This is a genomic window from Ancylomarina salipaludis (assembly GCF_004122035.1).
In the GTDB taxonomy this organism is placed as follows: Bacteria; Bacteroidota; Bacteroidia; order Bacteroidales; family Marinifilaceae; genus Ancylomarina; species Ancylomarina salipaludis.
The window spans coordinates 287,380-345,050 of the sequence record NZ_SAXA01000002.1; the positions used below are offsets into that span (position 1 = coordinate 287,380).

Annotated in this window: 43 protein-coding genes (2 of these 43 only partly in view); 29 read left to right on the plus strand and 14 right to left on the minus strand. The window is 35.4% G+C overall.

The window, feature by feature from the left end; genetic code table 11:
- The 3 genes from EO244_RS03540 to EO244_RS03550 form a co-directional block, all read left to right on the plus strand.
- Positions 1–264, plus strand: the 3' portion of a protein-coding gene (locus tag EO244_RS03540) for a hypothetical protein (RefSeq protein WP_129252988.1). The gene continues 216 nt to the left of window position 1, outside the view; only the last 264 of its 480 coding nucleotides appear in the window; its start codon lies beyond the left edge, outside the window; the stop codon is at positions 262–264.
- Between the two features lie 269 nt (positions 265–533).
- Entirely contained in the window at positions 534–3,800 is a 3,267-nt protein-coding gene (locus EO244_RS03545; RefSeq protein ID WP_129252990.1) for a S41 family peptidase, read from the plus strand.
- 259 nt (positions 3,801–4,059) lie between these two features.
- The gene (locus EO244_RS03550) at positions 4,060–5,460 is read left to right on the plus strand and encodes an NAD(P)/FAD-dependent oxidoreductase (RefSeq protein ID WP_206734473.1); all 1,401 of its coding nucleotides are present in this window, start codon (positions 4,060–4,062) and stop codon (positions 5,458–5,460) included.
- 73 nt (positions 5,461–5,533) lie between these two features.
- Here EO244_RS03550 and EO244_RS03555 read toward each other — a convergent pair whose 3' ends face one another.
- Together EO244_RS03555 and lnt are read right to left on the minus strand one after the other, a co-directional pair.
- On the minus strand, positions 5,534–6,592 hold the full coding sequence (locus EO244_RS03555; RefSeq protein WP_129252994.1) for a hypothetical protein: 1,059 nt from the start codon (positions 6,590–6,592) through the stop codon (positions 5,534–5,536).
- 107 nt (positions 6,593–6,699) lie between these two features.
- On the minus strand, positions 6,700–8,262 hold the full coding sequence (gene lnt, locus EO244_RS03560) for an apolipoprotein N-acyltransferase (RefSeq protein WP_129252995.1): 1,563 nt from the start codon (positions 8,260–8,262) through the stop codon (positions 6,700–6,702).
- A gap of 393 nt (positions 8,263–8,655) precedes the next feature.
- Here lnt and EO244_RS03565 point away from each other — a divergent pair, with 393 nt between their 5' ends.
- The 6 genes from EO244_RS03565 to EO244_RS03590 all read left to right on the plus strand — a co-directional run bounded on the left by EO244_RS03565 (position 8,656) and on the right by EO244_RS03590 (position 18,514).
- The gene (locus tag EO244_RS03565) at positions 8,656–9,303 is read left to right on the plus strand and encodes an RNA polymerase sigma factor (RefSeq protein ID WP_129252997.1); all 648 of its coding nucleotides are present in this window, start codon (positions 8,656–8,658) and stop codon (positions 9,301–9,303) included.
- Between the two features lie 269 nt (positions 9,304–9,572).
- Positions 9,573–10,748, plus strand: coding sequence for a FecR family protein (locus EO244_RS03570; RefSeq protein WP_129252999.1), 1,176 nt, complete (start codon positions 9,573–9,575; stop codon positions 10,746–10,748).
- A gap of 174 nt (positions 10,749–10,922) precedes the next feature.
- A complete protein-coding gene (locus EO244_RS03575) occupies positions 10,923–14,507 on the plus strand; it encodes a SusC/RagA family TonB-linked outer membrane protein (RefSeq protein ID WP_206734474.1) in 3,585 nt (1,194 codons plus the stop codon).
- Between the two features lie 13 nt (positions 14,508–14,520).
- The gene (locus EO244_RS03580; protein WP_129253000.1) at positions 14,521–16,035 is read left to right on the plus strand and encodes a RagB/SusD family nutrient uptake outer membrane protein; all 1,515 of its coding nucleotides are present in this window, start codon (positions 14,521–14,523) and stop codon (positions 16,033–16,035) included.
- Positions 16,036–16,046: 11 nt separating this feature from the next.
- A complete protein-coding gene (locus EO244_RS03585; protein ID WP_129253002.1) occupies positions 16,047–17,093 on the plus strand; it encodes a substrate import-associated zinc metallohydrolase lipoprotein in 1,047 nt (348 codons plus the stop codon).
- Between the two features lie 11 nt (positions 17,094–17,104).
- The gene (locus EO244_RS03590) at positions 17,105–18,514 is read left to right on the plus strand and encodes a DUF4302 domain-containing protein (RefSeq protein WP_129253004.1); all 1,410 of its coding nucleotides are present in this window, start codon (positions 17,105–17,107) and stop codon (positions 18,512–18,514) included.
- Positions 18,515–18,950: 436 nt separating this feature from the next.
- Here the strand turns inward: EO244_RS03590 and EO244_RS03595 are convergent, their stop codons facing one another.
- The 8 genes from EO244_RS03595 to EO244_RS03630 all read right to left on the minus strand — a co-directional run bounded on the left by EO244_RS03595 (position 18,951) and on the right by EO244_RS03630 (position 25,352).
- Positions 18,951–19,814, minus strand: a complete 864-nt coding sequence (locus EO244_RS03595) for a DMT family transporter (protein ID WP_164977394.1) — start codon at positions 19,812–19,814, stop codon at positions 18,951–18,953.
- A gap of 92 nt (positions 19,815–19,906) precedes the next feature.
- Positions 19,907–20,446 (minus strand): DUF4924 family protein, encoded by a 540-nt coding sequence (locus EO244_RS03600; RefSeq protein ID WP_129253008.1) that lies wholly within the window; start codon positions 20,444–20,446, stop codon positions 19,907–19,909.
- Positions 20,447–20,483: 37 nt separating this feature from the next.
- Positions 20,484–20,864, minus strand: coding sequence for an RNA-binding S4 domain-containing protein (locus EO244_RS03605; protein ID WP_129253010.1), 381 nt, complete (start codon positions 20,862–20,864; stop codon positions 20,484–20,486).
- A gap of 43 nt (positions 20,865–20,907) precedes the next feature.
- Positions 20,908–21,507, minus strand: coding sequence for an aminoacyl-tRNA hydrolase (gene pth / locus EO244_RS03610; protein ID WP_129253011.1), 600 nt, complete (start codon positions 21,505–21,507; stop codon positions 20,908–20,910).
- Between the two features lie 260 nt (positions 21,508–21,767).
- On the minus strand, positions 21,768–22,346 hold the full coding sequence (locus EO244_RS03615; protein WP_129253013.1) for a 50S ribosomal protein L25/general stress protein Ctc: 579 nt from the start codon (positions 22,344–22,346) through the stop codon (positions 21,768–21,770).
- Positions 22,347–22,465: 119 nt separating this feature from the next.
- Positions 22,466–23,398, minus strand: coding sequence for a ribose-phosphate pyrophosphokinase (locus EO244_RS03620; protein WP_129253015.1), 933 nt, complete (start codon positions 23,396–23,398; stop codon positions 22,466–22,468).
- 238 nt (positions 23,399–23,636) lie between these two features.
- Positions 23,637–24,239, minus strand: a complete 603-nt coding sequence (gene yihA / locus EO244_RS03625) for a ribosome biogenesis GTP-binding protein YihA/YsxC (RefSeq protein WP_129253017.1) — start codon at positions 24,237–24,239, stop codon at positions 23,637–23,639.
- 132 nt (positions 24,240–24,371) lie between these two features.
- Entirely contained in the window at positions 24,372–25,352 is a 981-nt protein-coding gene (locus EO244_RS03630) for a type I phosphomannose isomerase catalytic subunit (protein WP_129253019.1), read from the minus strand.
- Positions 25,353–25,572: 220 nt separating this feature from the next.
- On the opposite strand from EO244_RS03630, the gene udk reads away from it, so the two are divergent.
- From udk to EO244_RS03645, 3 genes are all read left to right on the plus strand, one after another.
- Positions 25,573–26,190 carry a uridine kinase gene (gene udk, locus EO244_RS03635; protein ID WP_129253020.1) on the plus strand — a complete coding sequence of 206 codons (618 nt, stop codon included), beginning with the start codon at positions 25,573–25,575 and terminating at the stop codon, positions 26,188–26,190.
- Positions 26,191–26,283: 93 nt separating this feature from the next.
- Positions 26,284–27,006 carry a 3'-5' exonuclease gene (locus tag EO244_RS03640; RefSeq protein ID WP_129253022.1) on the plus strand — a complete coding sequence of 241 codons (723 nt, stop codon included), beginning with the start codon at positions 26,284–26,286 and terminating at the stop codon, positions 27,004–27,006.
- 106 nt (positions 27,007–27,112) lie between these two features.
- Positions 27,113–28,186 carry a hypothetical protein gene (locus EO244_RS03645; protein WP_129253024.1) on the plus strand — a complete coding sequence of 358 codons (1,074 nt, stop codon included), beginning with the start codon at positions 27,113–27,115 and terminating at the stop codon, positions 28,184–28,186.
- Positions 28,187–28,265: 79 nt separating this feature from the next.
- Here EO244_RS03645 and EO244_RS03650 read toward each other — a convergent pair whose 3' ends face one another.
- Both EO244_RS03650 and EO244_RS03655 read right to left on the minus strand, forming a co-directional pair.
- The gene (locus EO244_RS03650; RefSeq protein WP_129253026.1) at positions 28,266–29,075 is read right to left on the minus strand and encodes an alpha/beta fold hydrolase; all 810 of its coding nucleotides are present in this window, start codon (positions 29,073–29,075) and stop codon (positions 28,266–28,268) included.
- A 67-nt stretch (positions 29,076–29,142) separates the two neighbouring features.
- Positions 29,143–29,856 carry a pyridoxine 5'-phosphate synthase gene (locus EO244_RS03655; protein ID WP_129253028.1) on the minus strand — a complete coding sequence of 238 codons (714 nt, stop codon included), beginning with the start codon at positions 29,854–29,856 and terminating at the stop codon, positions 29,143–29,145.
- A gap of 107 nt (positions 29,857–29,963) precedes the next feature.
- On the opposite strand from EO244_RS03655, the gene EO244_RS03660 reads away from it, so the two are divergent.
- From EO244_RS03660 to murI, 8 genes are all read left to right on the plus strand, one after another.
- On the plus strand, positions 29,964–30,629 hold the full coding sequence (locus EO244_RS03660; protein ID WP_129253030.1) for a CBS domain-containing protein: 666 nt from the start codon (positions 29,964–29,966) through the stop codon (positions 30,627–30,629).
- Positions 30,630–30,785: 156 nt separating this feature from the next.
- The gene (locus tag EO244_RS03665; protein WP_129253032.1) at positions 30,786–31,670 is read left to right on the plus strand and encodes an NAD kinase; all 885 of its coding nucleotides are present in this window, start codon (positions 30,786–30,788) and stop codon (positions 31,668–31,670) included.
- Positions 31,671–31,840: 170 nt separating this feature from the next.
- Entirely contained in the window at positions 31,841–32,503 is a 663-nt protein-coding gene (porG, locus tag EO244_RS03670; protein WP_129253034.1) for a type IX secretion system protein PorG, read from the plus strand.
- Positions 32,504–32,506: 3 nt separating this feature from the next.
- On the plus strand, positions 32,507–33,253 hold the full coding sequence (locus tag EO244_RS03675; RefSeq protein ID WP_129253036.1) for an isoprenyl transferase: 747 nt from the start codon (positions 32,507–32,509) through the stop codon (positions 33,251–33,253).
- A gap of 22 nt (positions 33,254–33,275) precedes the next feature.
- Positions 33,276–35,780 (plus strand): outer membrane protein assembly factor BamA, encoded by a 2,505-nt coding sequence (gene bamA, locus EO244_RS03680; protein ID WP_129253038.1) that lies wholly within the window; start codon positions 33,276–33,278, stop codon positions 35,778–35,780.
- Positions 35,781–35,911: 131 nt separating this feature from the next.
- Positions 35,912–36,442 (plus strand): OmpH family outer membrane protein, encoded by a 531-nt coding sequence (locus tag EO244_RS03685; protein ID WP_164977395.1) that lies wholly within the window; start codon positions 35,912–35,914, stop codon positions 36,440–36,442.
- 64 nt (positions 36,443–36,506) lie between these two features.
- Positions 36,507–37,022 carry an OmpH family outer membrane protein gene (locus EO244_RS03690; RefSeq protein ID WP_129253042.1) on the plus strand — a complete coding sequence of 172 codons (516 nt, stop codon included), beginning with the start codon at positions 36,507–36,509 and terminating at the stop codon, positions 37,020–37,022.
- 107 nt (positions 37,023–37,129) lie between these two features.
- Positions 37,130–37,981 carry a glutamate racemase gene (gene murI / locus EO244_RS03695; RefSeq protein ID WP_129253043.1) on the plus strand — a complete coding sequence of 284 codons (852 nt, stop codon included), beginning with the start codon at positions 37,130–37,132 and terminating at the stop codon, positions 37,979–37,981.
- A 48-nt stretch (positions 37,982–38,029) separates the two neighbouring features.
- Here murI and EO244_RS03700 read toward each other — a convergent pair whose 3' ends face one another.
- Positions 38,030–38,542, minus strand: coding sequence for a gamma carbonic anhydrase family protein (locus EO244_RS03700; RefSeq protein ID WP_129253045.1), 513 nt, complete (start codon positions 38,540–38,542; stop codon positions 38,030–38,032).
- Positions 38,543–38,990: 448 nt separating this feature from the next.
- Here EO244_RS03700 and EO244_RS03705 point away from each other — a divergent pair, with 448 nt between their 5' ends.
- The 9 genes from EO244_RS03705 (at position 38,991) to EO244_RS03745 (ending at position 57,146) form a co-directional block, all read left to right on the plus strand.
- Positions 38,991–42,062: a SusC/RagA family TonB-linked outer membrane protein gene (locus EO244_RS03705; protein WP_129253047.1), complete on the plus strand. Its 3,072-nt coding sequence runs from the start codon at positions 38,991–38,993 to the stop codon at positions 42,060–42,062.
- A gap of 22 nt (positions 42,063–42,084) precedes the next feature.
- Positions 42,085–43,494, plus strand: a complete 1,410-nt coding sequence (locus EO244_RS03710; RefSeq protein WP_164977396.1) for a RagB/SusD family nutrient uptake outer membrane protein — start codon at positions 42,085–42,087, stop codon at positions 43,492–43,494.
- 1,172 nt (positions 43,495–44,666) lie between these two features.
- Positions 44,667–47,840 carry a SusC/RagA family TonB-linked outer membrane protein gene (locus EO244_RS03715; RefSeq protein ID WP_129253051.1) on the plus strand — a complete coding sequence of 1,058 codons (3,174 nt, stop codon included), beginning with the start codon at positions 44,667–44,669 and terminating at the stop codon, positions 47,838–47,840.
- Positions 47,841–47,853: 13 nt separating this feature from the next.
- Positions 47,854–49,419 carry a SusD/RagB family nutrient-binding outer membrane lipoprotein gene (locus EO244_RS03720; RefSeq protein WP_129253053.1) on the plus strand — a complete coding sequence of 522 codons (1,566 nt, stop codon included), beginning with the start codon at positions 47,854–47,856 and terminating at the stop codon, positions 49,417–49,419.
- 91 nt (positions 49,420–49,510) lie between these two features.
- Positions 49,511–50,158: an immunoglobulin-like domain-containing protein gene (locus EO244_RS03725; protein ID WP_164977397.1), complete on the plus strand. Its 648-nt coding sequence runs from the start codon at positions 49,511–49,513 to the stop codon at positions 50,156–50,158.
- Between the two features lie 23 nt (positions 50,159–50,181).
- Positions 50,182–50,865, plus strand: coding sequence for a lipid-binding protein (locus EO244_RS03730; protein WP_129253057.1), 684 nt, complete (start codon positions 50,182–50,184; stop codon positions 50,863–50,865).
- A gap of 592 nt (positions 50,866–51,457) precedes the next feature.
- A complete protein-coding gene (locus EO244_RS03735) occupies positions 51,458–54,619 on the plus strand; it encodes a SusC/RagA family TonB-linked outer membrane protein (RefSeq protein WP_129253059.1) in 3,162 nt (1,053 codons plus the stop codon).
- 9 nt (positions 54,620–54,628) lie between these two features.
- Positions 54,629–56,233 carry a SusD/RagB family nutrient-binding outer membrane lipoprotein gene (locus EO244_RS03740; RefSeq protein WP_129253061.1) on the plus strand — a complete coding sequence of 535 codons (1,605 nt, stop codon included), beginning with the start codon at positions 54,629–54,631 and terminating at the stop codon, positions 56,231–56,233.
- Positions 56,234–56,246: 13 nt separating this feature from the next.
- The gene (locus EO244_RS03745; protein WP_129253063.1) at positions 56,247–57,146 is read left to right on the plus strand and encodes a hypothetical protein; all 900 of its coding nucleotides are present in this window, start codon (positions 56,247–56,249) and stop codon (positions 57,144–57,146) included.
- A 200-nt stretch (positions 57,147–57,346) separates the two neighbouring features.
- Here EO244_RS03745 and EO244_RS03750 read toward each other — a convergent pair whose 3' ends face one another.
- Positions 57,347–57,671, minus strand: partial view of a porin family protein gene (locus EO244_RS03750; RefSeq protein WP_129253065.1) — the end only. It continues 911 nt past the right edge of the window; the window shows 325 of its 1,236 coding nt (coding positions 912–1,236); its start codon lies beyond the right edge, outside the window; the stop codon is at positions 57,347–57,349.

Here is a 57,671-nt window from a genome sequence, read left to right on the forward strand (position 1 = left end):
GATGAGTTCAGAGAACTTTTCACAAGTTTGAAAAGAGACTCACTTAATTTACCTGAAAGTGAGCTTAGCAGAATAAGTGATCGTATTGCTGACCTTAAAGTTGAAGAGGCCAAAATGGAAAGAGATTATCATTATAAGTTTAAAAAAGTGATCACTGCAAAGCAAATTCTTGATCTGCATTTGGCCGAGAAACAATTTCAACGAATGCTGCTTCGTAAATTACGCGGACATGGTCAGGGAAATGGTAATAGAGGTAGAAGATAGGTGATCAATGCATATAATTTTGAGGCCCATAAGTTTTAAAACTTGTGGGCCTTTTGTTTTTAATTTTACTAAGATTTTTTCAGACGATATCTTCGGTAAAATTGTGTTTATCCGTCGTATTGAGTGGATAAACGAATTTGTATGTTATATATATTTTTTCAGAAGAAGTTTCTTTAATTTTGAGTTCTTAATCATAAATGGCAAAATGTGTATAAGAGTTTAAGACCAGTCTTAATATTCAGACCAACTAACAAAAAATAGTTTTTAAAATGAAGAAAATTTGGGGTTTAATGTTGTGCCTGCTATCGGCTACAATGTTGTTTGCAGAACCAAGCGAGCAGTGGATACGTCATGCTGCAATTTCTCCTAATGGAGATCAAATAGCCTTTACTTATAAAGGGGATATTTATCTGATTTCATCAGAAGGAGGACAAGCTAGAAATTTGACTTTCCACAATGCTCATGATTACATGCCGGTTTGGAACCATGCAGGAACCAAAATTGCTTTTGCTTCGGAACGTTATGGCAATATGGATATTTTTGTAATTGATGTAAAAGGTGGAGAACCTACACGATTAACTTACCATTCAAATGATGAGCGACCTTTTTCGTTTAGTGCCGATGATAAAAAGCTGATTTTCGGAGGACAACGTATGGATACAAAAGAGCATCGTCAGTATAATACGGGGGCACAGCCAGAGCTTTATCAGGTACCTGTAGATGGTGGCCATGTGGAGCAAGTGTTTACGATTCCTGCTGAAGAAGTTCAGGTTCGTAAGGATGGCAGAGAAATGGTTTATATTGACAAAAAAGGAGGCGAAGATTATTTTCGTAAACACCATAAATCATCAATCACCCGAGATATTTGGAAATATAATGTGGTGACCAATACTCACTCACAAATTACAACATTTGAAGGTGAAGATCGCAATCCCATCTACTCAACAGAAGAGAAAAGTCTCTACTATTTAAGTGAAGAAAGTGGCTGTTTTAATGTTCACAAATTGAATATTGAGGATCCGTCAATAAAGGAACAAATTACGGATTTTAAGATACAACCTGTGCGTTATTTGAGCATGGCTAATAACGGAACGCTTTGTTATACGCATAATGGGGATTTGTATTTAAAGGCTCAAAACCAGGAGGCTAAAATGATTAAGGTTGAAGTTCGTTCAGAGTCCCGACACAACAATATGAAAGTACTACCTATTTCAGGTAATATTAAGGAGATGGCAATTTCGCCTGATGGTAAAGAGGTGGCTTATATTGTGAGAGGCGAGGTATTTGTTTCTTCTGTTGAGTCAAAAATGACAAAACGAATAACCAATACACCTGCTCAAGAGCGGTTTGTGAGTTTCTCACCTGACGGGAAAGCCATTATGTATTCAAGCGAGCGCGATGCGAAATGGGGCATTTACCAAACCAAACGAGTGAACGAAAAAGAGCCTTATTTCTTTGCTTCAACCATCTTGAAAGAGGAAGATGTTATTGTTAATGATCATGAAAACTATCAGGGTAAATATTCTCCTGATGGAAAAGAGATAGCTTTTATTCAGGATAAGAAAACGCTTCGAATCTACAACTTGGAAAAGAAAAAGAGCCGAACTCTGATGACTCCCAATGAATTGTATTACATGGACGATGGTGATCAGTATTTCCAATGGAGTCCGGATAGTAAATGGTTATTGATTTCATACTCGCCAACTATGGCGAATGACGAATCGGTATTATTAGCTGTTGATGGTTCAAAGGAGATGATTAATCTGACTCAAAGTGGTTATGGCGATTACGCTCCAAGCTGGGTTAATGAGGGGAAACAAATTCTATGGTTTAGTAATAGAAATGGACTTCGTTCGCAGGCAAATTCCGGAGCGAAACAAATGGATGTTTATACGCTTTTCCTAACGAATGATGCCTGGGACAAATTTCATATGAGCAAAGACGAGTATAAGCTTTGGAAGGAAATTAACGATAAAGAGAAAAAAGACAAAGAAGAGAAAGAGAAGAAAAACTCTGATAAAAAAGATAAGAAGAAAAAAGGTAAGAAAGAGGATGAAAAAGAAGAGCCTAAGGTTGAAGATCTAAAATTCGATTGGGATGGTCTTCAGGACAGAAAAGAAAGACTGACAATTCATTCTTCAAAACTAGGAGACGCTGTGTTGTCTAAAGACGGAGAGGATCTTTATTATCTGGCTAAATTTGAAAAGGGCTATAACCTTTGGACAACCCAATTGCGTACAAAAGAGACTAAGATGTTAATGTCTCTGGGTGCACGTTCGGGTAGTTTGCAGTGGGATAAAGAGATGAAAAAACTTTTCTTATTGTCAGATGGTCATATTTCTACAATTGATGTTAAATCAAAAGAGAAAAAATCGATTACGACTAGTAGCGAAATGCTTCTAGATCTTGCAGCCGAGCGTCAAAACATGTTCAATCATGTTTGGAAGAGAGTGAAATCAATGTTTTATATATCAGATTACCATGGTGTTGATTGGGATGCTCTAAGAGTAAATTATCAAGCTAAATTGGGATCTGTTGGCAATGATTTTGAATTTACAGAGTTGTTGTCTGAAATGCTTGGTGAGTTGAACGTTTCTCACTGTGGTGCTCGTTATTACGGAGGTATGACTGGTGGAGATGAAACGGCTTCTTTAGGTATTTTCTTCGATTACTCATACAAAGGTCAGGGAATTAAGATTACTGAGATTATTAAGAACGGACCTCTTGATAAGGAGCATATCAAAATTAAACCAGGTATGATTATTCAACATATCGATGGTGTGAGCATTGATAGCAATGTTGATTTTGCAAAGTATCTGAATAGAAAAGCCGGACAATTAACCTTGCTACATGTTTATGATCCGACAACTAAAAAATATCAGGATATTACAATGAAACCTATTACTCTGAGAGCTGAAGGAAATTTGTTGTATGAGCGTTGGGGTAAACAAAACGAGGTTGATGTTGAGAAATTGAGTAATGGTCAATTAGGCTATGTACACCTTCCTGGTATGAATGATGGAAAATATCGTGACACATACGATAAAGCTATGGGGAAATACTTCGATAAGAAAGGCTTGATTGTTGATACCCGTTTTAATGGCGGGGGAGACCTTGTTGGAGATTTGTCGATGTTCTTAACCGGAGTGCGTTTTATCGATTACGCAGTTGAAGACAGAGTATTAGGCTTTGAGCCTAGTTATCGTTGGACTAAGCCAAGTGTCGCATTGGTTGGTGAAGCTCAGTACAGCGATGGTTCTTGTTTTGCTTGTGGATATCAGGATTTAGGGATTGGAAAAATGATTGGTATGCCAGTTCCTGGTACTTGTAGTTTTGCAGGTTGGGAAATGCTACAGAATGGCAATGTTCTGTGGGGATCTGTTCCGGTAAGTGCTAAAAATAAAAAAGGCGAATGGATGGAGAATAATCAGACTGTTCCAGAGGTTATCATCAAAAATATGCCTGGTAAAATCGATAAAGGAATTGATCAGCAACTTGAAGGTGCGGTTGAGGACTTAATGAAAACGGTAGAGTAATTTTAATTATTCTATTTCGGGTACTGAAATTAATTCTCTTATATATAAGACTGTCCTTACATGGGACAGTCTTTTTTTTCGCTGTTTTTTTCTTTATTTAGAGTGGATTCAATTAGACATTGCTAATCTATATGAGGGATTTTGAGGCTTATTATTTTCTATCTTTAGGGGTTTGCTTATTAGTGAACCGCTTAAAAGAAGAGTCAAGCGATGCATTCATCCCAAATCTCATCTATGTTTAATTTTTTAATTAATAATGATGACAAAAAAGTACGATGTAATTATTGTTGGAGCTGGGCCAGCTGGTATTTTCTGTGCCTACGAACTGGTTAAATCAGGTAAGAAACTGAATATTCTAATGCTTGAGAAGGGTAGAGGGATTACCAATCGAAAATGTCCCAAGCATTATAATGGGGGAACCTGTACCCACTGCAAGCCTTGTAGTATCACAACAGGTTGGGCAGGAGCCGGTGCCTTTTCAGATGGGAAACTTTCCCTGTCGCATGAAGTTGGAGGGACTTTGCCTAAATATTTGGGCGTAGAAAAATCTATTGAGCTTATAAAATATACCGATGAGATCTACCTGAAATTTGGAGCTGATAATGATATTCATGGCGAGGAATTTAGTCCTGAAATGCAAGATATCAGACGCAGAGCAATTGAGGCTAATTTAAAGTTGGTTCATTGTCCTGTTCGTCATTTGGGAACAGAAAAAGCTCAGGCCTTGTACAGCAAGCTTTACGATTATCTTACTGGCGAAGGCGTAGAGGTTCAATTTAATTCAGCGGTAAACGATCTGATTATCGAAGATGGGGTAATCAAAGGTGTTCGTAATGGGAGTGGTGACTATTTTGCCGATCAAGTCATGGTTTCAGTTGGACGAGAAGGTGCTGATTGGTTGATGCAGAAATGTGAACAAGAAAATATTTCGACTGAAGTTGGTGTCGTTGATATAGGGGTTCGAGTTGAATGCCGGAATGAAATTATGCAGGAAATAAATGACAATTTCTATGAAGCAAAGCTGATTCACTATACCAAAACATTTGATGACAAAGTCCGGACCTTTTGTTCCAATCCTGGAGGATTTGTATCATCAGAATATTACGAGAATAATTTAGCCGTTGTTAATGGTCACAGTTTTAAAGATTTGAAAAGTGATAACACCAACTTTGCATTGTTGGTTTCTCAAAAGTTTACTGAGCCTTTTAATGAACCCATTGAATACGGTAAGCATATTGCCCGTTTGGCAAACATGCTTACGAAGAATCAAATTTTGGTGCAGCGTTTTGGCGATTTTATGCGCGGAAGAAGAACCACTAAAGAGCGCTTGTATCGTAACAATATAATCCCAACACTTAAGGATGCCGTTCCGGGTGATTTAAGCCTGGTTTTGCCTCACCGAATACTCAAAGATATTCGTGAGATGATTATGGCTTTGGATAAGGTGACACCAGGTTTGGCTTCAGATGAAACCCTGCTTTATGGCGTTGAGGTGAAATTTTATTGTAATGTGGCTAAAGTCGGTAATGACTTTCAGTCATTGTCTGTTAAGAATCTTTATTTAGGTGGCGATGGACCAGGAATTACGCGTGGTTTGATGCAAGCTTCAGTCAATGGGGTTGTGATTGCTCGTGAGTTTCTGAAAAAATTTAAAGACTAATAAAATTTGAATAAAAGCAAAGAGCCTGTGTAAATCAATACACAGGCTCTTTTTATATTTCGACTTAGCGATTTTATTCCAATTTTAACTTACAGTTGTTAGCTCTGATATTGACTTTCGAGATGGCTTTTTTCGAACCAAATTTACCTTTTGATATCGCTTTTTTGCCATCCATTGTTTTATTCGATTCCAAATCGAAAGCATTTGTTTTGTCAAATTTGACTGCACGGTAGTTGATCTCATAGTCAAAGTTAGCCTTATTATTGAAGCTTAAACCCAGGTTCCCGAATTTTGAATCGAGTTTTACAAAAGAGAATAAATAGTCAACGTTGAAAATATACAGATGACCAAAATTAATATCATAATTAACTTCGCTACCCAAGTGTGTGATATCAAATTTCGATAAGCTAGATGAGCCATAAAGTGTTTCAATTTCTTTGATATCGAAATTATCGCGAGCTGATTTAATATTTAAATTGTCGATACTCCCCAGTTTGTATTCTGAGTCACGGCTTTCACCACTGATTTTATTAGCTTCTTCTATATTAATTTCAGACCCCGCAATATTGACTTCAGCTTGGTTCAGCTTACCAATTTTCAGGAAGCTATTCGACTTTAAATCGAAATTATTTTTACCCGATAAATTTTCAGCAGTGAATTCAGTGTAAGTTAAATCAAGTTTGATATTTCCGGCATGATTTGAAAGGTAGGTACGAGAGTCTTTCAAAACCAAATCGAGTTGTGTGCCAGCAGGAAGATAAATGGTGTAGTCTACTTTTATTTTACCCTTATTGAAAATAGAATTGCTCAATTTTTTGAGGCTAAAGAAATCACCGAAAACTGTTTTTGCAATAATCAGGTCATTCCCCTCAGTCATATCAATCGTGATATTATCGAGCATGGTTTGAGCATTTTCAGCCTTATTGCTTTCAGCAGAGATTTCAATATCAAACTTAATCTCATTTTTCTCCCAAGCCTTGAATTCAACACGGCTATAGCGTGTGTCAATTTTTAAGTTGGAACTGGCAGAATAGGTTTTAGTTATTGTTTTAGTCTTAATCTCAGCTTTGGCATGCAGACTTAATCCTATGCTCAGAATAGCTAATAGGGTAATTTTAAAGCGTGTCTTCATATCTTGAAAAATTAGTTTTAGAATTGAGTTTAGAAATAAGTGTTTAGTTGATCCAGAATCTTATTAAGAGATTCATCCATTCAAAATTAAAAAGGCTGGAGAAATAACTAGTATTTCGATTGACTTATCCTTTTGATTTTAACAAAGATTAATAAAAGAACGCTAAAAAAAGCTGTAATCCGCCCCATGTAATCACCATGTTCAGAAAAGAAAGTTTTTCGGGAGTAGAGTTTTACCTCGCCAGTTAAAATTGCTTTTTTCCACCATTCGCTTTCTTGTTCAATTTCTCCTTTGGTATTGATGAGTGCAGAAATACCATTATTGGCTACCCTAACAATTTGTCTTCTGTTTTCGATGGCTCTCAAACGTGAAAAATCGAAATGGAATTTATAGCCCATAGAATTTTTCCACCAGCCATCGTTAGTGATCATGCACAAAAAACTTGGTGCTTCCGGTACTCTTTGCGCGCAATAATCTCCAAAGATAGATTCAAAGCAAACTATGGGGACGATTGAAGTTGAATCTGATAATGTGAAATTATTTATTGAATTCCGATTGCTATAAGTCCCATTGTAGCCGCCAAGTTCCAACGAATATTTTCCTAGAAAACTCAGATATTGAACAAAAGGCATTCGCTCGAAAAGAGGCACCAGTTTCGTTTTGTGGTAAAATTGAGAGGTATTGTCTTTTTTGAGGATGAGTGCTGAATTAAAAGCTTCATAAGCATAATTGCCTTCTGAATTAAAACGACTCCCGGCCGGGATTTTATTGCCTAATTTTTGATAGCTATGTACGCCCAGAAAGAATTCAGTTTGATTGTATTTTTGCCTGAGTTTCAATAAGTTTTTGTAAGAATCAGATTCCATTGGTTGCTCTTCGTTTATAGCTTGAAGAATCATTGTTTCGGGTCCAAATAGAAGATCTGTTTCTGTTTTGCTAAGCAGTGAATCTGTCTGTTTAAAAAATGCATCGAGATGTTTTTTTTCGTTTGCAGGTTTAAATTTTTCGGTATAAGGATCGAGATTGGGTTGAATAAGGCAAAAACGTTTATTTGAGATAGGTGTTTCATTCTGATTGTACAAATACAGTGAGAATCCAATCGGAAGACTTATTAGCAAGAGTGATCCAAGCAGATTCTTGATATTTCTTTTTTTGAATAAGGAAAAGAGTGCAATATTAATGAGGATGAGCCATAAGCTACCACCACGTACACCTGTAAATTCGTACCATTGAACGAGTTTAGGCTGAGCGGCAAAGGCATTGCCTAAATTGAGCCATGGCCAGGCTAAATCCCATTGGGTATGAAAATATTCGAAACCCAAACCGATGATTATAAAAGGGAAAAGAATAGAGATCTTAAGTTGTTTTCGTGTAATTGAAATCAGCCAGAATACCGTTGCCTGAAGAGCTGCATTGATGAGGATTATTAAGATCGCCCCCACGACTTGAGCTTCACTCACCCACCAATAGGCTAGCGTGTTCCAAACTAAAAAAGTTAGAAATGAATAATTGAAAAGGTAATAGGGATTATCTTGTTTATGGCTCTCTTCTTTAATAAAAAGAAGAGGCAGATAGGCAAAAAATACTGTGAAAAACAAGTGGGGATAAGACCAGGGCATGGCAAATAAAACACCCGATAATATTGCCAGTAGACTTGTTTTGTATTTCATTCTTATTTTAAAAGATTTATCTGAGATTGAATTAAGTTCTAAATGTATGTTTTTTATATTTCCTGTCAAATGTTTTTATTCAATTGTAAAGAGCGTTTTCGCAAGTCAAATTCAATAAAATAATTTAGATTGAATATATATATAGATATCGCCTCTTCTTTGTTTGTTAAACAATATGTTATATTTTGAGTTGTTAAACGACTGTGTTTTTTAATTGTTTTCTAATTGTTTGGTTTTAGTGTATATGCCTTTGTTAAAGGGGTGTGTATTACTTTTGAACATTGTATTTCTATTTTAAATAATAAGTTTAAGTTGTTGAGTTTTATTCTTAATAAAGCTGCTGTGAAAAGTTGTTTATATCGTGTTTCTAATTTTTAAGCTTTTTTTTGTTGTTTGAAAGTTTTTTTACATTCGCCGACTACACTTGGAAATTTGCCACGAGAAAGAGTGACGGGGACGATGAATGATCAGGATAAAATATTGATGCTTGGTTTGTCAAATAGGGATAAAAGGGCTTACGCTATTCTTTTTGAAACGTATCATGCTCCTTTGTTTCGATTTGCAGAAACTTATGTGTGTTGCCCTGGTTTAGCTGAAGATATCGTTCAGGAAGTTTTTATCAAGTTGTGGGAAAACTCATCTCGCCGGATTTCCAAATCAATCCGATCCTATTTGTTCTTAATGGTTCGGAATGCTTGTATCGATTATCTGCGTTCTGTTCAGGTTGAGGATAAAAAAATGCAAAAACTTTTTGAGGCCCAAATAGTATCCGATTCTGTTGATTTAGATATTGATGATCATATCAGTCAGAAAATTAAGGAGGCTATTAATGAGCTTCCGGAACAATGTCGTGAGGTTTATCAGATGTCGGTTTTTGATGGTCTAAAGTATTCTGAAATTTCAGAGGAATTGAATATTTCAGTCAGTTCAGTTAAGGTTCAGGTTTACAGAGCTAAAAATAGCCTTCGTGAAAAATTAACTAATCTTCGTGAGTTTCTAATCCTCTTTTCATTGATGCATTTTTCTAAAAAAGTTTATTAAATCCTTAGATGGAATACTTCCTCATGCCTAAGATTTAATCGACTCCTCTTAGCTTTTATTCATATTTAAAAGAATTCATTTGGTCTTTTTGTTATTCTAATACAGAGTTTAAACATCTTGTTTATAGGTTGTTCTTGATTTTATATTGGCTCAGAATATATTTTCCTGAAAAAAAAAAACAAAAAACTTGTTAACCTTTTTTCACATTTTACGTCTTTAGGGAAAATCAGGTTTAAAAACTTTAGAAAAGACTTAGGATATTATTGAGAATGGGAAATGTTGATTGGAATATAATCCGGAAAAAAATTAAAGGTCAGATTAACTCGTCTGAAGAGAAGGCTCTGGAAAAATGGTTGGATGCTTCGTTGAAGCATCGCGCCTATTTTGAAAATGCCGAGGCTTTTCAGACGAAGACTATGGAAGATTTGGATTTAAACTTGGTTCCAAATACCACTGAAGAATTCTTACGAAAATTGGATGGAAAATCGAAAGTAATTCAGATCAGGAGATTTCTAAATTATGCAGCTGTGATTGCCTTGCCTATTATGCTTGCTGCAGGGATGTTGTTTTTGGGAAACATGAGATTGGAAGAGCAGATGGCTCAGCTTAAAACCCCAGGTCTTATTGAAGCCAATCAAAATCAAGCTTTGTTGATAACGTCTACCGGAAAGACATATAATTTGGAATCCGGTTTGGATCAGGCTATAGATGAAGAGCAAGGGGTGAAGATTCGAAAATATCTGAAAGCTGGTTTGAAGTATGAAAATAAAACGTCATCTCAGGAAAGAGCATTAGTTTATAATACTTTGAAAACAGCTAAAGGGGGTGAATATCAACTGGAACTGGCTGATGGAACAACGGTTCATTTGAATTGTGATTCGGAGCTTAAGTATCCTGTTAATTTTGGTAAGGGCGAACGTCGTGTCGAATTAAAAGGAGAAGCCTTTTTTGAAGTGACTAAAAATGGGCAAGCTTTTATTGTTGATGTTAATGATGTTTCTGTTGAAGTGTTGGGGACCAAATTTAATGTGATGGCATATGCTAATGAAGAAAGTATACAGACAACATTGGTGAGTGGTAAGGTAAAGGTTGATGTTAATACCAAAGGGAAGATAGAAAGTCTTTATTTGGAGCCAGGGAAACAGGCTAGTTGGAATAAATTGAGTGGAACCTTGAACTGTAAAGAAGTTGAAACAGACCTTTATACAAGTTGGGTTGATGGTTATTTTCGCTTTGAGGATCAGCGTTTGGAAGATATCATGAGAACCATTTCACGTTGGTACGATATTAAAGTTTTTTATCAGAATCCGGACTTAAAGAATAAACGTTTAACGGGTAAGCTGTATCGATTTGAAGACTTTAGCGTTCTGGCTAATATGATTGAGAAAATTTCGGGTGCCGAAGTTGATGAGACTAATAATTCAGTTGTGATAAGAATGAAATAGAAGATGTTTAATCCAAAAATCGGAAAATGCGCCAACATTTCCCGATCTAAATACAGATAATGAATACCGTGGAGGGTATTCAAATTTTAACTATCCATTTACAAATCTATGAAAAAAATCTTTTTTCAGAACACATTCACCTTTTTTATTAGGTGGATGAGAATGTTACGAACTATGAGAAATGTAATTGTCTTGATGTTAGTTTTTTGTCTTCAGGCTAATGCGAGCATCTTTTCACAAAGTCGGATTAATGTTGAGTTGAATAACTCAAGCATCAAAGAGCTGATAAAAATTATCGAAGATCAAACCGATATGGGCTTTTTGTATGATGCTAGTCAGCTTAAAGATGTCAAGCCAATTTCGGTGAGTTTTCAGAACGAAACTGTAGAAACAGTCCTAACCAAAGCATTAGAAGATACAGGTTTGGGTTTTGAAGTTGAATACAAAACTATCCTTATAAAGCCTTTGTTGGAAAATAAGGCAAATCAGCAAGATAAAAGGGAGATTAAGGGAACTGTGGTTGATGACACCAATTTGCCATTGCCAGGGGTTTCAGTTGTCGTGAAAGGAACAACCAATGGTGTTTCTACTGATTTTGATGGTCATTATAGCCTTCAGATTCCGGCAACAGGGAATGTTGTTTTGGTTTTTACTTTTATCGGTATGGAGCCTCAGGAAATAGCGGTTACAAATCAGACCACTGTTGATTTGGTATTAAAAGGCTCTGCAGAACAATTAGCTGAAGTTGTTGTAACGACCGGTTATCAGAAGATTGATCGAAAATTGTTTACGGGGTCGGCTACTGTTTTAAAAGCAGAAGATGCCAAAGTTGCCGGTGTGGCTGATGTGGGGCGTATGCTTGAAGGTAAAGTTGCCGGGGTTTCTGTGCAGAATGTTTCGGGGACTTTTGGTGCGGCACCCAAAATTCGTGTACGTGGTGCCTCTTCAATTTATGGGGATACCAAACCGCTTTGGGTTGTTGATGGGGTTGTTTTGGAAGATGTTGTGGATATCTCTCCTGACCAATTGTCTTCGGGTGATCCTGCAACACTAATTTCATCATCAGTAGCTGGTTTAAATGCCGATGATATTGAAGATTTCCAGATTTTGAAAGATGCTTCGGCAACAGCATTATATGGTGCACGTGCTATGAATGGGGTGATTGTGATCACAACCAAGAAAGGTCATGCCGGTAAAAACTCAATAAAAGTGACTTCTGAGTTTACCATGAAAATGAAACCTAATTATGGCGATTACGATATTATGAATTCTCAGGAACAAATGGGAATGTTCATGGAGATGCAAGATAAGGAATGGTTAAACCATGCCGATATGATGCGATCGAAAGATGGGGGTGTTTTTTATAAAATGTATGATCTGATTAATACTTATGAAAATGGGAAGTTTGGTTTGGAGAATACACCGGAAGCGAGAGCCGCTTTTTTGAAAAAATACGAAAGAGCAAATACGGATTGGTTTGATGTTTTGTTTAGAAATTCCTTACAGCAGAATCATTCTGTTTCTTTTTCGGGTGGTTCCGAGACTTCAAAATTTTATGTGTCAACTTCGTGGTTAACTGACGAAGGTTGGACTGTTGCTGATAAAGTTGATCGTTATACGGTAAATATGCGTGGTGATTTTGATGTAACAGACAAACTAAAAGTTGGTTTACAAACCAAGGGATCAATTAGAAAACAGAAAACTCCGGGAACTTTTAACAGGACTAATGATGCTGTGAATGGAAATTATTCCCGTGAGTTTGATATCAATCCATTTTCTTATGCACTGAACACCAGTCGTACCATCACACCTTATGACGAAAATGGTAATTACGACTATGTTAGAATGAATTATGCTCCTTTTAATATTCTTGAAGAATATGAGAATAATTACATTAATCTTGATGTTTTGGATCTGTCTATTCAGGGAAATTTGGATTATAAAATCAATAAATATTTAAATTATAATTTCACTGGATCAGTTCGATACGTGAAATCTTCGAATGAACATATTATTAAAGAAGGTTCAAATGTCGTAGGAGCTTACAATGCAGGTGTAGATGATCCTATTATTTCCACGTCTAACAGATATTTGTGGAAAGATATATCTTTTCCAAATTCAAGAGAGGTTTCTGTTCTTCCTAATGGAGGTTTTTATAATAAGGAAACCAACTCGATGGAGAATTACTATTTCAGAAATATGTTGAATTTCAACCGTACTTTTGATGAGATCCACTCTGTAAATGTGATGTTGGGACAGGAATTGAAGTATGTCAATCGTCAATATGATTACTTTAATGGATATGGTTTTCAGTATAATAAGGGAGGTGTCGCTTTTACTGATCCTAATATTATTAAAGCAACTAACGAGTCCGGATTTTCATATTACGGTATGGAAGAATTCAGGGATCGATTTGTTGCAGCCTTTGCCAATGTAGCTTATTCCTATATGGGTAAATATACTTTGAATGCGACCGCTCGTGTTGATGGTTCAAACCAACTGGGACAAGCAAAAAGTTCAAGATACTTGCCAACATGGAACCTTTCCGGAAAATGGAATGCCAAAGAAGAAGCTTATTTTACCGATATTGATTGGTTGTCAAACTTATCCTTTAGAGGGACTTATGGTTTGACAGCTTCTATGGGACCTGCTAACAATGCTTCGGTTGTATATCGAAATAAAATTACAACTACGCCTCATGATTCTGAGAAACAAAATGCGATGTACATTGAATCTTTAGAGAATTCTGAATTGACCTGGGAGAAGCAATACGAGACAAATATTGGTTTTGACCTGGGCCTCTTTAACAGGGTATCTATTAGTGTTGACGCTTATCAAAGAAAAGGTTTCGATTTGATTGCATTGGTTAGAACATCCGGTATTGGTGGAGAAGGTTGGAAATATGCCAACTATGCGGATATGACTTCCAAAGGGATTGAGTTTAGTTTGGGAACCAGAAATATTGAAACTGAAGATTTCAACTGGACATCTAACCTGACTTTTGCCTATAATAAGAATGAGATTACCAATTTGAAAAACAGACCGATGATTTTCGATTTGGTTAAGGCTGAAGGTGGAGCAATTCAGGGAGGACCGGTTCGAGGTTTATATTCAATTCCATTTGCCGGGTTGAGCGAACTTGGAATGCCTCAGTTCTATGATGAGAATGGTAAAGTTACTCAGAATGTGTATTTCCAGGATGATGCTGTGGCTCATTTAAAATACGAGGGCTCCATTGATCCTAAGGTAACGGGTGGTTTATCAAATGCATTTACTTACAAGAATTGGAAATTGAATGTATTCTGTACTTATCAGTTTGGAAACAAGATTCGTTTGTATCCGTCATTCCATGCCTCGTACAGCGATATGGATGCGGTGACTAAAGATATGAACAATAGATGGTTGATGCCTGGTGATGAGAAGTATACCAATATTCCAGTTATTGCAAGTAAGCGTACTTACGACAAGTATGGTTACGAGTTGGAATCAACTTATAATGCATACAATTTCTCTGACCAAAGAGTTGCAAAAGGTGATTTTATCAGATTGAAAGAAATATCATTGGAATATAAGTTGCCTAAAAATTTCCTTGATAGGTTAGGCCTGGTAAATGCGTCAGTAAAAGCACAGGGAACCAATCTATTCCTATTGTATTCTGATAAAGCATTGAATGGTCAGGATCCAGAGTTCTTTGGGGCTGGTGGTGTTGCACTTCCTGTTCCAAAACAATATACATTTTCACTAAAATTAGGATTCTAAAAAACTAACGAAGATGAACAAAAAAATATTATATATACTGAGTATTGCTGCCACATTATTTTTTGTGTCATGTGATAACTATCTGGATACAACACCAGATAATCGAACTGTTCTAGATTCTGATGAGAAAGTTAAAGAGTTGTTAACCAGTGCTTACCCTGAGTATTCTTATGGTATGTTCAGTTACTCAATGTCAGATAATGTACAAGATAAAGGAATTGGTCATAATACTGATATCAACAATGATCAGGGATATGCATGGGAAGAATTTACATCAACTTATCAGGATTCTCCATCAGGATTTTGGGATGCTTGTTACCAGTCAATTGCTCATGCCAATCAGGCTTTGGAATTTATTGAAGATCAAGAGGTAAATGGTGCGATTCCTTCGGAGTATCTGCCTTATTATGGTGAAGCTTTGGTGATTAGAGCATATTCTCATTTTATGTTGGTGAACTTTTGGGGAAAACACTATGATCCTGCTACTGCAAATACGGATTTAGGAATCCCCTATGTAACTGAAGTGGAGAATGTGGTTTTTAAAGACTACAAAAGAGAAACGGTTGCAAAAGTTTACGAATTGATTGAGAAAGATCTATTGGAAGGGATTCAATATATCGATGACGAAGCGTACGATGTGGCCAAGTACCATTTTAATTTAGCTGCCGTCAATACATTTGCTTCGCGTTTTTACCTGTATAAAGGCGAGTGGCAAAAGGTTGTTGATTATTCAACTGCAGCTTTAGGTGCGAATGCGTCTACTAAATTAAGAGATCTTTCAGGGAAATATGCCGAAATGGGTCTGAACGAGCAAGTGAATGAATATTCTTTGGCAACTGAGCCAGCAAATTTTATGCTTGCAAGTAATGTGACGACTTGGTTTAATTATTTTCAGGCTACTTTGCGTTATTCATATACCAGTGACCTAAAAGAAAAACTGTATCTAAATATTTTTGTGATGGAAGACCCTAATAACAATTGGGCACAGTCAACTGCCAATTATGGCAACGATGATATTGTTGTTATGAAATGGGGTTATTTCTTTAAAAGATCCGGTATTAATGCTGATTTAGGTTATTTCTATGCCATGGTACCTACTATTGTAGCTGAGGAGGCTTTGTTTAACAGAGCTGAAGCTAATATCATGCTGCAAAAGTATACAGATGCTGAGCAGGATTTGAACCTTTATTTTGAGAAACGAATTCTGGATTACGATGATAGCAATAGAGTGAGCGAAGAGAATATCGTGAGTCATTATCAAAACAATTCCTATGCTGATTCTCCTCTTAATCCTTGGTACGAATTGGATGAGAAGACTCAAACGTATTTGAACTGTGTGATTGATATTCGAAGAAAAGAATTTATTTATAATGGATTGAGATGGTTCGATATCCGTCGTTTCAACATAAAAGTTGTGCACAAAATTAAGGATGGTGCTCCTATTGAATTGAAAGAGAAGGATGCTAGAAAAGTATTGCAAATTCCGGTGGCTGCACAACAATTTGGTCTAATCCCTAACAATCGTTAAAAATTAAGATAATGAACAAATTATATAGATTATTAATACTTTCATCTGTAGTATTCTCTCTTTTCTCGTGTGATAAAGAGGACAGTCTTTCGGATGAATCAGTTGTTACCATTGAGCAAAGGACTCAGAACGAGCTGGATGTTTGGATATATGAAAATTTGACATTACCCTATAATGTAGAAGTCAAATACACGTGGGATGATGGAGAGGTAGAAAATGAATTTCATGTCACGCCTCCAAAAGTGGAAAAGGCAAAACAGTTTTTGGAAGCTTATTTGAATGTTTGGATTAAAACCTATGACGACGAAGCTATAGCAGGAGGAAATCCTGATTTTCTTAAAAAATATATGCCTAAGCAGTTGGTCCTTGTTGGATCTCCTCAGTTTAATGGTGATGGTACTATGACACTTGGTTTGGCTGAAGGAGGTAAAAAAGTGACTATTTTCAATATCAATGAATTTGCAAATGTGATTATAAACGATTGGAATACTGCTGAAGAAATTCTGGAGAAGAAAAGAGATGCTATCTTTATGGCTTTTCATACTATGCATCACGAGTTTGCACACATTATGCATCAAACTAAGTTTTATCCGGATGAATTTAAAGAAATCTGTAAAGTTGATTATACCGGAAACTGGATGGATGTATTTCCAGATGTCGCCCAATTAAAAGGCTTCATTACGCCTTACTCAATGCTGAATGAGAATGAGGATTTTGTAGAAATTGTGGCTGCTATGCTTGATCAAGTTAAAAATAGTAATGAACCTAAACTTTATACAACCCAGTTGAAAGACGATCAGGGGAATTTAACTCTTGATGAAGGCGACGTTTATTTATCTCAATGGGAATGGACTATATATTCCTGGGGTTTTAAATCAGTATTAGACACCACAACCTGGCGATATCACTTGAAACAATCTGCAGAAGCTAGGGAAGGCTACGATAAGTTTGTTGCCAAGGTGGATATTGTGACTAGCTATTATAAAGAGAAATGGGGGATTGATTTGTATAGCCTGCAAAAAAGAATTGAGACGGCTGTAAATACCTTAATTCAATAAACTGAAATACTATGAAAAGATTATTATACGTTTTTGCGATACTTGCCATCTTCTCATCTTGTAGTGATGATTTTGAGTATGTATTTGACAAAACACCTACAGAAAGAAAAGCTGAAGCAAATGCTAAATTAAACAGCTTATTAACCGATTCGGAATTTGGTTGGAAAACAACGATGATTCTTAATACTGACGGGTCAGATGATGAGCTGCCTGTTGTTGGTGACTTTTTCGTTTTTAAATTTAACAAAAACGAAGGAGCAAATGATGGTATTGTGACTGTCTCTTCACGAAATGGCAGTGCTGATTCAGAATACGCTATTGGTCAGGAAACCGGTACAACATTGAGGTTTACCACTCCTAATGAAATTCTTTTTTGGTTGATTAATCCAACCTATGACAAACCTAGTGGTTACGGTGCAGATATGGAGTATATCTTTATGAAAGAAGAAGATGGGAAGCTTTATTTTAAAGGGAAAGCTTTGGATAGCGAGTTGGTATTGGAGAAAGCAAGTGAGCAGGATAACGATTTGTCTGTTGTTGTTGAAAGCAAGGCTAATTTTTTGGAGTCGAATAATAAGAATTTTTTCTTTCTTGAAATTACAGGTGGTGTTGCAGATGCCTCAGAAGAGACACCGCTTTATATTCAAATTGGAAACCCTCCCTATGCAAAGTATTTCGAAGAGGATTTAAAGCAATTGTTTTACGAATTTATATATGTTGTTGATGGGAAAAGAACAAGAACCGATGCAGCGACTTATGTTTTTACCAATGAAGGTATAATCTTCTCAGATCCTTTAGTTATTGGGCAGGATACTGTTAGCAAGCTTGTGTATAATGAGACTTCAGATGAGTGGCTGATTGCTGATGAGGGGGTAACGGGTAAGATTTTACCTGCTGATTTACCTCACGTTGTGATACCTGGACTTGTTGATTTGTATATTGATAACTTTTTTGCCACTGAACTTGGGGTTATGCTTGATCCATGGGGGAGTTGCCATGGTCCATGGAAAGATCTTTTATCCGATAATATGTTCAATTATGATGTGCCTCGTTTGACAAGAATTCGTCTTGTTAGCAAATATGTATCACCTGATACCGGTGAGATGCTTGGCACAGGTATTCTAATCGTAGGATACGAGGATACTGACTTTGTTTTTATTCCACTGGATATGGAAAAGCTTGCTGAGAATCATATCAAGTTTACAAGAAACGGTGATATTGTGGGTAATATTGAAGGTGCGATTGAAAAGCTTGCAACTGATGAGAGCCTAAATGCTATTTTTGATATTGTTTGTGACGAGGCAGGTTGGTTGATTAGTTGTGATATCATTCCTTATGATGGATCGCTTTATTACGACTGTATGTTTTATAGTGTTACAAATCCTGCAAATCAGATTGAACATATGGGAAAAGTAGACTAGTTTATTATTCAATATAAATTCAAAAAAAAGAGCTCTCCAATCCATATCGGAGAGGTCTTAAAATCAGAATTTACATTTTTTATAATTGAGTGTTGTGTTAATAATCATTGTTCTACCCTAGAATAATGATTTTAACAGCAATTTGTTAGTTGGTCGGTTGGAGAGCTTTTCTGGTGGGATTTATTCCAATCATGAAGGGCTCTCTTTTCCGGCTTTCTACAATTTCAATATTGAGATGAATAAAAACACGTATTCTAAATACATTATAATAGATGAATGACAAAGCGAAATTAATAGGGTGAATTCCACTATATGGCGTTCTTTTATTTCATGATTTTTCCGGATTTGAGTACCTAAAAACACCGACACTCATTATTCTGAGCCTCCTGTTTGTATACAGAGCCAAGCGAGTTTTTGGCAGGAAAAATTGAGTGATTTATCGATGTGTGAGGTTAACGCCCACAAGTATTAAGCAAATGGCTAAAATCTGACTGATTGAGATTTGATCACCTCCAATTGTAATGCCCCAGAATAAAGCGACTACAGGAATAAGATAGGCGATTGATGCTGCAAAAACGTGAGACGATCGTTTTATCAATTGGTTATAGAAGATGACACCAAAGAAGGTTAATACAGCTAATAAGGCAAGCATGGCTGCACTTTGTGTAAAATTCTCTGAATGAATTACGCTTTGTAAATCGGTTGTCAAAAGGAAGATACCAGCCATTGGGCCTACAAATAAAAAGGCCAGAGATGCAATTTCAACGCCGTTTAGTTTCAGCAAAGCAAAACTGATTAAATTGATACTGACTGCAACCGAAAGGATCGCCATAAATACGTAAAACACCCCCATTACCTGTGTGCTGCCCAATGAATCTCCCGTAAGGGCAATGATGCAAGATCCTATTAAGCCCAAACTGATTCCTAAAAGCATGTTCCGGTTGGATTTGCTTTTGAAAAGTAAAATTGCAAGAATAAGAGTGATGCTTGGCAACATGGCATTGAGCATGCCAGCTGTTGATGAATTGATGAGGGTTTGAGCTTTGGCAAAAAAGAATGAAGGACCTATGTTTCCGGCTAAGCCGGAAAGCAATAGGGGACCTATATTATCTTTACTGAGTTTCTTAAAGTTTTTAAAAATCAGTGGCAGGAATAAGACGAAGGACAAGAAAACCTGAAATGCAGCAACCTGACTATGTGAGAAACTTTTAAGAGCAATTTCTCTCAGAATATAAGGGCTACCCCAAATGAAAGAAACCAATAGAAGTAAAAGCCAGTTCTTATATTTGTCTTGTAACATGTTTTGTCGTCTGTTTTCTGTTATTAGTTTTCTGTTGCCGGATTGCATATAAACCGACAACGGATTACTGACAACATATTTATAGGTCTTATCTAGTCTTTATCCTCTTCGAAAGCCTTGTATTTGGCAGTTAGTGTCGCTATCATTTCGCTAAATGAGCTAACGGCTGCAAGAGTGTCTTTTGAGACTTCTTTTTTCTGAAGGCGAAGCAATAAAATACCATAAAGGGCTGTCAGGCATAGTTCGATATCATTATTCTCATCAGTAGCTTGTGATTTGGTTCTGAACTCGGCAATATGACCAGCCGATTTTTGAAACAAAGCAATATAAGCTGTATCCTTTTTGTTGTTCAACAAGTGTAAGTGGAAATCAAACAACTCGTTTATATTATTTTTGATGATTTGAAGATGACCTTTTTCTTCGATCTTTTCAATTTTCATCATTTCAATCAGGTTTTCATACCAATCCTTAATCTCAGTTTGTTTTTCTTCAGGCTGATTGAAATGTTTAAGAACGGCATCTGAAATCAGGTTGATATCGAATTTATAGGCTCTAATCAGGTCTTCAATTTGCCACATGTAAAGAATATATTCTGCTAAATTGGTCTTTCTTTTTTCTTGTGCTATGATCATTTCTTTTGGTCTCTATTAGTTTGTTTTGAATATAGGTTTATTCATTTCCCTTAAGCTTATCAATCATTCGTCTGTCATGCTTGGTTGGTCTGCCAATACTTCGGTCCCTTTTTTCGAAGCCAAAGTTTTTTGTTGCATCCAGCAGGTTGAGTTGATCCTGAGCTGTTACATCCTTTACAAAATCGACGGCTAGTTTTGCTGACATTCGTTTGCCCGAAATTGCAAGAACTTTATATGATCGGGTAATAGGGGGTACTCTTAAATTAATCACTTCACCTTGTTTGACTTCACGGGATGGTTTTATGGAAACACCATCAATCGTGACTTTCCCTTTTTTACAAGCTTCGGACGCCATGCTTCGCGTTTTGAAAATACGAACAGCCCAAAGCCATTTGTCAATTCTTACCTTATCGTTCATAGTGTACTTTCAATTCTGAGATAATTAGAACTAATTTTAAGCCTTATTGGGCCGATTCGTCGTTCGCTTTTTTAGGCTCTTTTTTTGTGTTGTAAGCTGTCATGGTGCGTTGTACACCTATTGTGCTTATCCCTTTAATCATGTTGATACAGATTTTATAAAGCTCAGGTAGTTTTTCAAGCTCTTCTTCTGACCATTTGCCAAGGACATAATCAATTTGTTTGCCTTTGCTGAAATCAGATCCAATACCAAAACGCAATCGGGTATAGTTTTGATGACCTAAGGTTTCGTTGATATGCTTCAAACCATTGTGTCCTGCATCGCTTCCTTTGGGACGTAAGCGAAGTGTTCCGAATGGAAGCGCCAAATCATCAACCAAAATCATCATGTTTTCAACAGGAATATTTTCTTTTTGCAGCCAATAGTTTACAGCCTTCCCACTTAAATTCATGTAGGTGCTTGGTTTTACCAGAATATACTGACGCCCCTTGAATTTATATTCAGCAATGGATCCATATCGGCCATCTTTAAATTCGATATTGGCCATTTCGGCCAAAGCATCTAAAATTCTAAAACCAACATTGTGGCGGGTGTGATAATATTCAGGTCCAATATTTCCGAGTCCGACAATTAAGTACTTCATATCAGCGTTTTTTTCAGAGTCATTGGCTTTATTTCCCAGGAATAAATTTTTAATACATTTAAACATGTTACTCGTAATTTGTAAAGAGAATAAAGGCCAATTTAATCAATAGTTTTTATCTATTATGCTAGAGTTATAAGTTCGTTCCATTTTATTATGAACGTAAATATAAGTTGGTTCCAAAAATAAAACTCCCAAGCGCAATGGCTTGGGAGCTTGTATTTTCACCGATATTTCTATCAGTAAGCTTTTGACAATGCTTATTTGCCTTGTGCAGCCATTGCAGCAGCACGAGCAGCTCTAGTAAGTTTTACCTGAACAACAACAGCATTTTTAGCGTTCAATAATTCTAAATTTTCATAGTTTAAAGCACCAACCTGGATACTTTTTCCTAATCCCAATTCAGTAACATTAATTGGAAGAGCTTCTGGAAGATCTTTCATTAATGCTTTTACTTTAAGTTTTCTAAGGTTTACTGCAAGTTTACCACCTGCCTGTACACCTACTGCAAAACCTTCAACCTTAACAGGTACTTCAACTTCGAATGCTTTATCTTCAGTTACCTGGAAGAAATCAACGTGAAGTGGCTTATCATTTACTGAGTGGAACTGAACTTCTCTCATTACTGAAGTAAATACTTTACCTTCAACATCGAATTTTACGATATACACCTCAGGAGTGAAAAGCAATTTTTTAAGATCTTTTTCGCTTACAGAGAAGTGAATGTTTTCTTCACCACCGTAAAGTTCACAAGGAACTAATTCTGCTCTACGTAAAGCTTTTGTTGCTTTTTTTCCTAAATCTGTTCTTAATGAACCTTTTAATTCTAAAGTTTTCATTGTACTTTTTTTGTTGTGTTACTCAATACAATTATCATCGCCTTTGGTAAGTAGGCTCAAGTCATATCCCATCACACGATTATAAATAGTTTTACCAAAATTCGCCGCAAATATATCAATTAAATAATAAAGTTCGAGCTAATTGACTCGTTATTATAAACATTAAGGATTGTTTTTGCGAAAATATCTGCAATTGTTAGTGTTTTAATCTTAGGAGAAACACCATCCAACTGGATAGAATCGGTGAAAATAACCTCTTCAAGTGAAGAAGCTTCGATTCTTTCGTTTGCCGGGCCTGAAAGAACAGCGTGTGAAGCGATGGCTCTAACACTTAGTGCTCCTTTTTCTTTTAGCATGTCGGCAGCCTTTGCAATGGTACCTGCGGTGTCAATCATGTCGTCAACAATAACAACATTTTTGCCTTCCACATCGCCAATAGCAGTCATTTCACCAACCACATTTGCTTTTTCTCTTCTTTTGTGGCAAATGGCAAGGCCTGCATTTAAATACTTGGCATATGCATTTGCTCTTTTACTACCACCCATATCAGGAGAAGCAATAACAAGATTCTCAAGATTAAGCTCCTTAATATGTGGCAACAATACAGATGAACCATAAAGGTGATCAACCGGAATATCAAAGAATCCCTGAATTTGATCAGCGTGTAAGTCCATTGTCATAACGCGGTCTACGCCTGCAGCCATTAATAAGTTGGCTACTAGTTTTGCCCCGATAGCTACTCTAGGACGGTCTTTTCTGTCCTGACGCGCAAATCCAAAATATGGAATTACGGCACAAACTTTATAAGCAGATGCTCTTTTTGCAGCATCAATCATCATTAAAAGTTCCATTAAGTTGTCAGCAGGAGGAACAGTAGACTGAACGATAAACACATGTGCTCCACGAACGGTTTCTTCGAAAGCAACTTCAAATTCACCATCACTAAAGTTGATGATACTTGAATTACCGACCTTAAGTCCGGCTGCTTTGGCAATTTCAGCTGCTAATTTTTCACTCTTTGAACCTGCAAAAATTTTAATTGGGGCATTCATAAGTTGGCTGTTTTACTGATGTTGTAAGTGACTCTAGTACACTATTTATTGAATTGATTAAATTCTTTAAAACTGCACTAAAATAATGATGGTGCAAATTTAAGAATATAAACTTGTTTTTAATACAAATTAGAAAGCAAATATTTCATTTGTTCTCTTGTAATTGAACGACTTAATAGATCGGGGCTTATAATGAAAAAAGAAGATTCCGGAGGGAAATCTTCTTTGCTCGTATTTTTTAGAAGCTGACAATCTTATTGGTTTCTTCTATAAAGTTCAAAATTTCTTCTTGTCCCATTCCGGACGAGGAGGACGTGATAAAATAAGGAGGCATTTCTTCCCATCTTACCAGCATTTGTTTTTTGTATGTTTCAATATTATCTGCCAGTTTCTTTTTGGTAAGCTTATCGGCTTTGGTAAAAACAATAGAAAAAGCAATGCCATTCATGTTCAACCATTCCATAAAGTTAAGGTCGATTTGTTGGGCATCGTGACGTGAATCAACCAAAACAAAAAGGTTGACTAAATTTTCACGGCTTTCGATATAGCTATAAATAATTTTACTGAAACCACTGCGTAAGTTTTTCGAAACTTTGGCATAACCATATCCGGGAAGGTCGACCAAATACCATTCTTTATTAATCAGGAAATGGTTGATCAGTTGGGTTTTCCCTGGTTTTCCTGAAATTTTAGCTAAACTCTTGTGATTTGTTAGCATATTAATCAGGGATGATTTCCCAACATTCGAACGTCCGATAAAAGCATACTCCGGCATATTCGCTTGGGGGCATTTTTTTACTTCGCTGTTCGAGATTATAAATTCGGCTGTATTGACCTTCATGTTTTATATTTTTTTTGCTGGGCAAAGTTAATCAGAAACTCGCTTAATCGAAATATTGAATGTCATTATATTGATTGACTCTTATATTTTGATGAAGAGATCCTGTTTTTTACTGTGTAAAAGGTATTTCTATTACTGAATAAAGACTTCAATAAGTTTTGTGTTTTGCTTAGGAGCTAATGTCAGATTTTTTAAACTGGCTGGAATTAAAACGGTTTCTCCTTTTGTTAATGAAACCGATTCGTCTTCTTCAACTTGAATATCACAATGCCCATCTATACAGATATAAATAACAAATGAATCAAGCTGGAAGTAATCCTTTTCTATCGGCTTATTGAATTCCAGAATGTTTGTTGAGAAAAAAGGGCATTTTACAAGTTCGGATGTAGCATTCATCTTTGGCTCAAAATCAGTCTTGTGCTTTTTCTCATAGTTATAATCCAACACATCTTTTGCCAAATCGAGATGAAGTTCTCGGGCATTTCCTTGCTCATCAGATCTGTTCCAATCGTGAATTCGATAGTTAATATCGGATGTTTGTTGAATTTCTGCTAAAAGCACCCCTTTACCAACGGCATGAATTCGGCCTGCAGGTATCAAGTAGCAAGAATCAGATTCTGCTTTCTCAGTGTTGATCAATTCAGTTAGATTTCCATTCTGAATGGCATCAAGGAACAAGTTTTTATCCATTGGCTGATTAAAACCGACGAAAAGTTTAGCATCTTTTTCTGCTTCGATAATGTACCACATTTCGGTTTTTCCATAAGCCTTGTGCTTTTCAATTGCGAAGTCATTATCAGGGTGAACTTGTACCGATAAGTTTTCTTTGGCATCGATAAACTTAATCAGGAGTGGAAACTCTATACCAAATTGGTCATAAACTTTATCTCCTACCAATTCTCCCATATAAACTTCGATCAGTTCTTCCAAATCGTTTCCCTCAAGGAAACCATTTTTCACAACAGAAATATCACCTTCTAAACCTGAAATCTCCCAACTCTCACCTGTTTTTTCAGCAGGGTCGAATTCTTTATTTAGAATTGAATTTAAGCGATTTCCACCCCATATTTTTTCTTTTGGAATAGGGCTGAATTTTAAAGGATATAAGTTCATAAAGACTATTTTGGAATATTTGGCTAAGACTAAATGTGTCTGATCTAATACTATGATATATCTAACTTGCTGAGAATTTTTTGTCACTTCAATCTGTCAAATGAATCTGATCTTTGATCATTTGTGATATTTGTTGAATTTAAAACTCAGCATAAAATTTGTATCTTTGCACTGCAAAAATAGTGCAAATTTATAATATTTGATTTAAATACCATTTCGCATGTTAATAATTGGAATAGCTGGAGGCACAGGTTCGGGTAAAACAACCGTTGTGAGAAAGATAATTGATCGTTTACCTAAGGGCGAGGTTGCCGTGTTACCTCAAGATTCCTATTACCGTGATAGTAGCCATTTGCCATTGGAAGAGCGTCAGAAAATTAATTTCGACCATCCTAATTCAATTGAATTTGAATTGTTACAAGCACACTTAAAACAATTGAAACAAGGCGATGCAATCGATCAACCTATTTATTCGTATTTAACTTGCACTCGTTCTGAAGAGACCATTCGTGTTGAGCCAACTGAAGTGGTTATTATTGAGGGAATTTTGGCTTTAACTCAACCAGAATTGCGCGATCTGATGGATATTAAGGTTTTTGTCGATTGTGATGCTGATGACAGATTAAATCGAGTAATTAAGCGTGATATTGTTGAGCGTGGTCGTTCAGTCGATGTGGTTTTAAACAGATATGAGGATACCCTTAAGCCTATGCATCTGCAATTTATTGAGCCAACCAAACGTTATGCGGATATCATTGTACCACAGGGAGGGAATAATCATGTGGCGATTGATATTTTGACTCAGTTTATCCAAAAGAATCTGAAAGTGAGTGTTTAAAAAAATCTCAAAAAAATATCGTTTAAGAAGGAGATTTTGTAATGATCTCCTTTTTTTATAGATTTAGTTTTTATTTATGATAAATTATTGCTTATGCTTGATGGTGTTAAATTAGAAGATTTACTTTTTATTGATATCGAAACGGTGTCAGGAGAGGCTAATTTTGATCAGATCAGTCCTAAATTGCAAGACTTTTGGGAGAAAAAATCCAATTACTTTCGAAACGAAGATGAAACTGCATCTGATGTTTATGCGAGAGCCGGAATTTATTCTGAGTTTGGGAAAATCGTTTGTATTTCTACCGGCGTGATTGTAAAAAGAGGAAATGAGAAATTTTTTAAGGTTAAATCCTACTACGGTCATGATGAGAAAGTGTTGTTAGCTGAATTTGGACAAATGCTCGATCGTTTTTGTACCAAACCGTCTAGAAATTTGTGTGCACACAATGGCAAAGAGTTTGATTTTCCTTATATCGCACGTCGCATGTTGATTAATGGTTTGAAATTGCCCAAGGCCTTGAATATAGCAGGGAAGAAACCTTGGGAGATCAAATTTCTGGATACTATGGAGTTGTGGAAATTTGGTGATTACAAGCATTATACCTCATTGGCATTATTGTGTGAAATTTTTAATATCCCCACACCCAAAGATGATATTGATGGATCGATGGTTGGCAAGGTGTATTGGGAAGAGAATGATCTGGAACGAATAGCAATATATTGTGAGAAAGATATTTTGGCAACGGCTCAGTTGATTCTTCGGTACAAAGGTGAAGATTTAATACCTGAAATAAATTTCGAAAGGGTTTTAATTTAGAATCATAATCTGTACAATATTTTGCTTAGTTTCGTGTTTAAAATAATGGAATTGAAATCAGCTTTTTAGTTTAAAAGCTAACATTTAGAATAGAACGATGAAAAAAATGGGATTTAAAAGTATTGGCATTTTGGCCGTTTCTGCACTTTCAATAGTTATGACTTCCTGTGGGGGAAGTAGTGGAGGTGGAGATGTTGAGATTAATTTTGAGAATAGTGACTTAGTCGATAAGTATTGGTTTGCCAATGATTTCGTTTCTGATAATTACAGTCAGGATGACGACCTGATTGTTTATTGGTTTGAACGCAATGGTGATCTGATTAAGCAAGAGTATGGCGGACGTGAGGAAAAGCAAGTAGGGACCTGGAGTCTTGATGAGAAAAAACTTGTTATAAAAGATAATACGTTTGGCAACGGAGAAGCTATAGACTGGTTTTTACAAAAAGGGACCAATGCTCAGAATCTGGTTTTGAGTGCTGATAACAGACGTAAATTAATTTGTACGACTAATATTCCGGTTGTCAATGATATTACTGCTGATGCATTTGTTGTAAACTCACTCAACACGAGTGGTGATGTCAGCAGATACCTGCAATGCAGAGTTACTGGGAAAAGTATTGAGAAGGCTAAGTTGTTGTTGACATCAGGCCAGAAGCTTGACTTGACAAAAGTAGTAGAAGGAACAGAGTCTGTATTTATGTTGGACGAAGACGGTATTAATAGTTTGAAATCGGAAACTTTTCCCGAAAATGATGATGCAAAGTTTTATCTAAAGCTGGATAATGGTTTAGAGATTAAATTAACTGATGTTAATGATGATAAAACAATAGGATCTTTAAAAAATGAGCAGAATTATAATCAAGGTACTCATCTTGTAAAATGGACAGCTCTTGACGAAAGTGATATTTATTATACTGTCGAAATTTTAGATTTGAATGGTAAAATTCTATTTAGAAGCCGTTCTCTTTCTGCTCAGGCTAATGCGGATATGGAAATCCAAATTGATAAAAATGTTGATTCAGAATTTGAATCTCTTGATGAGTTGAAAATTGATAGTCAATATAAGGTTAGGATTAACGGCGTAAAATATGAAGAGGGAATTAATCCGTCGACATCGAAACACGAAGATTATAATATTCAAGCAAAGACCGTTTATTCTTATTCTATAATCTGGTCTTAGTTAGGATTCTTAAAAGTAAAACTCAAAGAGCCGGATAGAATTTAATTCTATCCGGCTCTTTTTTATGTGGTTGTACCAATTATTCTAAAATAAAATAGTTGATTGTTTTGATAAGCAAATCGGGCTGCTCGGCATGTACCCAATGGCCAGCTTTAGGAATGCTGGTGATTTCTGCGTAGGGAAATATTGTGCGAATTTTTTTGTGATCATCATCGCAAATATAATTTGATTCCTCTCCACGAATGAATAAAACAGGAAAGCCGGTAATTCCTTTTCCTTTCATAAACGAACTTTCATCAATTCCATCCATTATTTGCGGCAGGTATTGGCTGATAGTTTCGATATTCAATTTCCATCCAAAACTTTTGTCCTCTTTTCGTTTGAGGTTTTTCAAAAGAAATTGTCTAACCTTTTCACTGTTGATATGATTGGCAAGTTCGTGGTTGATTTCAGTTCTCGATTTAAATAAACTTAAATCAATATTGAGAATGACAGAAACGATATGTTCGTGATTGATGGTTTGAGGCGTGTAATCCGATATTTTGCTGTAGTTTTTTGGCGCAATATCAACCACAACCAGATTGCTAACTCTTTCGGGATGGTCGATGGCAAAAAACATTACCGTTTTCCCTCCCATTGAGTGACCTATAAGAACAGCCTTTTCAATTTTTTGATCATCCATGAATTCCAGAAGATCGTTTTTAAGATCTGTGTAGCTGTGCGAATCAGAATGAGGTGAATTGCCATGATTCCGTTGGTCAATCAAAAACACTTCGAAATGTTGTGACAGTTCTTTGGCAATACTCAGCCAATTATCCAGGCTGCCATACAAACCATGGACGATTATTAGGGCTGGGCCTTCTCCAAGTTTTTTGTAATTGAGTTTCATGGGAATTTTAGATATAATAAAATGTTTGATGCGGCATTGTGATAATTCCGCATCAAACAAGTGTATCTTATTTTAATTGACGTTTGTACATTTGAATGGTGTTTTCCATTCCAAAATACAAAGCATCGGCAACCAATGCATGTCCGATTGAAACTTCAGCTAAATTTGGTACGTTTTCGTTGAAAAATTTTAGATTTTCAAGACTTAAATCGTGTCCGGCATTTATACCCAGTCCTAATTCGTGTGCTTTTTCAGCAGCAATTGCAAATGGACGAACCGCTTCTTCTGGATTTTTAGGATAATCAGTAGCAAAAGGTTCGGTGTACAGTTCAATTCTATCGGTTCCTGTAGCCTTGGCGCCTTCAATATTTTTAAGATTTGTATCAACAAAAATAGAGGTTCTGATACCAGCTGTTTTGAATTTCGAAATCACCTCAATCAGAAAATCTTTATGGGTAACCGTATCCCAGCCAGCGTTTGAAGTCAATGCCTCCGGTGGATCAGGAACCAGAGTGACTTGCTCGGGAGTGACACGTAATACTAAGTCAATAAATTCTTTGTTTGGGTAGCCTTCAATATTAAATTCAGTCGTAACAATTTTTTTAAGATCCAACACATCCTGATAGCGAATGTGACGCTCATCTGGACGAGGGTGTACTGTGATGCCTTCCGCACCAAATCTTTCACAGTCTGTTGCCATTTTGCAAACATTAGGCGTATTGCCACCTCGGGCGTTTCTTAATGTTGCAATTTTGTTTATATTTACACTAAGTCTAGTCATTTTATGTAAGAATAATTGAGTTCTCAGAAATGAAACTCAAAATTTATACTATTGTTTGTTTTGTTGAAAAGCAAAATTAGAAGTATTTCCTTGAAAAAAAACCTAATATGATTGCAAAAGATTTAATTTCTGATGTTGTTCCGGTTTTGCGAGAATCTGATACGGGTCTTCAGGCTCTTAATTGGATGGAAATATTTAAGGTTTCCCACTTGCCCATAGTGAGAGGCGATGAATTTATTGGCCTTTTATCTGATAATGATATTTATGATTTGAATCAGGTAGAAGCCCCCATAGGGAAACAAAAATTATCATTGTTTAGTCCTTTTGTTACTCAAAATCAGCATATTTATGATGTTATTGATAAGGTCTCGCATCTGAAATTAACAGTGATTCCGGTACTTTTGGATGATGGCACCTATTTGGGTTTGATTACTTTAAGTGATTTGATGCAGTATGTTGATAAAATATTTGCTGTAAGCGAACCTGGAGGTATTATTGTTTTGGAATTAAATTCGATTGATTATTCTTTGAGTGAGATTGCTCAAATTGTTGAGGGGAATGATGCCAAGATATTGAGTCTCTATGTGATGTCGTCTGATACTTCCCGGAAAATAGAATTGACTTTGAAAATTAATCAAACAAACCTGACTTCAATTATACAAACCTTCCTTCGTTACGATTATATTATCAAATCATCCTATTTAAGAAATGATGATATGCAAGACTTACTTTTCGATCGTTATAATGCGTTTATGAGATTTCTGAATACGTAATTTTGTGTGATTCATTGGGCTCAGAGTCTTGTTTGACTTCTCTATTCCCTTATATTTGTGAACAAATTGCAATACACGTTATTGTTTATTTAAAATTGGATGTTGAGTTCTTAATTATATCCACTTAAACCGAACACTCACTTATTTAAAAACAACATGAAGGTAGCCCTGTTTGGGAAGCAGTTTAGTGAAGATTTTCTAGATAGCTTTAAATTAATTTTAGACGAGTTTAATTCTCATAAAATAGAACTTTGTATCTACCGTCCTTTTTATGATTCGATTATTGAGGATCTGAATTTTACTCCGGATGTGGATGAGTTTTTTACTCAGCATGCCGATTTGGATAAAAGAGTCGATTATTTTTTTAGTATTGGTGGAGACGGAACCTTTTTGAATGCCGTCAGTTTAGTACAAGATTCGGGTATTCCAATTGTTGGTGTAAATAGTGGACGTTTAGGTTTTATGGCCGATATTGCTCGTGATGAAATTCCGGCTGCAATTGCTGATATTTTTGAGGGAAAATATACTATAGAGGAAAGAACCCTGCTTAAGGTTCAGGTTGGAAACAATGGTTTGTTTAAAGATTTTAATTATGCTTTAAATGAATTTACAATTCATAAGAAAGATTCTGCCTCAATGATTACCATCCACACATACATTGATAATGAATATTTGAATTCGTATTGGGCAGATGGTTTAATCATATCCACGCCAACAGGATCTACAGCTTATTCTTTAAGTGTAGGAGGACCAATATTGATACCCAATACACAAAATTTTGTCATTTCTCCTATTTCACCGCATAACCTGACGGTACGTCCCATTGTAGTTCCAAACCATCAGGAAATAACACTGAAAGTGGAGGGGAGAAGTGATAGTTATTTGGCTTCTTTAGATTCAAGATCGGTTAGTTTTGAAGCCTTAAATGAATTAAAAATAAGTAAAGCTGATTTTAAAATTAAAGTCCTAAAATTAAAAACACATTCTTTTTATAGTACACTTCGAAACAAGCTAATGTGGGGTGTTGATAAGCGCAATTAGTTAGTAATTAGGGTTTAGTGAGAATATTTGTAATCCGCGGTTAATTTTTGTTAAGACCCGAGGTTTTTTCAGATTATATGCTACTTTTGTAGCTTATGATTGAATAATATTCAATACTTAGCGCATCTTATGTTCGAATAAGAAGAATTAAGTTATATAAACGAGTTTTCATGCACAGATTTATTTTAGGGATATTATTCTTTCTGGTTGGCCATTCTATTTACGCTCAGAATTCATCTGATGCAGGAATTATTGCAGGAGTCAACTATTATCTGGGAGATATTAACCCTAATAAGCAGCTTTATTCAAGTACACCTTCTATTGGCTTCATGTATCGATACAATATGGGACCAAGGTATGCTTTGAGAACGAGTTTGAGTTTTGGAAATTTAAAAGGCAATGACCTGGATTTTGATAATAAATATCAGCAATCACGGGCAGCCTCATTTGAAACAGAATTGGTTGATTTTTCCCTTCAAGTGGAGTTTAATTTTCAACCTTTCTTAGTGCCATTGTCAAGTCGGGCAAAACGTTTTTCGCCCTATATTACAAGCGGCTTGTCGTATATATCATCTAGCAGTACGACTTCATCATTTGCTATTCCCATGGGAGTAGGTTGTAAATATCTAATCGGTAAACGTTGGACTGCTGCTGTTGAATGGTCGTTCAAGAAAAGCTTTACCGATGATTTGGATGGACTGAGTGATCCGAATAAATTAAATATTGGCAATAAGTTTCACAATGATGATTGGATATCATTTTTAGGTGTAAGCTTAACATTGCAACTTTTTAATGATTTGCAGTGCCATGCATACGATAGAATAGTAAAATAATATATGTTGAGTACAGATAAGATTATAAAAGATAGATTACCCAAGCATATCGCCATTATTATGGATGGTAATGGAAGATGGGCAAAGGCGAGAGGCGAGCATCGAATTGTTGGTCATCAGAATGGTGTTGAAGCCGTTCGACAAACAGTTGAAGGGGCTGCTGAACTTGGTATATCTTATCTCACACTTTATGCTTTTTCCACCGAGAATTGGAATCGACCTCAGGATGAGGTTTTAAGTTTGATGTCGTTGCTTGTTGATGCCATCGATCATGAGACTCCAACTCTTATGAAGAATAATGTAAGGTTAAAAGCAATTGGAGATCTAGGCACTTTACCAGATGAGGTGAGGTTGAAATTAGATGGAACAATTCAAAAGACAGAAGTTAATACAGGCTTAACTTTGGTATTGGCATTAAGCTATAGCGCACGATGGGAAATTGTTGATGCAGTAAAGCAAATAGCTCTTAAAACAAAAAATGGTGAACTTTCAGTTGAAGAGATCGACTCATCTTTATTTGAAAATTATCTGACAACAAAAGGAATCCCTGATCCTGAATTGGTAATTCGTACCAGTGGTGAGTATCGAATTAGTAATTTTTTGTTGTGGCAAATTGCCTACTCTGAATTCTATTTTGCAGAATTGTTTTGGCCCGACTTCAATAAGGAGGAGTTGTGTAAAGCCATTTTGGACTATCAAAATAGAGAAAGACGTTTTGGTAAAATTAGTGAGCAAGTAAATAATAAGTAAGAATTAACTATTCAATTAGATAATGATTAAGCGATTAACTTTCCTCTTTTCTCTTCTTATAAGTTTGAGTACTTTAGCACAAGAAGCCGATACTATTTATAACCCAACGGTGGACTATGCTTCCCCAAAACAATATGAAATTGGTGGTGTCACTATTTCTGGTGTTAAGCATCTCGAAAGTGATGTTTTGATCCGAATAGCAGGATTGAAAGCCGGTGAACAAATTGATGTTCCGGGCGAACAAATCACAAAAGGTATTCAAAAGCTATACAAGCAAGGCTTATTTTCTGATATCAATATTACAGCAACCAAACTTATTGGGAAAAAGATATTTCTGAATATTCATCTTCAGGAGCGCCCTCGTTTGTCTAGTGTAAACTATGGGGGGCTATCAAAAAGTGAGACCACAAAGCTTAAGGAAAAATTGAAATTGATGAAGGGAATTCAGGTGACTGATTTCTTGATTAATAATACAGAGATTGTTGTTAAGGATTATTTTAAGGAGAAAGGTTATTACAATACTAGTGTAAATATTGTTCAGCGTGATGCTACTGATGAGGAAAATAGTGTGATTCTGGATATTATTGTTGATAGAAGTAATAAAATTAAAGTACGAAATATTTTTGTGGAGGGAAATAATGCCTTTACATCGAACAAAATCAAAAAGTTCATTAAAAACACAAAGGAAAAGAGATTTAAAAATTTCTTGAAATCATCCAAATATATTGAGGAGAAGTGGGACGAAGATAAAATTACATTAATTGAGAAATTTAATGAAAAAGGGTTTCGTGATGCTTTAATTATTTCGGATAGTGTTGTAAAGGTTGCTGATGATCGTGTAGATATTTACTTAAAATATAAAGAAGGGAATCGTTATTATTTTAATGATGTAACCTGGGTGGGGAATACTGTTTATAATTCATTTATTCTCGATCAGGTTTTGAAATTGAAAAAGGGTGATACTTACAATAAGACACTGCTTGATAAGCGTCTAACAACCGAGGATGATGCCGTAAGTAATCTTTATCTGGATAATGGGTATTTGTTTTTCAATGTTAACCCTGTTGAAACAGTTGTTGGAACTGACTCAATCAATATCGAAATGCGAATTGTTGAGGGAAAACAAGCCTATATCGATAGAGTAAATATCAAGGGAAATACTAAAACTCACGAGCACGTTGCACGCCGTGAATTGTATACTTATCCAGGAGAGTTGTTTAGTAAGAAAGATATTATTCGTTCAGTTCGGGAATTGGCTCAGTTAGGACACTTCGATCCTGAAGCAATTAATCCTGATATTAAACCTAAACCTGAAAGTGGTAAGGTTGATATTACTTATGAGTTGGAAGAAAAAGCGAACGACCAAATTGAACTTTCCGGAGGTTGGGGTGCTGGTATGATTATCGGTACTGTTGGTTTGAAGTTTTCAAACTTCTCGATGCGTAATATGTTTAATAAAGAGGCTTGGAGCCCACTTCCAACGGGTGATGGTCAAACGTTGAGTATTCGTGCTCAAACCAATGGTTCGTATTACAGCTCTTATAGTGTTTCGTTTGTTGAGCCTTGGTTGGGTGGAAAGAAACCTACATCTTTAAGTACGTCATTCTACTATTCAAAGCAATCTGGTTATAGCCGCTCATATGGACAATACTATAATCAACCGAATACTGATCAGCAGCAAGAGGTTTTGGGTATGAGTGTTGGTTTGGCAAGACGACTAAAATGGCCAGATGACTATTTTTCTTTATATAATGAGGTGAGTTACCAAAATTATAGATTGAAAAACTGGCAGTATTATCTAATTGCCAATGGTACTTCGAACAACTTTAGTTTCACAACAACATTGTCAAGAAGTTCTATTGATAACCCATTGTACACACGTAGTGGTTCATCATTTTCGTTGAGTATGAAAATTACGCCTCCATATTCATTATTTGATGGTGTGAATTATAAACGTGCCACGGATGATGAGAAGTATAAATGGATTGAGTACCATAAATGGGTCTTTAAGGGGAAAATGTTTTCGCCTATCTTGAATAAAACCGACAAGCTTGTTCTGTACACAGGTGCCGAGTTTGGTTATCTGGGGTACTTTAATAAAGATAAACGTTCACCATTCGAAGGTTTTGAAGTTGGTGGTGATGGAATGTCAGGTTACTCAATGTATGGTAGCGATAATATCGGTCTACGTGGTTATGGCAATGGTACATTAACTCCAATTGCAGCAAACGGACAGCGATTGGGAGGTAATATTTATTCTAAATTTACAGCAGAGGTTCGTTATCCTTTATCTTTAAGTCAATCGGCTACGATTTATGCTTTGGCTTTTGCTGAGGCCGGTAATGCCTGGTATGAATTCGAAGACTTTCAACCTTTCAATGTTAAGCGTTCAGCTGGTATAGGTATGAGAATTTTCTTACCAATGTTTGGACTTTTGGGAATTGATTGGGCTTATGGATTTGATGAAGCTGCAAGACCAGGCGAAAATGGAAGCCAGTTTCACTTCGTAATTGGACAACAGTTTTAACACTTTTTAAATAATAAGAATATTTTAATTTTCTTATTTCTTTTAAATTTATATTTAGTAAATTCGGTACTTTCAAAAAAACAGAAGATTAATCGCTATACATAAGATTATTCAATTCAATTAGTATTATGATGAAGTATTTGATATGTGTTTTGAGTTTTTTTTTACTTGGAGCTTCAAGTCTTAAGGCGCAACAACAGCGATATGGATTTGTAGATACAGCCTATATCTTAGATCATATGCCTGATTACAAATCAGCACAGGATCAGTTGAATGAAAGTTCTGCCAAGTGGCAATCTGAAATAGAAGCTGTTTATCTTGAAATAAAGAATTTACATGCTAAATTGCGTAAAGATCAGGTGTTTTTATCCCCTGAATTAAAAGCAAAAAAAGAAAAAGAGATTCTTGAACAAGAAGCTTTGGCTCAAAAATTGCAGAACAAGTATTTTGGACAAGAAGGTTTACTTTATAAAAAAAGACAAGATTTGGTTCGCCCTATTCAGGATGATATATACGATACAATAAAAGAGATAGCAAAGGCTGGAAATTATGGAATGATTATTGACAAAGCTAATGGGCCTACAATCATTTATAGTGATAATAAATTTGACCTTAGTGATAAGGTTCTTTATAAATTAGGAATAAGAGTAAATAAACAATAAAATTATGAATTTGAATTAAGGATCTATAAAGCTGATTCATCTTCATATCTAAAAAAGAAACCAAATGAAAAGAATATTAAAAGTTACTTTGTTAGCTGTTGTACTTTTGACTAGCGCTAATACTTTTGCTCAGACTCTTAAGTTAGGTCATATCGATTCTTCTAAGCTTTTAGCTATTATGCCAGAGAAAGACGCAGCACAAAAGCAAATCGAAACTAAAGCTAAAGAGTTCGATACTCAGATTAAAGCGATGCAGGCTGAATATCAAAAATTAGTTGAGGCTTATGTTGCCGAAAGAGAAACCTTATCCGAAGCGATTCGTGCTGATAGAGAAAAAGCCATTCAGGATTTGCAGAATCGTATGCAAACTTTTGATCAATTTGCACAAAACAAAATTCAAACGACAAGACAAGAATTGTTAAAACCAATTTTTGACAAGGCTTCTCAAGCGATTAAAGAAGTTGGTGAAGAAAACGGATTTACTTATGTATTGGATCTAAGTACAGGTGTTGTGTTGTTTAACTCATCTACTAGTATTGATATTATGCCATTGGTTAAAGCAAAGCTTGGTATTCAGTAATTAAATTTGCTTACGCAAATGAATAAAATATAAAAGGCAGGCTTAGTAATAAGTTCTGCCTTTTTTGTATCATTAAGTGTGTTTTATATTTAAGTATTTGTATTCTGATGATTAATAAGTTGAACAATACGATTTCGTCCAAACAGCCTATTGGGGTTTTTGATTCTGGGTATGGGGGATTAACAATTCTGGATGAATTAATAAAAAGTATGCCTGAATATGATTTTATTTATTTGGGAGATAATGCCAGAGCCCCTTACGGAACACGTTCTTTTGATGTAATCTACGAATATACGCTTCAAGCGGTTGAGAAATTATTTTCGATGGGTTGTCAGTTGGTTGTTTTGGCTTGTAATACAGCTTCAGCTAAAGCTCTACGAACCATTCAGCAGAGAGACTTACCTCGCTTAGCGCCTAATAGAAGAGTTTTAGGCGTTATTCGGCCTAGTGTTGAAGTCTTAGGATCTTTGAGTAAATCAAAGCACGTAGGCGTACTGGGAACGGTTGGAACTGTGCGCTCAGAATCTTACTTAATGGAGATGGCTAAATTGTATCCCGATTTTATTGTCACTCAGGAAGCGTGCCCGACTTGGGTCCCTTTAGTTGAAAATAGGGAATTTGAGAATGAGGGAGGACGGTATTTTATTAAAAAACATATTGAATCTCTTATGGCTAAAGATGAGTTGATTGATACGCTTATTTTGGCTTGCACCCATTACCCTATTCTTCAAAATGAAATTCGAAAGGTTTTACCGGATCATATAAAGTTAATTTCTCAGGGAAATATTGTTGCCAGTAGTCTGATTGACTATTTGGAGCGCCACCCCGAAATAGATGAAGTCTGCTCAAAGCAGGGGATGTTGAAATTCTATACGACTGAGTCTATTTCAGATTTTGAAGAGAAAGCCAGTGTGTTTCTCAAGCGCGAATTAAAAGCACAACATATTGCTTTGAATTAGTGTGGAGGATTATTCGATTGAATCCCCCACTTCTAATAGTTATTGTATTTATTCGTACCAGCTTGCATACATTGCGTAGGAGTTGGCAATTCGATTAATTTCTCCCTCGAGTAATTCTGGGCTCATTTCTTTTATTTTCTTGGCAGGAGAACCAGCGTATACACTTCCGGATTCCACATGTGTTCCTTTGGTAACAACAGAGCCGGCAGCAATGATTGAATTCGATTCAATGACTGCATCATCAAGCACTACAGCGCCCATTCCAATTAGGACATTATCCTTGATTGTGCAGCCATGCACAACCGCATTGTGTGCAATTGATACGTTATTGCCAATATTCGTTGGTGACTTTTTGTATGTAGCATGAATTGTTGCATTATCTTGAATATTTACATTGTTCCCAATTTTAATGTAATGCACATCACCACGGAGTACTGCTCCGAACCAAATGCTGCATCCATCTCCCATTTCAACTTCACCAATGACGCTCGCATTCGGAGCCAGGAAACAATTTTTTCCAATTTTTGGAGACTTCCCTTTCAGATCTATAATATAAGCCATGAATAATCTTCTTATTTAGTTTGATTTTAAATACAAATTTAAATAAAAAAAAGATATTACAATTATATGCTACCTAAATGTAGGTATTAGTATCTAAGTATAGCAGCTATCCTTGTTTAGTGTACGTTTTAAGCTCGTAGGAATATTTATGATATCTGTTAGTTTTTCATTAAATGATTATGATCTGTCATGCTTTAGTTGAAATGCTTATATAATTTATAATATTGTTCGTTAAATCACTTTGAATATTTAAGAATTTTTTACACTTTTGGTGACGCTAAATCGAATTTTTAAGCTCTTTTTAAAGATCTAAAACCCGTCTTTAAAGGCTTTTGTTGCGATTGCTAGCGAATTAGCATATTGTTTTAATTGTTTTCTTAATAATTTTAAAGATTAGTAATAAATGCAATATGTCAATAAATGTTAATTAACCACTAACTTAAATTTTATGAAAAAAAGATTATTTTCGATGCTTATCCTGTGTTTAATAGGATTGCAGAGCGTATTCGCTCAAAATCGAGAAATTACAGGAGTGGTGACATCAGCCGATGACGGCTTGTCTATTCCTGGAGTTTCTGTAATTGTAAAAGGTACGACCATCGGTACGTCTACTGATTTTGATGGTAAATACACACTTTCGGTTCCAACAGATGGTAAGATCCTAGTTTTTTCTTTTGTTGGAATGAAACAAAAGGAAGTGGGCATCAATTCTAATACTATTAATGTAGTAATGGAGTCTGAGTCGATTGGGATGGACGAAGTTATTGTTACAGGTTATGGTATTACCAAGAAGGCTGCCTTTACGGGTGCTGCTTCTACAGTAGGCAGTGAATTGATTGCTGATAAGGTATCGTCCAATCCGATTAAGGCATTGGAAGGAAGTGTTGCAGGTCTACAGCTTAATTCTGAATCTGGTCAGCCAGGAGCACCTTCAACCATTTACATTCGTGGTCGTAATTCCTTGAATTCGGGAACTCAGCCTTTATATGTAATTGATGGTGTTTCAATGGAAGCAGGTTCTTGGGGAGCTCGTGAGAGTGAGGGATCTGAGTTTTCTCCGTTAAGCAGTATTAATCCTAACGACATTGAGAATATTACAGTTTTGAAAGATGCTACTGCGACTTCTATTTATGGAGCGCGTGCTGCCAATGGTGTTATTGTAATTACGACTAAAAAAGGTGTTGCTGGTGCTAAAACCAAAGTTTCATTTAGTGCTAAATATGGTATTGAAGAGATTGCACCTTTTACTGACGACTATAAGACAGTAAATGCAGATGAGTATAACGAATTGCAAATAGAGGGATGGCAGAATTATCTTGGAGTGTCTAATGAAGAAGCTGCCAAGGAATATTATGATGGATCTATTTATGGTTATTCGTTGCCTGACCAGGGGCTTTCCAAAGATAATTTGGCAGATGTTAATTGGTTGGATGAAATTACTCGCACAGGTATGGTTCAGGAGTATAACTTGAGCGTACAAGCTTCAGGTTCGGAAAAATATGCACCAAGAGTCTATCTATCTTTAGGGTATTTAAAAAATGAGGCTTTTATCAAAGGCAAGGACTTCGAGCGTTACAGTTTTCGTTTTAATCTTGATCAAAAACCTACAGATTGGCTTTCTTATGGTGTAAATTCATCATTATCTTACACCAAGACCAATATGGGAGCTGGAGGAGGTTATTTTTCTGACCCTATAACGCAGGCTTATATGCAGTCACCTTTAACTCCTGTAAAGGATGAGAATGGAGATTGGAATTTCAATACAGTAAATGGTTACAATCCAGTTGCTCAGAGAAGTTCATTGGGTGACAAGAGTGAAAACAAGACCTATCGTGCCATGATTTCGCCATTTCTTACTATTAATCTTTTACCTGAATTGACATATACAACTCGTATTGGACTTGATTATATGTCTATGGGTGAGTTTGGATATTGGTCTTTCCTACAACCACAGGGTAAGGATATGCGAGGTATGGGTGAAAATACGAATTCTGATCAGACTCTCATTACATTTACCAACACAGTAAATTATTTGAAAACGATTAATGAATCTCATAATTTGAATTTATTATTCGGTCAGGAAATATCTTCAACAAATTTGAATAAAGCTTATTTATCTGGTTCAAATTATCCTGTTCCAGATAAAAATGTAGTTTCATTGGCTGCAACTCCTGGTAGTGCTTCAACTGATAAATATGAGTTAAGATTAGCTTCATTTTTCTTCAATGGACAGTATGACTATAAGAGTAAGTATTATTTGTCAGCCAGTTATCGTTATGATGGTTCTTCTCGTTTTGGTGAAAACAATAGATGGGCTGGATTTTGGTCTGTTGGAGGAAAATATCGTTTAAGTGCAGAGGATTTCATGGCATCTACTACAGACTGGTTGGATAACTTAACTATTAGATCCAGTTATGGTACCTCAGGTAATCAGGCTGTAGGTATAACTTCTGGTGCAATTCAGAGTGGCTGGTATGCTTCAAGACCTTTATACGGATATGGTTATAATTATAACTCTAATGGTGGTAGCGCTGCTGAACAATATGGGAATGCAGACTTGCAATGGGAGCAAACGGCTAAATTCAATGTTGGAGTTGATGCAACTCTTTTTTCCATCTTTGATGTGACTGTTGATTATTACAAGCATCTTACCAAAGATATGGTTTTTAGAGTGCCAATGTCATTTACCAGTGGTTTTACTGATCTTCCAATGAATGTTGGTGAGTTACAGAATGAAGGTCTTGAATTTTCTCTTAATGCAAGCATTATAAGAAAAGCAGATTTTAACTGGAATGCTTCGTTCGTACTTTCTAAAAATACCAACGAACTTACCAAGTTAAGTACTGACATGCCAATTGAAAATACTTACACTATTAGAGAGGTAGGTCACGATATCTTCCAGTTTAAGATGAAAGAATTTGCAGGCGTTGATGTTCAAACTGGTGAAGCTTTGTATTATTTGAATGAGAAAGGTGATGAAACAACAACTAATTACAATAAGGCCTCAAAGCGTTACTTAGGTGTTGCAACCCCTGACTTCCAAGGAAGTTTTTCTACAAATTTGAAATATAAGAATTTTGACTTGTCAGTTCAAATGAACTATTCTGTAGGAGGAAAGATATATGGTAGTAACCTTAGATATGATGAACAGCATGGTGGAAGTTTAAATCAATCAACCACCAAATATGTTTATAAAAACAGATGGCAAAATCCTGGAGATGTTACTAATGTTCCTAGGTTTGCGATGACTGAATCGAATAAGCATTCTTCTCAGTTTTTAATGGATGGTGATTATCTTAAAATTCAGAATGTTGTATTGGGATATACCTTGCCTTCTCAGTTGACAAACAGCATGAAGATCGAGAATGTGAGATTTTATGCAAGTGCAAGTAATCTATATACATTTACAAAGTCAAATTACAGAGGATTCGATCCAGCTGGAGTTGGAGCTGAAGGAATTCAATGGTGGAATTACCCTGCTCCACGTACATTTATTTTTGGTGTGAATGTTAATTTCTAATGATAATTTAATAAAGAATACTATGTTTAAAAATATATTATGTGCTTTGGGTATGTCATTGCTGTTGCTTAGCAGTTGTGATTCGTATTTGGAGTCTGAAACCTACAATTCGATAGACTCTCAGGATGCATTTAAAACGGTTGACGATATAAAAGCTGCAAGAAATGGTCTTTATCGTAATCTTGGACAAGATGAATTTTGTGGGACTAATATTCTTGCCATGGGTGATTTTGCCTCTGATATGGCTGTTGCTGATGGTAGTTCAGGTCATTATGTGAGCATCAATACTTATTCTGTTGGAGATTACGATTCTGAGTTCCAAGATACCTGGGAATATGGTTATGTTGTTATTAACACTTCTACTCAAGCTCTATTGGCAATAGACAATTTATTGACGGATGTAAGCCTAACTGCTGCTGTGAAAAATGAACTTAATTTGTATAAAGCAGAAATTCATGGTTTGAGAGCCTTGGCTTATTTTCATCTTGTAAATGTATTTGGATTACCTTATGGAACTGATTCGAATCCTCATGGCGGTTTAGTGTTGATGAGCGATAAGGCGATTTTGCCTATGGAAAATGTTTCTAGAAGTTCTGTTGAGGAGACTTATGAGCAAATATTGACTGATATTAGTTCGTCACTTAAAGCTTATGAATTAACCAGTACTAAAACTAATGGATTCTACTTTAATGAAGCTGCTGTAAATGCTTTAAAAGCCCGTGTGCTTTTATTTATGGGAAATGATCAGTTGGCTATCGATGCTGCAACCCAGTCCTTGACTTTAAGAGGTGTTAAAGAAATGAATGAGGAAGGGTATCTTGGTATGTGGAAGAGTCTTACTCTTTCAGATGAAGAGATTTTCAGTATTGCGAAGAGTGAGGATGATAATCTATCAGCCAATTCATTGAATACGCTTTATGGTTCATATGGTGGAAAACTAACATCTAGTTTGGTTGCTGATTTTAATGAAAATGATTACCGTTTAAAATTAATTAATACGGATAATTTCCATCCTAAGAAATTTGATGGTATCGAAAGTTCGGCTTCTACCAGTAATATTCCTCAATTCAGGGTTTCTGAAATGAAGTTAATTATTGCTGAGGCTAGTGCCAAATTAGATCTTTTAGATGATGCTAGAGAAGCCTTGTTGTTTACAGCTAAAAGAAATTCTGAAATAGTTTCTGTAACTGATTTACCTACTACTAAAGATGCTTTGTTGGCTTTTATTGCCAAAGAGCGTAAAAGAGAATTTTTCCAAGAGGGGCACCGTTTTTATGATGCTCGTAGAACTGGTGAGTTAATTACCGTTTCAAATGGTAAGTATGTGAATTTTGATGTGCAAAAATTTGTATATCCTATTCCTGCTGATGAAGTTAATTCTGGTTACAAATGTGAGCAGAACGAAAACTGGTTTGACAATTTGCCACAATAGCAAGCAATTTTAATTTAGTTAATAGCTAAATAGAGTCTGTAATATTTAAGGGCTATCGATATTTTTCGATAGCCTTTTTTTATGTTCGATATCTAATAGTCTTCGATCTGATATATTCAGATATAACAGGCTGCCTCCTGGTAGCTTTTTTTTCTTTGATATCTTATATGTACTTCATGGTTTAACGTAGCAATACTTTGTGTTTACAAGTTGTTTGCTTTAAAAAAGCTTGTTCTTACTGGGATGAAACCAGAAGGAACTTGTGTTTTTTAGTTAGAGAAACATAAATGGGTTCATATACCTTTAATGGGTTGAGTTTATTAAACAAGTAAATTCAGAAGTCTATACAAGGTTAAAATTTAATTGATGTGTGTTTTATGAAATGGAAATTCTTTTCACGCTGTGGGTGATCCGATAAACGTAACGAAATTCACTTCTATACATAGTTCTGATGATTTTAGAGTTTATTTTAATTATGTTCGATTGGTGCATGGTTTTAAAATAGAGAGTTGTAGTTTTTGATGGGAGTAGAGTGCTGTTGAAACTATCGTCAGATACCTGTATGGAGTGTGTTTGTAGAAATATGTCTCTTTGTTGAGTTAGATTGAATTAAAGTTTTTTAACTAATTTGTCCTTTAAAAATGGTTACTTTCATGTTAAGTGTTAAAAATTCCGAATTTATTCTAAAAATATAAGCCTATTTAGATTGGCTAAATATTTGGCTTATCATCTTAACACTTGCTGTTGAATTTTGTTATCAGCTCTTATTTACTAACTCCTTTTTTTTATACTTAATATAGATTGTTTAAAATTTTATTTTATAGTCGAATAGTGTTTTTTGTTTGTTTCCTTATTAGTGTGGAAGGTTGTATCTTATATTATTCTATAATCTTTTTGTTTTGTTTATAGGTTATTATTTTTTTAAGTAAAGTTTATTCCGTTTTTATGTTAGTGGTGTTTTTGAAATTGCAAATCTGACTTGCTGTTTTAAGTTTTTTTCACACTTTTGGTTCCTCGTAATTTGATGAGAGAATAGCTCTGTTGCTCGTATTTGTTGATAGTATAGGGCATTGGGGTTTTGCTTGTCATTTATGAATAAAAACTTGAAGGATTTATTTTAACATTTGTTAGGTAAGTCTTAAGGCAATTAATTAACCACTAACTAAAAATTTATGAAGAAAAATTTATTTTCGATGCTAATCCTATGCCTAATAGGATTGCAGGGCGTGTTCGCTCAAAATCGAGAAGTTTCAGGGGTAGTGACATCAGCGGATGATGGGCTATCAATTCCTGGAGTTTCAGTTGTAATTAAGGGAACCACAATCGGGACAACGACCGATTTTGATGGTAACTACGCTATTAGCGTTCCAGAAGAAGGGGAAATTCTGGTTTTTTCTTTCGTTGGTATGAAAACTGTAGAATTACCTATTAATTCTAATAAGATTGATTTAGTAATGGAGTCCGAATCAATCGGTATGGATGAGGTAGTTGTAACAGCTATGGGTGTTACTCGTGAGAAAAAAGCACTTGGATACGCTGCTACTTCTCTAGGGGGAGAGGAAATTGGGAAATCTCAAGCTGTAAACCCTATGAGTGCACTTCAAGGTAAGGTTGCAGGTGTTGACATTTCAACAGCTCCTGGACCAGGGGCAACACAGAATGTAATGATTCGTGGAGCGTCCTCTTTCGGTAATAACCAGCCTCTTTATATTGTTGATGGTGTACCTATCACGAATGAGCAGAATAGCTCAGGAAGTGCATTGAATTCACAAGTTGACTTTGGATCAGGTATCAATGCAATTAACCCCGATGATATTGAAGATATGACCGTTTTGAAGGGTGCTGCTGCAACTGCACTTTACGGTTCACGAGCTGCCAATGGTGTGATCATGATTACTACTAAATCAGGAAAAAATACTGAAGGTAAGATGAGAGTATCTTATAGTGGTTCTGTTACGCTTTCTAAAGTAGGTCGTCTTCCTGATGTTCAAAAACAATTTGGTCAGGGATGGTCTGGTGATAGAGCTCTCGATGAGAATGGTAACTGGGGGCCAGAATATGATGGAAAAGATCGTGTTTGGGGTAATGTTGTTGACAATAGTCAACAAATTAAGCCTTATGTATTTTTGGAAGATAGAGTACGTGATTTTTATGAGACAGGTAAGAATATTAAGAATTCCGTTTCATTGAGTGGGGGTAATGCTAATACTAATTACTTTATGTCATTGTCGCAGAATTCTGTTGATGGTGTTATTCCAACGGATAATGATTCATACAAGCGATATACAATTTCAACTAAGGGGTCACATAAAGCTGGTAAAGTAACAATTAGTTCATCAGTAAATTTCAGTACAGAGAAAACTAAAGCGGTTGCTTCAGGTCAGGGAACATCTGTATTTAGATCTTTATACGAATCAGCAAATGATATTTCAATTGTAGACCTGAAAGATTATAACAACAAATTCAATAATTTGGATAACTATTTTACTCCTTATGGTGTAAATCCTTACTATGTATTGAATGAAAATGGTGCTGAGCAGGATAAGAAAAAGATCTTTGGTAAATTCCAGTTTGATTACGATTTTACTGATGATATTAAGTTGAGCTACCGTTTTGGTGGTGACTATGAAACAACTAGATCTGAAACGCATACTGCTATTATTGCATTTGCTCCAGGTTCACCAAATGATGGATCTAGTTCTGCAAACCCTGGTAACTACTCTGAAGTTAGAAGATCAAGAACTCAGGTGAATCATGATTTAATGGCAAGTATTAAGCAAAATCTGAATGAAGATTTTACTTTAAATGCTATTGTGGGTTTAAATGTAAATGAAAGACAGTATAATTGGTTATCAGGAAGTATTAATTCTATTGATATTCCTAATTTTTATAACCTAAGTAATAGTTTAGCACCATCTGTATCAAATCAGTATAATGAGAAACGTAGATTAATTGGACTTTATGCCAATGTAGATTTCAGTTTCAGAAATTACGCTTACTTAACTCTTACAGCTCGTAATGACTGGTCGTCGACTTTACCTACAGGGGCAAACGATTATTTCTACCCAGGTGTAACAGGGAGTTTCCTAATTACCGATTTCTTAAAGTATAACGATATTGATACTGGAATCTTAAGTTTTGCAAAAGTTAGAGCTGCTTATGGTATGACTGGTAATGATGCTGATCCTTACTCAGTTTATGATCGCTATGTATCTGCTTTCTCTGGTAATCCCGGTTATCCAAAAATTGATGATCTTCAGTTTCCTTTAGGTGGGGTGAATTCATATATGGCTTCTAACCGTTTAGGTAACCCAGATTTAACTAATGAGTTAACTAAAGAATTTGAATTGGGTATTGAAGCTCAGTTTTTTAATAATCGTTTAGGAATCGATTTCTCATATTATAATCGTTTAACTGAAGGTTTGATTTCTAGTTTACCAAAAGATCCATCATCAGGTTATACAACTCAGATGGCTAACTTAGGCGATGTACGTAATCAGGGTATTGAATTTGTATTAAATTTCACACCTGTTAAGACTGAAAACTTTACTTGGGATGTTTCTTACAATGTTGCTTTGAACAGAAATAAGATGGAAAATCTTGATGTTGATGAAGTATACTTAGGTGGTTTCGGTGGTGCTGGAATCTATGCTGTAGAAGGTAAAGCTATGGGACAATTTAAGATTGCTGCCGTTAAGAAAGTTGAAATTGATGGTGTAATGAAAACAGTTGTTGATGGTAGTGGTAATCCTCAACCAACAACAGAGACTGAATTTATTGGTAAAGATATTAACGAAAAATACAGAATGGGTTTAACCAATACCTTTTCATATAAAGGATTTACATTGGGTGCAACTTTAGATTTCCGTTACGGCGGTTATATGTATTCTTATACTAAGGATTATTTACACTGGACAGGTGCTTCTACTGAATCTGTATTGAATGATAGAAAAACCTTCTTGGTTCCAAATTCTGTAGTATCAGATGGTAGAGGTGGTTATGTTGAAAATACAACACCAGTTGATCCTACTGCTTTACATAAATTCTATGGTGATGGTGGTGGATTCGATGGTGATGCTGATAACATTATCGATCGTTCATACTTGAAACTAAGAAATGTAAACCTTTCTTATTCATTATCGAAAAACTTTTGCGAAAGATTACACGTTAGTGCTGTTAGCTTATCATTAAGTGCTAGTAATATTTTATTGTGGACGCCAGCTGAAAATGTTTACATCGATCCGGAAACTACAACTTTTGGTAATGATGTTAGAGCAAAATTCGGTGAGTACGGTGCCGGACCTAGCAATGAGTTTTACACTTTTGGATTAACTTTTACTTTGTAAATTAAAAAGAACTATGAAACATAAATTAATAACAGTATCACTTGCTTGCCTAACTCTTTTCGGTTGGGGCTGTGATAACTATCTAGATATTAATGAGGATCCTAACATGTTACGTGAGATTCCTGACGCTAAAGTTGTATTACCAGCTGCTGAAATTGGATTAGCCAATCAGCTTATGGGTTGGGATTTTGGATTTGGTGGTGGATTTTGGGGACAATATTGGACTCAGGCTTATTCAGCTTCTCAATTCAAATTCTTATGTGAGTATCAGGAAACTAGTTTTTCAAATGCTTATACTGAATTAACAGCTGGTGTTTTGAATGATTTAGAAAGAATGAAAACTGTTTCTGCAGAGTCTACAAATAAGGGAAATTATTTTGTAGCTGAAGCTCTTTCAATTTTCACTTGGCAAATTATGACTGATGTTTGGGGTGATATCCCATATTTTGAAGCTTTAAAAGGAAACGAGGGAATTGTATCTCCAAAGTTTGATAAGGGAAGTGAAATATATGCTGATCTATTGACTAGAGTTGATGCATTGATCGCCACGGATCTATCTGAGTCAACTCTTGACGCGAATTATGATTTTGTGTATGGTGGTTATCTATCAGATTGGAAAGCTTTTGCAAATTCACTTAAGTTGAAATTGATGATGCGTCTTTCTGAAACATCTTCATATGATAACGCAGCTGTTGTAAGTTTTATCGAAGCTTCAAACTTCATTACTTCAAGTGCAAAAATTAGTGGTGCTGTATGGGCTGACAAAGAAGAAGGAAAACGTCATCCAATGAGAGAATTCCAACAAGGTGGCGCAAATAACCTGTCTACTAACGTTATTGCAACTAAGAACTTCCTTGATTATATAAACAATGATCCTCGTCTTGAAACGCTATTTGAAAAAACAGGTAGTGCTCATAAAGGTGCTTTTGTAGGGGATTTTGATTCAAATGAAGATTCGGATGGTGATGGTGTTAAGGATGATTCTGAAAAATACAGTCAGCCTGTTTTTTCAAAAACAACGTCTCTTATAATCATGTCAACTTGGGAAATCAATTTCTTCATTGCCGAAGCTTATGTTCGCGCTGGCGATAATGCTAAAGCGAAGCAGTATTATGATCAGGGGGTTAAGGATTCCAAACTTCAGCATGCTTCTGATGTAGACCCAGATATGAAAGCTGAAGATAGATCTGCCCTAATTGCTACTTTATACAATGATGATATTATTACAACAGGTTATGCAACTTGGGTTAATGGTTCTGTTGAAGAAGGCATTAAGCAAATCGCGATGCAGAAATGGGTGGCAAATGCCAACTACCAACATATTGAATCATTCTTGGAGCATAACAGAACAAAATATCCAGCTACAAACCTTGTAGATATTCGTAAGGATCGTGCTGAAGCTTTTACGAATTTCCCTGTTGGGTCTTTAACAATTTCTGTTGCAGGTAGAGCAAAAACAAACGCTAAATTACCATCTGCACCAATTTATCCTGCAAGTGTTTTGACTCGTAATGTCAATGCACCAGCACAGAGAGCAGACCTTTTATCAAAGGTTTGGTGGAATCTTAAGGCAGAATAATAATTGTAATAAATTGAGATAGGGCATTATAGTTTTAGTGTTCTTCTCTTACAATAAAATTTGAAAAATGAAAAAAATATTATATTTATCAATGTTGTGTATCATCGCTTTGTTTTCTTCTTGTGATGATAAAGGAACAGAAGATATTTCGCGAATAACTTATTATCCATTATTGGAAATGGCTGGTGAGGAAATTGTAGTCTTAAATGTAGGAGATACATTTACAGATGCTGGTGTTACTGCTTTAGTTGGCGGTGAATCTGCTGAAGTAACTATTGATGGATCTGTTGATGCTTCCGTAGCTGGGATTTATGCTCTTGTATACACTGCTTACAATGAAGATGGATTTAGCGCAAGTGTTTTAAGACAAGTTATTGTACAAGATCTTGCTTCAATAGCAGGAACAGATCTTACTGGTTCTTACAAAAGAACTATGTATGGTCCTAATGCAGGTGGTGGTTATTCTGAGTGGGTTGCAACTGGAGCTGCTGGTGTATATAAAGTAAATGACGTTGGTGGTGTGGATTCGGGTTCTTACGAATACGATCTAGTTGTTTATCAGGTCGCAAATGACAAAATTGTAATGCCAGTGCAAGTTAATAAACGAGGAGGAACTATTTTTGCAAGTTCTACCAAGTCAGGTTCAGCACCTGATGTAATTGCGTATAACGCAGGTTATATCTGGAGTGTTAAAGGTTCAGGATACGGAACAAATCTGCGTACTTTTGAGAAACAATAATTTTAACTATTAAAGTAAAAGAAATGAAAAATATAATTAATAAATTATTTCTTGTTGCAAGTGTGATAATAGTAGGATTATCGTTCACTTCTTGCGATGAAAAAATTGAAATATGGGATAGTGCAACTTTAGAATATTCAGGTACTTATGTGTATGAGTTGAAAAATGAGGATGCAACAGCTACTTATGTTGGTTATTCAGATCAAAATAAGATCGAGATCTTTAATACTTCAGCTAATGTTGAAAATGAAGTTATAATATATGATCATGGTAAAATGTTTCCTTTAAAATCTAAATTCATTTTTAGTGGAAATGCAACTAGTTTCGCTTCTAAATCATTACTATTTGATGATTTAACTAATAATGAAGAAGCTGTTGTTTTACCAGAGGATGCACCTACTGCTATTACTGATACTTTATCAGAAGATAGAGATTATCTTAGAGCTGCTGTTGTAGAGGGTAGCATTATCAAAGATGGCATGACTACTATTGGAGGGAATGTTGCTGATAGTTTATATTTCAAAATTGTTTTGTATAGCGGTACTGCTAATTTCAAGAGTGTGGCTGTACCTGTTGAATATAGAGCAAATCCTGATAAGGAAGAATTTGAATGGGAATTAGTTTCTGTTGTTCGTGATGCAGCGAAGGACAAAACTTATGTAATCTCAGGTCACCGTTATACTGGATTTTCAGAAGATTCACACTAGAATATTAAAAATCTTTTATTATTAAGGCTGCCCACTGGGCAGCCTTTTTTGTTTTTAGTATTAAGTGTAACTATTGTAGTGAATTCAATCAAGATATTTTTCGGGTCGATTTTATTTGAGTATTCTCATTTAGATGAAAAAAAACATTTTTTGTTATTTAATGACATGTCATAAAACACTTGATCAATATTTTATAGGAATTTTAGCTTTTGTCATATTACATAATACATTTAGGTGTTGTGTGATGAGTTTATTGTTAATAAATGTGAAAATGGTTATTTACTCTAGTTTAGTTTAACTAGATAGGTTTTTATTATGTTTAGTATTGTTTGATCTATTGAGTTTCATAATTCAGAATTATAAGAGACTTGTTTATTTTTCTATTAAGTAATGGATTCCTTTTGAGAAATATATTACTGTTTTTAATAGAGTGATTTTAGTTTGTTAGGTTAAGTTTTTTTCACACTTTTGGGGCCGCTAAAAATAAAAACTTTCGTTAAAGAAGTTATGAATTGACCAAAATTAGGGGTTTTGGGAAGTTTAGATTTTTATTTTAAGCGAATTGAATAAATTAACCACTAACTAAAAATTCATGAAAAAAAAATTATTTTCGATGTTAGTCCTATGCCTAATAGGATTGCAGAGCGTTTTGGCTCAAAGTCGAGAAGTTTCAGGGATCGTTACATCAGCTGATGATGGACTATCAATTCCTGGAGTTTCTGTAATTATTAAAGGTACAACTATCGGAACGACTACCGATTTTGATGGGAAGTACACCATTTCTGTTCCTGAAGAGGGACAAACTCTTGTTTTTTCATTTGTAGGAATGAAAAAAGTCGAATTACCGGCTAATTCAGAGGTTATTAATTTAGTAATGGAATCTGAATCAATTGGTATGAACGAAGTTGTAGTTACAGCTATGGGGATTGAAAAGTCTGCTAAAGCTGTTACCTATGCAGTATCAAATGTAGGTGGAGACCAGGCAGCTCAAAAGTCTGAGCCTGATGTGTTAAGAGCTTTGCAAGGGAAGATTCCTGGGGTTTCTATTGATGGTGCCTCATCTGTTGCAGGTAGTCCTACTCGTATTGTTATTAGAGGTGCATCTTCATTTAAAGGAAACAATCAGCCTTTATTTGTTGTTGATGGTATTCCTTATAGTAACGATCAAGTTTCAGGATCTCTACAATCAGGATCTGTATCTCAAAGTCCTTTATCAACTCTAGATCCAAATAATATTGAATCTGTAAATGTCCTTAAGGGAGCCGCAGCATCAGCACTTTATGGTTCTCGTGCAGCAAATGGTGTTGTTATTATTCAAACTAAAACAGGTAACTCTAAAGGCACCAAAAAAGGTTTAAATATTAACATTAATTCTTCTTATAGTATTGAGAAAGTTGCCTCTTTGCCTAATTACCAAAATACATATGGTAGTGGTGGCGAGTTTGAAGCAGCAAACTATTATGGTACTTGGGGGGCTCGTTTTGATTCTGTAGACAAACTTGTTTATACTGATGCTTGGGAAAAGGCATATCCAGGAGAGTATACAGCTGAAATGGATTATAAAGCATACCCTAACAATGTTAAAGATTTGTTTAGAATTGGTTCGGTATTAGATAATTCAATTTCAATTAACGGAGGTGATCAAGATGCTAATATCGCAATATCTCTTTCTGATATGCGTCAAAAATCATACATCCCTCATTCAGATTATAACAGACAAAGTATCAGTTTAGGTGGAAATACGCGTTTGGAGAATGGTTTAAAATTAGGAGGTACATTCTCTTATACAACTTCTGAGAGAAATAGTCCTTTGTTGGGTGATGCAGGTTCGTTCCAACGAATCTTATATTCTGGTCGTGGTTGGAATACATCTCTACCTTTTGAAGGGCCTAATGGAGAAAATTTAGCTTTTAAACCTGAAGATAATCCTGAATGGTCGTGGAAGTACAATACAAACAATGAAGTTCTAGATCGAATGGTTGCTGGTTTCAATGCAGCTTATGATATTAACTCTTGGCTTTCTGTATCCTACAATTTAGGAGTTAACACTTTGTTTAAGTCAACAAAGAATGTAATGGAAATTGGTTCTACTAGAGAACCACAAGGGAGTTTGTATAATAAAAATTACAAGAATCAAGAGATTGAATCATTGTTAATGTTTAGAGTTAAGAAGAAAATTAATAGTGATCTCAATTTTAGAGCAAATATTGGGCATAATGCTAATATTCAAAAGTATACGAGTCTTACGGGGTCTGGAGAACCTATCATTATTAAAGGTATTTATCAATTAGATAATGTAACAGATAAGTCAGCAGATAGCTATGAATCTCACAAAAGAATGTCAGCGCTTTTAGGTGAATTTACCTTTGAGTATAAAAATTATTTATTCTTGACTTTAACAGGTCGAAATGACTGGTCTTCTTCTTTACCTGTTAAAAACAACAGTTTCTTTTACCCTTCAGTATCTTCGTCTTTTGTATTTAGTGATGCTCTGAATCTAGATAGTAATATTCTTACCTCAGGTTTGATAAGAGCGTCTTGGGCAAAAGTTGGTAATGATGTAGATGCTCATGAGTTAGATACACCTTATTTAACAAATTTTGCGAATAATGGTTATGTGGGGTCTGTACGTTATACGGGTTTCCCATTTAATGGACAGAATATGCATACCTTATCTAATACGACAGTAGATCCAAATTTAAGTCCTGAATTTACAGAAGAGTATGAGCTTGGAACAAATCTAGAGTTCTTTGGAGGAAAAGCAATTCTTGATGCAACCGTATATTATCGAAGTACTACTGATCAAATTGCAGAAGTTAATTTACCTGCTGAGGCTGGTTTTACTTCTTATTTAACCAACTTTGGTGAAATGGTTAATAAAGGTGTCGAACTTGGTCTTAATGTGACTCCAATTCAGAATGAGAACTTTTCATGGAATGTGTTTGCGTCTTTTTCTAAAAATATAAGTGAAGTTAAGGAATTGACTGAAGGTCTAACTGAAATGAATATCCGCAACCTTTATTCAGGAGGAATTCACTCATATATGATGGTCGGACAAGCTTATGGTGTCTTTAGAGGTTATGGTCCAGCCAGAGATAATGAAGGTAATATCTTAATTGATCCTAAATCTGGTTTGATGATTAAATCAAATGAACAAACCATCTTAGGAGATCCAAATCCTGATTTTAAGCTAGGTATTACAAATACATTCAAATATAAAGATTTGAGTTTATCATTTGTTATTGATTATAAAAAAGGCGGTGATCTTTATTCTACAACAATTCCTACTTTGTTAGGTCGTGGTGTAACTAAAGATACTGAAGATCGAGAGAGAACTCATGTAATACCAGGAGTATTGGGGAATCCAGACACAGCTACAGCAATTTTAGATGTTGATGGTAATACCGTGCCTAATAACATTCAGATAACAACTAACGAAGCATATTTTGGTACTGGTGGTATTGGCTCTAATGCTTATGATGAGCTAAAAGTGTATGATGCAACAGTATTTCGTTTGAGAGAGGTTGCTTTATCTTATTCAATGCCTGAGAAATATTACTCGAAATTAGGTTTGTCAGGATTAAGATTTGGCTTAACAGCAAGAAACTTATTCTTCTTTGCTCCAGGTGTACCTAAGCATTCTAATTTTGATCCTGAAGTTAACACATTCGGGTCAAGTAATAATCAAGGAATGGAATTTGGTGCAGCACCTTCAGTAAGAAGATTTGGTGTTAATGTTAATTTAACATTCTAAACAAAAATTATGATGAAAAATATATTGAAAATAAATGCATTTTTATTAGTTCTGCTAATATTTAGTGGTTGTGAAAATTGGTTGGATGTAAATGAAGATCTTAATCAGCCAACTGTTGGACGTGTCGATTTGTTATTGCCTTCTGCTCAAATACATATGTTTACTTATTTAAGTGGATACCAAGGAGCTTCGATAGGTGCAACAATTGGAACTGTAATGCATCAAGTTAAAGCATCAGGAGATTCATATGATATTAAACCAACTGATCATAGTATTAATGAGGCTTGGGATGATGTTTATAGTGGTTTACAGGATCTTGAGGAGATTATAAGAATAGGTAAAGCTGATGATCAATTAAAATATGTTGGTGTTGCTAAATTGTTGAAAGCCTATAATTATTCTCTTTTAGTTGATTTATGGGGAGATGTTCCTTTTTCAGAGGCTACGTCAATGCCAGCTATAATGTATCCAAATTTTGACAAAGGGGAAGATATTTATCCTGCACTCTTTGTTTTGATTGAAGATGCTATTCTCGATCTTAAAAATGCAGATTCAAAGAATACTGTTGCAATGGATGCCTGTGATTTAATATATGGTGGTAATGTTGATAGTTGGATCAAACTCGCAAATTCATTGACATTAAAGATGTATAATCAAATTAGATTACATTCTTCCTATGATGCATCAAAAGTTGATGCTTTGATTCTTGAGAATAACTTTATTGATTCAGATTCAGAGTTTGAAATTGCTTATGGATCAAGCAAGCTTCCAGAAAACAGAAACCCTATGTATGCTGCTGAATATAAATCTGCAGAATCTCATTCATATTTATTAAGCCACTGGATGTTTGGAACTATGAATGGTGATGATAATTACATTCCCCTTTTTAAAGATGTTAAGGATCCACGTATTCCTTATTATTATTATAAACAAGAGGATGGTACTTCTTCAGATAAAGCAGATTTTAATAATGGCGGATTTTATACAACACGATTTGGTAGTCATACTACAGAAGTTTCAACAAACTTTAAGAAGTTTACAGCACTAGGTGTATATCCATGTGGAGGAAAATTTGATGATGGTTCTTTAATCCCTGGAGATTTTAATGCTTCAGGAGCACAAGGTTCTGGTTTAGCACCAATGCGTTTACTATCAGCACATGATATACTATTTATTCGTGCTGAGCTAGCTCAGGTTGGAAAGACAACTGAAAATGCTCGTGATTTATTCGAAAAGGGACTTAAAGCTGCATTTGATAAAGTTAATCTTGTGGCTAAAACTGTTGAAAAAACACCAGAAATTGCTATTGCTGATAGAGAAGCCTATATGACTTCTATCTTAAATAAATATGATGCAGGAAATGAGCTAGAACTTATTATGACTGAAAAATGGATTGCATCTTTTGGTAATCCTGTAGATTCATATACAGATTATAGAAGAACTGGTTTTCCTAGGTTATTTGATCCAAATACAGACGACACAGATGACGAAACATACACATCTTATTCGTTTCCCGTATCTATGCCTTATGCCAATAGTAGTATGAATGCGAATATTAATAAGCCTGAAGTACGTAATATTTCTGAAGACAAAGTGTTTTGGGATGTTAACTAAATAAACAATAAAAATGAAAAATATAATATATTTATTCGTAGCTCTTTTCTTGTTTGCATCATGTGAGCATGAGCTAGAGAATACTCCAAATACTAATAAGGGAACTGCAGTTGCAAGTTTTAAATTAGGTGAAAAAGCTATTATTGAGAAAGCTACTTTTAAGGATTCAAGTATTGACTTTAGCTTAGATATTGTCACAAGAGATCATTTTACTTCTGCTCCTGTTTATATTTCTTATAATGATGGTAAAGCAGTTGAATTTGATCAGATAACTTCAACTTCGTCATCAATTTCTTTTGATCAAGGGAGTATTGAGAATGTGTTGGGAAAATTGAATATTGTAGATGGCGATAAATTCACATTTACAGTACCCTATTTTGTGTTAAATACAACAGATACAATTCGATCCACAACAGTATACACCACAATCGAAAAAGATGAAAATGGTGTTGAAAAAGAGGTTGAGATTACTGTTGACAATACCACTTCTAAAGTTGATGGTTTACCAATTTTTGATCAGGACCTAACATACTATGTTGCTTGTCTATCGGAAATTGAAGGAACTTATACATTGAAATTCACTGGTATTGGTGGAGGTGGTCTAGATGCGCCAGAACCTTATACTGCTACTATTGAAGATGTTGTTATTGAGCGTATTTCTCCAATTGAATATAGTGTTAGTAATTGCATGGGTAATTTGATGAAAGAATACTATAGTAAGTATGGTGGAAAGACTCTTACTGGTAACTTTTTTGATATTTGTGGCACTTTTATGCCTGCAACTCCTGTTAACAATGGTTGGCATTCAAATACGTATACAAATGGAGTTATTTCGCCTGATGGTGTTATAACTGTTGATGTTAAAAATAATTGGGGTGATAGTGGAACTTTGGTTTATACTCCAAAAAAATAATAAGTTAATTTTAACTTATTAAAGGCCGCCTTGTGCGGCCTTTTTTTGCTTGACATGCAATCATGTAAATCATAGTTACATTTGCTTGAATATAGTATTTTACTGAATTTAGGGGAGTTGTAGTTTGTTGTGTAGTATATTTTTGTATTTTAATATATAATCTTATTTGTGTATGAAAGCTATATAATTTTTGATTTTACTTATTTATTTTTTTTTCCAAAGAGTCTATATCCAATTTTGAGAGATAAAATGCTGTATTCAGCTTTAATAGCAGGGTAATCGTTTAATAAATCTTTAGGTAAGCCATAAGTCAGTTCTAATCTGTATTTTTCTTTGTAATTATAGCCAATTCCCAATACAAAATTTTCTTTAGTATTAATATCATAGTTTAGTATGTCAGTCCTGTCTGAGTAGATTTTAGATTTTATTTCAAAATTAAACGCAAAGGATGCATCTATAAATAACATTGATTTTTTATTTAAAAGAAAGTAACGGCGTAAACCGAATGGGATAACAATTGAGTTG

Bases quoted from the DNA above. Each gene is read 5' to 3' on its own strand.
- EO244_RS03580 (WP_129253000.1), top strand. From the start codon at position 14,521: ATGAACAAAAAAATATTATATATACTGAGTATTGCTGCCACATTATTT.
- EO244_RS03665 (WP_129253032.1), top strand. From the start codon at position 30,786: ATGAAGGTAGCCCTGTTTGGGAAGCAGTTTAGTGAAGATTTTCTAGAT.
- udk (WP_129253020.1), top strand. From the start codon at position 25,573: ATGTTAATAATTGGAATAGCTGGAGGCACAGGTTCGGGTAAAACAACC.
- EO244_RS03675 (WP_129253036.1), top strand. From the start codon at position 32,507: ATGTTGAGTACAGATAAGATTATAAAAGATAGATTACCCAAGCATATC.
- EO244_RS03660 (WP_129253030.1), top strand. From the start codon at position 29,964: ATGATTGCAAAAGATTTAATTTCTGATGTTGTTCCGGTTTTGCGAGAA.
- EO244_RS03555 (WP_129252994.1), bottom strand. From the start codon at position 6,592: ATGAAGACACGCTTTAAAATTACCCTATTAGCTATTCTGAGCATAGGA.
- pth (WP_129253011.1), bottom strand. From the start codon at position 21,507: ATGAAGTACTTAATTGTCGGACTCGGAAATATTGGACCTGAATATTAT.
- EO244_RS03715 (WP_129253051.1), top strand. From the start codon at position 44,667: ATGAAGAAAAATTTATTTTCGATGCTAATCCTATGCCTAATAGGATTG.
- yihA (WP_129253017.1), bottom strand. From the start codon at position 24,239: ATGAAGGTCAATACAGCCGAATTTATAATCTCGAACAGCGAAGTAAAA.
- EO244_RS03605 (WP_129253010.1), bottom strand. From the start codon at position 20,864: ATGAACGATAAGGTAAGAATTGACAAATGGCTTTGGGCTGTTCGTATT.
- EO244_RS03740 (WP_129253061.1), top strand. From the start codon at position 54,629: ATGATGAAAAATATATTGAAAATAAATGCATTTTTATTAGTTCTGCTA.
- EO244_RS03655 (WP_129253028.1), bottom strand. From the start codon at position 29,856: ATGACTAGACTTAGTGTAAATATAAACAAAATTGCAACATTAAGAAAC.
- EO244_RS03705 (WP_129253047.1), top strand. From the start codon at position 38,991: ATGAAAAAAAGATTATTTTCGATGCTTATCCTGTGTTTAATAGGATTG.
- EO244_RS03615 (WP_129253013.1), bottom strand. From the start codon at position 22,346: ATGAAAACTTTAGAATTAAAAGGTTCATTAAGAACAGATTTAGGAAAA.
- EO244_RS03725 (WP_164977397.1), top strand. From the start codon at position 49,511: ATGTTGTGTATCATCGCTTTGTTTTCTTCTTGTGATGATAAAGGAACA.
- EO244_RS03640 (WP_129253022.1), top strand. From the start codon at position 26,284: ATGCTTGATGGTGTTAAATTAGAAGATTTACTTTTTATTGATATCGAA.
- EO244_RS03620 (WP_129253015.1), bottom strand. From the start codon at position 23,398: ATGAATGCCCCAATTAAAATTTTTGCAGGTTCAAAGAGTGAAAAATTA.
- EO244_RS03720 (WP_129253053.1), top strand. From the start codon at position 47,854: ATGAAACATAAATTAATAACAGTATCACTTGCTTGCCTAACTCTTTTC.
- EO244_RS03595 (WP_164977394.1), bottom strand. From the start codon at position 19,814: ATGTTACAAGACAAATATAAGAACTGGCTTTTACTTCTATTGGTTTCT.
- EO244_RS03690 (WP_129253042.1), top strand. From the start codon at position 36,507: ATGAAAAGAATATTAAAAGTTACTTTGTTAGCTGTTGTACTTTTGACT.
- EO244_RS03735 (WP_129253059.1), top strand. From the start codon at position 51,458: ATGAAAAAAAAATTATTTTCGATGTTAGTCCTATGCCTAATAGGATTG.
- EO244_RS03710 (WP_164977396.1), top strand. From the start codon at position 42,085: ATGTTTAAAAATATATTATGTGCTTTGGGTATGTCATTGCTGTTGCTT.
- EO244_RS03570 (WP_129252999.1), top strand. From the start codon at position 9,573: ATGGGAAATGTTGATTGGAATATAATCCGGAAAAAAATTAAAGGTCAG.
- bamA (WP_129253038.1), top strand. From the start codon at position 33,276: ATGATTAAGCGATTAACTTTCCTCTTTTCTCTTCTTATAAGTTTGAGT.
- EO244_RS03650 (WP_129253026.1), bottom strand. From the start codon at position 29,075: ATGAAACTCAATTACAAAAAACTTGGAGAAGGCCCAGCCCTAATAATC.
- EO244_RS03545 (WP_129252990.1), top strand. From the start codon at position 534: ATGAAGAAAATTTGGGGTTTAATGTTGTGCCTGCTATCGGCTACAATG.
- EO244_RS03685 (WP_164977395.1), top strand. From the start codon at position 35,912: ATGAAGTATTTGATATGTGTTTTGAGTTTTTTTTTACTTGGAGCTTCA.
- EO244_RS03700 (WP_129253045.1), bottom strand. From the start codon at position 38,542: ATGGCTTATATTATAGATCTGAAAGGGAAGTCTCCAAAAATTGGAAAA.
- EO244_RS03745 (WP_129253063.1), top strand. From the start codon at position 56,247: ATGAAAAATATAATATATTTATTCGTAGCTCTTTTCTTGTTTGCATCA.
- EO244_RS03600 (WP_129253008.1), bottom strand. From the start codon at position 20,446: ATGATCATAGCACAAGAAAAAAGAAAGACCAATTTAGCAGAATATATT.
- porG (WP_129253034.1), top strand. From the start codon at position 31,841: ATGCACAGATTTATTTTAGGGATATTATTCTTTCTGGTTGGCCATTCT.
- EO244_RS03550 (WP_206734473.1), top strand. From the start codon at position 4,060: ATGACAAAAAAGTACGATGTAATTATTGTTGGAGCTGGGCCAGCTGGT.
- murI (WP_129253043.1), top strand. From the start codon at position 37,130: ATGATTAATAAGTTGAACAATACGATTTCGTCCAAACAGCCTATTGGG.
- EO244_RS03630 (WP_129253019.1), bottom strand. From the start codon at position 25,352: ATGAACTTATATCCTTTAAAATTCAGCCCTATTCCAAAAGAAAAAATA.
- EO244_RS03645 (WP_129253024.1), top strand. From the start codon at position 27,113: ATGGGATTTAAAAGTATTGGCATTTTGGCCGTTTCTGCACTTTCAATA.
- lnt (WP_129252995.1), bottom strand. From the start codon at position 8,262: ATGAAATACAAAACAAGTCTACTGGCAATATTATCGGGTGTTTTATTT.
- EO244_RS03575 (WP_206734474.1), top strand. From the start codon at position 10,923: ATGAGAAATGTAATTGTCTTGATGTTAGTTTTTTGTCTTCAGGCTAAT.
- EO244_RS03730 (WP_129253057.1), top strand. From the start codon at position 50,182: ATGAAAAATATAATTAATAAATTATTTCTTGTTGCAAGTGTGATAATA.
- EO244_RS03590 (WP_129253004.1), top strand. From the start codon at position 17,105: ATGAAAAGATTATTATACGTTTTTGCGATACTTGCCATCTTCTCATCT.
- EO244_RS03585 (WP_129253002.1), top strand. From the start codon at position 16,047: ATGAACAAATTATATAGATTATTAATACTTTCATCTGTAGTATTCTCT.